Source organism: Undibacterium sp. FT79W, from assembly GCF_014284215.1.
GTDB classification, from domain to species: Bacteria; Pseudomonadota; Gammaproteobacteria; order Burkholderiales; family Burkholderiaceae_D; genus Undibacterium; species Undibacterium aquatile.
Window position 1 is genome coordinate 346,030 of the sequence record NZ_JACOGB010000004.1, and the last position, 57,333, is coordinate 403,362.

Here is a 57,333-nt window from a genome sequence, read left to right on the forward strand (position 1 = left end):
TCTACGGTCTCGCCGCTGCATGTATTGTGTTGATGCTGTGGCCGGGGCCGGCAGCCATTTATGATTTTCTCGCCCGGCCCATGCTGGCGTCGTTGCCCGCCGGATCGAAAATGATCGCGACGGGCGTGATATCGCCATTTCTGGTGCCGATGAAGGTGACCTTGTTGCTGGCATTTATGCTGGCATTACCGTGGATACTGTATCAGGTCTGGGCCTTTGTCGCGCCAGGCTTGTACACCCATGAAAAGCGACTGGTTGCTCCACTGGTCATTTCCTCATCTCTGCTGTTTCTGGGCGGCGTCGCGTTTTGTTATTTCCTGGTGTTTGGCCGGGTATTTAAATTCATCAACGAATTTTCGCCAGCGTCGATCAGCATCGCGCCGGATATCGAAAATTATTTAGATTTTATTATGTCGATGTGCCTTGCGTTTGGCGTGACCTTCGAAGTGCCCGTCGTCGTCGTTGTTTTGGTGCGCATGGGCCTGGTGACAGTTGAGAAACTCAAAGCGATACGACCTTATGTCGTGGTTGGGGCGTTTGTGATTGCGGCTATTGTGACGCCACCGGACATTGTCAGTCAGTTTTCACTGGCGTTGCCAATGTGGTTTTTGTATGAGCTTGGTTTGCTCATTGCGCCACTGTTTGTTCGCGTAACGCAGTCACCCGACACGGCCGAGTAGATGCTGCGGGACAGAACGTGTCCCGTAGACTTATGCGGCGCGCAGCCATTGAACCAATGGCAATGCACTTTGGAAGCCTTGTAACAAGGTACGCTTAACCTCGTCACTGTCCATGCCTTTGAGCGGACATTCTGTCCACACCATGAAATTTTTGAGTTTGATGTACTCGATGTGTTTCAGTTCCGCATCAAACCCTTTCGGTGGACGACTCAGTTTTCCTTCTTCTTGCAGTGCCCCGAAAGCCTGTTTGAGTTTTTTATCTTTCAGCACTTTTTCAAATCCTGCTGCGTCATCAATGATGTGCTGACGGATTGCCCGCAGCCGATCAGATGGCGGCATATATTCGCCCACGGCAAAGAATAATCTGCCCGTAGCGTCCATTTGAAAATAATAAGCTGGCCCGCCGCCTTCGCTGGGCTTCTTGCGCCCACTCGGCAGAATAGACGAGGAAAACGTCGTTTTATAAGGTGATTTATCTTTGGCAAAACGGACGTCGCGATTAATCCGGAACAGGGCCTTCTTTGGTTCGCAACCGGCGATTGCGGGGTCGAATTTTTGTATGCCTTGTATGAGTTCTGTCACCATCTGTAAAAACTCAGCGCGCAAAATATCGTAACGCGGCTTGTTCATGACGAACCACGCGCGATTATTGTTTTCAGATAACTCAGATAAAAAAGCTTGCAGATCAATCAGGTGCATATATCAGCCTATTCTTCGCGTCGGCTTGGTGGACGTTTGCCAACGGTGACTTCTAAAGTGGGTTCCTGTTTATTTCTCACCACGGTAATTTTTGCGGTATTCCCTGGTTTGAGTTGTGCAACCAGATTCAGCATTTCGGTCGTATCTCTGACCGGCTTTCCTGCAATGGAGACCAGAATATCACCCGGCTTCATTCCCGCTTTGTCTGCTGGCCCACCGCGGATCACACCGGCAATAATTGCCCCCGATTTCTGTTTCAGCCCAAAGCTTTCAGCCAGCTCTGGCGTAATGTCCTGCGGCTCAACACCAATCCAGCCGCGTACCACTTGTCCCTGGCTGATAATTTGTTCCATGACCGCTTTGACTGTCGAGACCGGGGTGGCAAAGCCAATGCCGACCGAGCCGCCACTCTGAGAATAGATCGCTGTATTGATTCCAAGCAGGTTGCCATTGATATCAACCAGTGCGCCGCCAGAATTGCCCGGATTAATCGCTGCGTCGGTTTGTATGAAATTCTGGAATGCGTTGTCGGTCAGATTATTGCGTCCCAGTGCAGAAATAATACCCATCGTTACCGTTTGTCCGACACCGAAAGGATTACCGATCGCCAGTACAACGTCGCCGACCTTGGTGTCGTCGGGCTGTCCGAGTGTGATGGCAGGAATATTCGGCAGATTAATTTTAATGACCGCCAGATCTGTTTCCGGATCGGTACCGACGACTTTTGCCGCAGCAGTACGTCCGTCGGCAAGGGCGACATCAATTTCATCCGCCGATTCGACTACGTGGTTATTAGTCAGGATATAACCTTCAGCACTGACAATAACGCCCGAGCCCAGGCTGGACTGTCGCTCCGTTCTCTGATTTGATTGCTCGCCAAAAAAACGACGCAGAAACGGATCGTTTAATAATGGATTGCGCGCACGTTGGATTTCTTTCGAGGTGTAGATGTTGACCACCGACGGCATGGCTTTCTGTGCCGCGCCGCGATAAGAGCTTTGCGCACCGACACTGTTTGCCGGTGCTTCTTTCAGGCTGAGTGCCGACACCATCGGGCCGCCCTGCGCTGCGCTGAACGGCTGATTTACCCAGCCTGGTTTTAAGGTGGTTACAATAAACCAAATCGCCAGACCAACTGTTACAGTCTGGGCAAACAATAACCAAAGACGTCGCATAAGGTAAATGATGAAAGTAAATTCAATAAGTAGGGATGAACTTGCCCAATTTCTAGAGACAGAATTGCAGCTTGCCCGTGTTCGTGATTATTGCCCAAATGGCGTACAGGTGGAAGGACGAAATGAAATTAAGCGCATTGTTACCGGTGTTACGGCAAGTCTGGCGCTGCTGAATAAAGCTGTCAGCCTGCAGGCTGACGCTATACTGGTGCATCATGGCTATTTCTGGCGCGGCGAGGATATGCGCGTCATCGGGCAGAAACATAAACGCTTAAAACTTTTGCTGCAACATGACATCTCTTTATTTGCCTATCACTTACCGCTGGACATGCATCCGCTGATAGGAAATAACGCACGTCTGGCGCATGAACTCGGTTTGCAGGCAGATGGAAGATTTGGTGACGATGATCTTGGTTGGATCGGTCATTCAGTGATGCCGGAGATCGTGACTGTAGGGCAATTTGCCTTGCATATTGAAGCTTGCCTCGGACGGCCGCCATTGTTGATCGGTGAGCCGGAGGCGCCTCTGGGCAAAATTGCATGGTGTACCGGCGCCGCGCAAGGAATGTTAGACGCGGCGATCACAGCAGGAGCAAGCGTTTATCTGAGTGGTGAGATTTCGGAACCCACGGTACATTTGGCGAGGGAGTCAGGTGTTGCCTACCTGGCATGTGGTCATCACGCGACCGAACGTTATGGTATTCAGGCGTTGGGCGGGTTGCTTGCAGAAAAGTTCGGAATCGAACACTTATTTGTAGATATTGATAATCCGGTTTGATATCCGTTGGGATTGCCGGCGTCGTCAGGCAATCCCTTTGAAGTCGCGTTGTTGTTATTTTTTCAGTGAGTCGCGAATTTCTCTGAGCAACAACACATCTTCCGGCGTTACAACTGGTGCTGGGGCGGGGGCAGGTTCTGCCTTTTTCATTTTATTAAACAGACGCACCATCTGAAAAATGATAAAGGCCAGAATCAGGAAGTTGACCGCAACTGTAATGAAACTGCCGTAAGCAAGCACGCCGCCGGCTTTTTTCGCCTCGATCAGCGTCAATGTGGTTCCTTGTCCATTCAGCGGCAGATAATAGTTGGAAAAATCCAGACCGCCGAAGATACGCCCGATGATAGGCATGACAACATCTCCCACCAGAGAGTCAACGATTTTGCCGAAAGCACCACCGATAATGACACCTACCGCCAGATCAACCACGTTGCCCTTGCTTGCGAAAGCTTTAAATTCCTGCATCATGCTCATTATTTTTCTCCGTAAATATATTGATTAATATATTGGCAAACGCTGCCAAGATAGTTAGATTGTATTTTAAGGCCGAAAGTGGCCTGAATAATCAGGATGCTTTGTCAATTATCTTTTCGTAAATTTTTTGCTTTAATCACAAAGTACAGGAAAAGATCTGAAGTAAATCAAAAAGTGTGTAAGTTGTTGAAAAAAAGCCTTGAAACGGGCGTTTCGGGTATCTTTTGCTTTAAAAGCATATCCAGCTACTTTATAATTTAATGTTGCTAGAAGTTGGATTGAGCTTCATCGGGTTTTGATTTTTGACAGATTGGGGTTGGTATGAGTAACGAAAAGCAGGTCGATTCTGGCCGTCGCGGTTTGCTCGTCGCCACTTGCGCGGCGGGTGGTGTGGCAGGTTTGGCAACAGCAGGAGCACTGGTGAGCACTTTCCAGCCATCTGAGCGAGCCAAAGCAGCTGGTGCTCCGGTGGAAGTTGATATTTCAGCTTTGAAACCGGGTGAGATGACAACAGTCGAGTGGCGCGGTAAGCCAGTCTGGATTCTGAAACGTACTCCGGAAATGCTGGCGAGTCTGGCAAAAACCGAAGATAAGGTGGCGGATCCTACCTCCAAAAAGCCTTACACGATGGATATGCCTGAGTACTGCGACAAACAAAGTCGCTCACGCAAAGAACATCCTGAGCTGTTAATCACCGTTGGTATTTGCTCACATCTGGGGTGTTCTCCAAGCTCCAAATTCCAGGCAGGTGCGCAACCATCGTTGCCGGATGACTGGCAAGGTGGTTTTCTTTGCCCATGCCACGGATCTACTTTCGATCTGGCTGGTCGTGTTTATAAAAATAAACCAGCTCCTCAAAATCTGGATGTGCCGCGTCACATGTTTTTGTCAGATACCAAAATTGTCATCGGTAAAGATGAGAAAGGCGAGGCTTAATCATGGCATTTGTTGAGAAAAAACTCCCGGCGGACGCTCCTGTCGTGGATAAAGCCTTGAACTGGGTCGATTCGCGCTTTCCGTTAACGAAATTGTGGAACGACCAGTGGGGCAAATACTACGCGCCTAAGAATTTCAATTTCTGGTACATCTTCGGTTCGCTGGCGATGCTCGTGTTGGTGATCCAGATCGTGACCGGTATTTTCTTGGTGATGCATTACAAACCAGATGCGAATCTGGCGTTTGCTTCCGTTGAATACATCATGCGTGATGTGCCGTGGGGTTGGCTGGTGCGCTACATGCACTCGACTGGCGCTTCTGCATTCTTCATCATTGTTTATCTGCACATGACCCGTGCTTTCCTGTATGGCTCATATCGTAAGCCACGTGAGCTGATCTGGTTGTTTGGTTTTGCGATTTTCCTGTGTCTGATGGCGGAAGCTTTCTTCGGTTACCTGCTGCCATGGGGACAAATGTCTTACTGGGGTGCTCAGGTTATTGTGAATCTGTTTGGTGCGATTCCTTTCATCGGCCCTGATCTTTCCCTGTGGATCCGTGGTGACTATGTGGTGTCAGATGCGACATTGAATCGTTTCTTCTCTTTCCACGTGATCGCGATTCCTCTGGTGTTGTTGGGCTTGGTCGCTGCGCATCTGATTGCTTTGCATGAAGTGGGCTCTAACAATCCTGATGGCATTGAGATCAAAGAAAATCTTGGCCCTGATGGTCACCCTGTTGATGGTGTTCCGTCACATCCTTATTACACTTTCCACGATATTTTCGGCGTGACAGTGTTCCTGACGATCTTTAGCGCAGTGGTGTTCTTTGCTCCTGAAATGGGTGGTTATTTCCTCGAATATAACAACTTCATTCCAGCCGATTCTCTGAAAACGCCGTTGCATATTGCGCCGACCTGGTACTTCACGCCTTTCTATTCGATCTTGCGTGCCACGACATCTGAGTTCTTGTATGTGGTTCAGGCTGGTGTTGCTGCTTATGTCGCCTTGATCTGGCTGACAACCAAGTTACCGCAAATTGTCAAAATGGCGATTGCTGGCGTCGCATTGCTGGCAATTATCGGCATGCTGCCATTTGGTCTGGATGCGAAATTCTGGGGTGTTGTATTGTTTGGCGGCTCCGTTGTGATTCTGGGCTTCCTGCCTTGGCTGGATCTGTCTCCTGTGAAGTCTATACGCTATCGCCCTCACTGGCATAAGTATGTCTATATCGTGTTTGGTATTGCGTTTGTTGTTCTCGGCTATCTCGGGGTACAACCACCATCCCCAACCGGCGAACGTGTGTCTCAGGTTTGCGCTGTGATTTATTTCGGCTTCTTCCTGCTGATGCCTTGGTGGAGTGCAATGGGTACATTTAAGCCAGTGCCGAAGCGCGTTACATTTTCGGCACACTGAGCGAACTAAGCGAGGAAGAATAAGCATGAAATTACTTAAAAAGATAATCGCTGTCCTGGCGTTTGTTCCTGCATTAGCGATGGCTGCTGGTGCGACATTCCCTCTGGATCGCGCTCCTGACCGTTCTACAGATATGGCGGCATTGCAGAATGGCGCGAAGCTGTTCGTCAATTACTGCCTGAACTGTCACTCGGCTTCAGCAATGCGTTATAACCGACTGAAAGATATTGGTTTGACGGATGAGCAGATCAAACAAAACTTGCTGTTTACTGGCGAGAAAGTTGGCGATCTGATGAAGAATACGATGTTAGCCAAGGACGCTAAAACCTGGTTTGGTGCGGTGCCGCCGGATTTGTCCGTGATTGCCCGTGCCCGTGCTTCTGAAGCCGGCTCTGGCGCGGACTGGTTATACACCTATCTGCGTACCTACTACAAAGATGATTCCCGTCCTACAGGCTGGAATAACATGGTTTTCCCGAACGTGGGTATGCCTCATGCATTGTGGGAGCTGCAAGGCGTTCGCGATGCCAAATTTGTGGAAGAAAAAGACCCGCATGATGCTTCTAAAACCGTACACAAATTTGTCGGATTTGAAAAAGTAACAGATGGCTCACTTGATCAGGCTGCTTACGATAATCAGGTTGGCGATCTGGTGGCCTACTTGCAATGGATGGGTGAACCAGCGCAAAATACGCGCAAACGTCTTGGTGTTGTTGTGCTGATTTTCATGGCATTGTTGGCAACACTTGCATGGCGTTTGAATGCTTCTTACTGGAAAGAAGTAAAATAAGGTATTGTTTCCTGTTTTGCGTCTGCGATTCATTAAATCGTAAGGCAGGAATTTCTAAGATCGTCCGTTTCTATCCGTCGTAAACGGACGAGTAATCCTTGGGGTGAGGCGCGCAAAATTGGCTCCTCGCCCTGATTGTTTCTAAGGAACTATAAAAATGATGGTTCTCTATTCGGGTACAACCTGCCCATTTTCTCAACGTTGCCGTTTAGTGCTGTTTGAAAAAGGCATGGATTTTGAAATCCGTGATGTTGATCTGTTTAATAAACCGGAAGATATTTCGACCATGAATCCTTATGGTCAGGTACCGATTCTGGTTGAACGTGAATTGATTCTGTATGAATCCAATATCATCAACGAATATATCGATGAACGCTTCCCGCATCCACAACTGATGCCGGCGGATCCGCTGCAGCGTGCACGTGCACGTCTGATGCTGTTTAACTTTGAAAAAGAATTGTTCGTTCACGTTCATACGTTGGAAAATGACAAGAGCAGCAGTTCCGCTAAAATTCAGGACAAAGCACGCGCTGAAATTCGTGATCGCCTGACGCAACTGGCACCTTTATTTATCAAAAATAAATACATGCTGGGCGATGAGTTTTCCATGCTCGACGTAGCGATTGCACCATTGTTATGGCGTCTGGATCACTACGGTATCGAATTGTCGAAAACCGCTGCACCTATCATGAAATATGCTGAGCGCATTTTCTCCCGCCCAGCCTACATTGAAGCGTTGACACCTTCCGAGAAAGTGATGCGTCGCTAAGCTCTGAATGATACGTCTTCTGTATCAACGGTATTTCAACAAGGCTGACTTATTCCATCAAGTCAGCCTTGTTGTTTTTATCGGTCCCATCTATTCTTAAACTTTGATCTGTTGAGTAAGCATCATGCAAGAAACATCGACGAAACCTTATTTCATGCGTGCCATTTACGAATGGTGTACTGATAATGGCTATACACCTTATATGGCGGTGAAAGTGCAGGGCGGTGCACGGGTGCCTATGGAATTTGTCCGGAATGGCGAAATTGTACTGAACATCAGTTTTGGCGCGACCAGTGGCCTGAAAATGGATAACGAAGCCGTGACATTCAAAGCCAGATTCGGCGGCGTTTCCCGCGAGATTTACGTTCCTGTCGCGAATGTGATGGCAATTTATGCAAGCGAGAATGGTCAGGGAATGGCGTTTGAGCTGGATTTTTCCGAGCTGGAAGAAACGCAGGAAACAGTGCGATCCGCAGAGGAAAAAGAAATACCTGAAAACGAGGCGCCGCCGAGAAAATTAGGTTTGGCCGCGGTCAGTTCCAAACCGGATAGCGAAGAAAAAGCGGATTTATCCACTGAACAAAAAAAATCAGAAAAAAAATCAGAAAAGCCCTCGCTAAAAATAATAAAGTAGCCTATAATCTTGGTCTTCGGGAATGCAACGGAAACGAAGCAAACACGATAAGATTTTCGCCGGCTTAGCTCACTTGGTAGAGCAGTTGACTTGTAATCATCAGGTAGCCAGTTCGATTCCGGCAGCCGGCACCAATTAAAAACCCATCGTTAGCAATAACGGTGGGTTTTTTCTTTGCCATCGCATTTTCTTATTCGCGGTGCTGCCCTGATAATTCCTGCTCTTTCAAACATAACTGTGCACAGCTCTGCATGGTCATACTGCGCAAGCGTGTGCTGATGAGCCAGTGTTGGCGGCACAGAAAAAATACACAGAGGAGTTTCATGAAAAAAATAATCAACAGTGGCTTGTGTTTATTTCTCGCCGCCAGCGCAGCGATGGCGGTTGCCGATGACGGCAAGCTGAGTCTGGAGATGCTGTATCACCCGCTGAAGAAAGAGAAATTCGATACCCGCCCGCTGACACGTTTGTCGTGGGATCAGCAAAACAGTCTGATCGAGTCCGAAGTGAAAGACGGTGTCGTCAAGCTTTCGGTTGTGAATACCGATACCTGGGAAAAACAGGCGCTGACGGTTGATGGGAATATTCTGCGCTATCTTAAAACTGCTGGGATAGACGATAAAGCGGCCCTGACTCTGGCGGAAAAGCTGGGGCAACAGGTGCAAGCTGAAGTGAAGTCGTATTTGTTCACCTATAAAAATGATTTGTGGCTGCTCGATCTGCAAAATGCACGCGCACGCGAATTGACGCATACGCCGGATCAGGCCGAAGATGAAGCGATACTCTCGCCGGACGCGAAATCGGTCGCGTACCTGAAAGGGAATGACCTGTATCTGACCGACATCGCCAGCGCGACAGAGAAACGTCTGACGACCGGTGGCAGCGAGACGAATCTGAATGGTCGTCTCGACTGGGTCTATATGGAAGAAATATACGGACGCGGCAAATTGCGGGCATTCTGGTGGGCGCCGGATTCACAGAAACTCGCGTTTCTGAATTTCGATGAAAGCAAAGTGCCGGTCTACACCCTCAGCGGTGATCATGCGCAGCCCCTGAAAACTAATCTGACCCGCTATCCGAAAGCGGGCGATCCGAATCCCATAGTCAAATTAGGTATCGTTGATAAAGACGGCAAACTGAGTTGGACAGTCAATCCTTATCCCGAAAAAGAAACCCTGATCGTGCAAGTCGGCTGGACGCCGGACGGCAAGTTGCTGGCCGGTTGGCAGGATAGAGTGCAGACCTGGCTCGATCTGCGTTTGTATGATGCGAATATGCAGCAGAGTAAAGTGATCGTGCGCGAGACCAGCCCGGCATGGACGGAGCGTCTGCCATTTCCGGTGTTTCTGAAAGACGGCGGCTTTATCTGGGAATCGGATCGCAGCGGGCATCGTCATTTATATCGTTATGATCAGCATTATCAGCTGCAAAAAGTGATCACCAGCGGCGACTGGGATGTGCGCAGCGTGTTTGGTGTGGATGAAGCGCATCAGCGTATCCTGTTTTCTGCGAATCAGCGCAACCCTATCGGTAACGATGTCTACAGCGTCAATCTGAATGGCGAAGGCTTGCAGCGCCTGACCGAAGAATCAGGCACGCACAATGTGCGCTGGAATAAAACCTTTACCCATTTCCTCGATAGCTGGAGCAGCCTGAAACAAACGCCGAAGCAGGCCTTGTTTAACGATGCTGGAAAACAGCTCAGGCTGATCGACGACGTTGGCATGCCGGAGAAAATGCGCGGCCTGCGTCTGGCAAAAGTCAGCCAGCAACAAATCCACGCACGCGATGGATTTTTACTGGAAAGTCTGTTGTACCTGCCGCCGGATTTTGATCCTGCAAAAAAATATCCGGTGTATCAGCATTTGTATGCCGGGCCGATGGCACCGCAGGTGAATGACCGTTGGTCGAACGATTTGTACCATCACTTCCTCGCGCAACAAGGCTATATTGTGTGGGTGCTGGATAACCGCAGCGCCAGCAATAAAGGCGTGGCAAGTGCGTGGCCTATCCACAAAAAACTGGGGCAACTCGAATTACAGGATCAGCTCGATGGCCTCGCGTGGTTGCGTCAGCAAGGCTGGGCGGACATGGACAGGATTGCGCTGAACGGCTGGAGTTTCGGCGGCTATTTCACCTCGTATGCGATGACGCACAGTAAAGCCTGGAAGATAGGTTTTGTCGGTGCGCCGGTAACCGACTGGCGTCTGTATGACAGCGTATATACCGAGCGTTACATGGGCTTGCCGCAAGAAAATGCGAGCGGTTACGATCAGGGCAGCGTCTTGAAAGCGGCGAAAGATTTGCACGGCGAGATCCTGATCATGCACGGCACGATGGACGACAATGTACATCCGCAAAATACCGTGATGCTGATCGACGAGCTGATCAAAGGCGGCAAGGATTACAGCCTGCAACTCTATCCGGGCGCAGGTCACGGCCCGCGCGGTGACTGGACGATCTGGTCTTTGCAAAAAGCGAAATGGGAATTTCTGCAAAAGAAACTGTGAGCCGGAATTGCTATGAAAAAAGGACGCCGTGGCGTCCTTTTTTTTCTGTAAAAAATTAAAAAAACAGGGGAGTATATGAAGAAAACAGCTTATTCTCCTCATGAAATAAGGGGTTTAAAAAATACTGGGGGGAGTATATTTAAGCCGTTTTCGACTCGTTTTGACCCCGTTTCGGCCTTGTTTTATCTTTGCTTGCAGGCTGTTTGCGCTTTACGGACATCCAGATGCAACGGTCCGCTGCAGATCTCCTGCTGATCTTAGCCGCTGCCGTTACCAGACTTCAACGAAATAAAAAAGCCGCCACACGCAGGTGGCGGCTCGTCTCAGATCAGGTTCCGCGTGACGCCGTTGTAATGATGCCGAAGTCACGTCGCGGTGACATCACAGCGACGTGACTGCATTACTGCGCTGGCATTGCGAAGTCGGCCAGTTTCTTGTTGAATTTAAACAGCCACAAACGATTCGGACGTTCGCTGTCCGCACCGCGAGCCACGCGTACCGAGTTACCGGCAACGCAGCCAGTGGCGCCGGCCGTAGTGGTCAGTGCGCCATTCGCATCCACCGTGCATTTGGTGATATCGGCGCCTTCCACTGTTTTACCGTTCGCATCAGTAATCAGGGTTTTCAGACCGAAGTCATCATCATTCACCAATGCCAGCGTGTACTCATCGACCAGTGCCAGACCTTCGGCTTTTTCTGCCAGCCAGCCTGCGCCGTTCAGATCAAACAACACGGTCTTTTTGAGCGTCACCACATTCGCATAATTCACACCGTTAACCGCTGCCCCTGTCATGCTGCTCTTTTCGAGATCGGTGCCCATCGCTGCAATATCGGTCGCATCGCTTGGAATCTGTACCAGCATCAGACGATTGAAGACCTTGCCGTCAACGCTGGCACCCTGTTCAATCACAATGAATTTACCGCCACCGAGTGCGACCAGATCGCCGAGTTTAGCGCCGCCGGTTTTGCCGGATGCATACATCGTGCTGTCGAGCGGATACGCATACAACTTCGTTTTTTCTGTCGTCGGATCGAACTCAACCCAGCGGTTAAATTTGGCGTAATCCTTGATGCTTTCATTCGTCGCAACGGTCGCGCCCGGCACTTTATAAGACGCTTTGCCATCATCCAGCGGGCTTTGAATAAAGCCCTGCAATTTACCTGTGGCTGCATCGAGCGACAGACCTTCCATGCCACGATTCGCACGGCGTTTCAGCAGCACTGCGGGCAGGTCGGCAGCACCGGTACCTGGCTGATATTTTTTCAGAATGATGCCGGTATTCATATCGATCTTCAGGATGAACGGACCATATTCATCCGATACCCAGAACACACCGCGCGCCGTGTCGAGCACGACGGATTCGGTATCGAGACCGTAATCGCTGAAGGTGGTTTTGCTGGCGGCATCGTATTTCATCGCGTCGTTCAGCGGCACCTCGCCGGAGGAGCCGACTTTGCCAGCGGCGATCGATAAGCCTGACGCATTGATGGTGCTGCTGAATTTAATCGGCATCGATGATTTCAATGTCGCGCCGTTTTTACCGACCGAGATCAGACCGATTGATGGCGTGAAACTCGGTGAAGGGAAAAATTTGGCGTCGCTGGTACCAGTGGCACCGGCGGTCACGACTGAATTAGGTACTTTCGGGCCGTCGCCGTTCGGGCCGCGATCGGTAATACCGTAGAACTCCAGAGAACCATCGGCCGCTTTGCCTTTAAACGTCAGGCCAGAACCATACGATGGCAAAAAGCCTTTCGGGAAATCGGCTTTTACGGCTGCATTTGTGCCTTCATACGGAACATAAAATGCATCTGCCGCTTTGATCTGATAGCGCGTCACATTCGCCACCACCGTGCCGAGTGCATTGGTTTGCGTGACCGCATCAACGACAGGCTTGTCCATTTTGGACGCGAGCGTATCTTCAAAATGTTCTCGTACTAATGCGCGACGATCCGCATCCGCGCTGCGGCTCTGATAGGCAGCCGGCAGTTTGCTCAGCAGATTCGTCATCGCCGTGTTGAAAGTCGCCGCATTCGCGTTGAAATCCAGAGCCTGACCTGCCAGCGCAGTTTTAACTGTAGAAGATAAGCGTATGCCATTCGAAGGATCATTATCTTCATCCAGCAATTGCAAGGCCATCAGGCGATTGACGACTTTATCGTCGTTGCTGTTGCTCAGATTTGCCAGGCTCAGTGGCGTGATCACTGCCGCACATGGCGCAGAACCGAGGCTGATGCCACCGACTGAAAAACTCATGCTGTCGCCGCTGTTGCAGCTAAAGCCGCCATCGACTTGCGTTGTACCTTTTGCTGTGCCGCTGGTGTAATCCAGACCTTCCACCGCTGCATCCAGAAACACGCCTGACTGTGCGACCGGTGCCGGGGTGGCTGTGGATGTCGTGTCGGAGCCTCCGCAGGCGGCCACCAAAGCGCTTGCCGTCAGCGCGGCCAGCAGCGATACATTTTTGTTGTGATTCATGTGTTGATCCTGTGCTTGTCGAGGTTGACTGCTTTGCAGCAATCGCTGTTGTTTGACGAGGTGCTTGCAAGCACGCCGTTACCGGGTGCAGGGCGATGAATGTGATCGCAAGTAACAAAATGTAGCGACCGGATATGACCCTGTGATTACAGCGATGACAGATAACAACAGCACAGAGAGTTGGAACAACTTATGTGGAAGATGAGAAAGAAGACGCAGCCATATGCGCGATTCTGCGTGATGGCGGAGATCCGCGTTAGTTGCGTGAATTTATTGGCTGTCTTTTAAACCTTGCCAGCGCGGTGTCAGATCGTGCGGCAGGGAAAACATATCGAGTACGCGACCGACCGTGTGATCGACCATTTCCTGTATCGATTGCGGACGGTGGTAAAAACCGGGGAGAGGGGGGAAGATGATGCCGCCCATTTCGGTGACGGCGGTCATATTGCGCAGATGCGCGAGATTAAATGGGGTTTCCCGTACCATCAATATCAGGCGGCGGCGTTCTTTCAGCACGACATCGGCAGCGCGCGTGATCAGATTATCTGACATGCCATGCGCCACCGAGGCCAGCGTTTTCATCGAGCACGGTGCGATCACCATACCGTCTGATTGAAACGAACCGCTGGCGATGCTGGCGCCGACATCACGCACATGATGCACGACATCAGCGAAGGCCTCGACGTCCTTACGCTTCATATCGAGTTCCTGATGCAGATTCAAGACCCCGGCTTCAGAAATCAGCAGATGCGTTTCGACATCCGGGTTTGCCTGTAATACTTGCAGCAAGCGCACGCCATACACTGAGCCGGTCGCGCCGGTGATGGCGATGATCAGGCGTTGTTTCGGTTGTGCGCTGGTGCTCGTCATTGATGGCTCAGTCTTTCAACAAGGTTTGCAGTTCGCCGTTTTCAAACATCTCGTTCATGATGTCAGAGCCGCCGATGAATTCGCCTTTGATGTACAACTGCGGTACGGTTGGCCAGTTAGAAAAATCTTTGATGCCCTGACGCACTTCCGGGTCTTCCAGCACATTGACTGTCACCAGATTCTGTACGCCGCAGGCTTTCAATACCTGCACCGCACGACCGGAAAATCCGCATTGCGGGAATTGGGCAGTCCCTTTCATGAACAACACGACAGGGTTTTGGGTAACGGTTTCTTTGATCCAGCTTTGTACGTCGCTCATGGCTTTTCCTTGGTTAATAATGTGCCGCCATTATAAAGGAAACTCCGGTAGCGCTCCTGCGCGCCAACAGCGTGACTACAGGCGCTGTTTTGCACTAGAGGAATAAATATACTCCCCTGGAGTATATGTTTAACACCCAATGAATATAAGGAGATCAGCATAGTTTTGAAAAAATATGGGGGGAGTATATGTTTTTAACCAGGATTGACCTAACTCAAGGATTTCCAATCCGGTCCGCGCAATACCGACGGAGCGGGGCGCGTTTAACAGATGCTGCGAATCAGCGCTACGACCCCGCGCCGACAGAACCAAGGCCTGAACTGTGCAGTAATAAAACTTTTCCGTTGCGACGGATCAGCGTATCCGTGCTGCGCGAGCGGATATGCATCAGCGTTCCGGCAACGTCCAGCGAACTGCTGACATCCACCGTCGCAGTTTTGCCGTCCGGCGACAGCGAGATGCTGTGTATCGCGTATTGAGAATCCAGTTGCAACATGCCGCCCATTTTCTCGCCGAGCTTTTCCCAGGTCGCATACAAGTCACGATAGGAGTCGCAGGCTTGCTGCTTGTTTTGGTTCACCGTTTGCCTGTTTCCGGCTGTGCTGACGCTGCCAGTGGAGTGAAAATCCGGCGCCAGCAGCGCGCATATCGCGTCAGGCTGACGCTGCAACGTCGCGATTTCAAGATCGCGGTAAAAGCCATTGACATGTTCAATCGACAGCTTGCGCCCACCGATGAAATACCACCAGCCGCAAGCGGCAATTAGCACAAGGAACAATATTTTTCGCATTATGTGTTCAATCTAAATATCGGGTTTGCAATGCCCGCAGCAGATGCTAGTGAGCGTCGCGGGTGATGAGCAAGAGCGTGTGCAGCCATCGCCAAACGCCATTTATCAGAACATCATAAACGTTAAGACAGAGTTCAGAACTGGCTCACACGCTTGCGAATATAATCTTTAATGTTAAGCCGCTTCAAGGATGCGGCGTATTTCTGGTCTTGGTTTTTGGCTGGCTTGCCACAGATCGTAATCGGCTTGCAGCCCCATCCACATTTCAGGGCTGGTGCCCAACGCGATTTCCAGACGCAGCGCCATTTCTGGTGACATATCGCTACTGCCATGAAGCAAGCGTGAGAGTGTGGTGCGGTCAATTGACAGGCGACGGGCGGCCTCGGCAACCGACATATCACCTAGCCATTCTTGCAAAATCAGGCCGGGGTGTGGTGGGTTAAATAAACGTGTCATCGTGTGCTCCTAGTGGTAATCCTGATCGTTGACCAGGATGGCATCGCCATCTTCAAACCGGAAAGTCAGTCGCCAGTTGCCATTCACCGTGACTGACCAGTGGCTAGCCAGATCACCTTCTAAGATATGTAACTTCCAGCTCGGTACTCCCATATCTTCAGGCTTGTGTGCATGACTTTGCAATAGATGGACACGTTAAATATATGAAGGGAGTACTTGCAAAACATGATGCCTGGAACGCGCCCTACGCTTGCTTGCTATTTGTAGTTGACCTCAACCCACCATTTCGTTTTATTTTGAAGTCTTTTAAAATCTTTACGCTTATCTGTTTTTACTGTACGCATTGGATCAATAACATACTCATCTTTTGAATTTCTGTGATAAACAACCCAATGCCATGAACCTGTTTTAGGTCGATAATTTATGGCGAGTATTGCTGTATCAGGGAGCGCGTCAAAGCTTTTGAACTTTCTACGTCTTTGACCTAAAGACAAATCAAATTTTTTGGCTAAGTTGTGCAAATCTTTTGCGCTGGTGTATAAGGTGCGACCTTTTAGTAAGTCAATTTCAAGTGCCGCTTTTCGAACCTTTTTGTATGTTGTGTTTGATAACATCGCTACACATGCCAAACCACAACCAGTTCGATCTTCTTGAACAATTCTATGCATGATGCTTCTTTTGCGCATAACGTTTATTTAATTTGACAAAAGTGAAGCTTAACTCTGAATGTCAAAAAAGACAATTTTCTTCATGAACCTTGAAATCCGTAGGAAGTCTTGTTGCCTTTGCTTATGCTGAATATCGAGCCAGGTTAACCAAACGGACAATAACCCTACTTCATCGACATCGCCAAAACCGTGTTGATTGAATCAGGTGCAGAAAGGTTTGCGTTATAAGTACGAGTCGCCACCATTCAGCGAGCCGAAATCGTACGACATGCAGGATGCCGCAAAAAAACACCCCGGTAAAAACCGGGGTGTTTTTTTGTGTTACTGCAGTGTTATCTTTCGCAGAATTTTTAATCTCAACCACGTAATTTCGCAAACGCCGCTGCCATCGCATTGCCTGCCGGGGCGGCTTCTTGCTTGCGTTGTTGCTGGTGTTGGCCGAGGCGTTTGGCGTCGTTGCGGTCGCCGCGTTGTTCCGGTTTGCTGCCGGGTTGCGGTGCGCTGTCGGTGAGGCGCATGGTGAGCGCGATACGTTGGCGTTTGACATCGACTTCCATGACTTTGACTTTCACCACCTGACCGGCTTTGACGACGGTGTGCGGGTCTTTGACAAAGGTGTTCGACAGCGCTGAAATATGCACCAGACCATCCTGATGCACACCGATATCGACAAACGCGCCAAACGCGGCCACGTTGGTGACGACGCCTTCTAAAATCATATCGGGCTGCAAATCTTTGATGTCTTCCACGCCGTCTTTAAAGGTGGCGGTGGTGAATTCAGGGCGCGGATCGCGGCCCGGTTTTTCCAGCTCTTTAATGATGTCGGTGATGGTCGGCACACCAAATTTTTCATCGGCGTATTTGGCTGCGTTCAGCGATTTCAATAAGCCGCTGTCGCCGATCACGCCTTTCACATCTTTCTTGATATCGGCCAGAATTTTTTCGACCAGCGGATACGATTCCGGATGCACTGCGGATGCATCGAGCGGATTGCTGCCGTTCATCACGCGCAAAAAGCCGGCGGCTTGTTCAAATGTTTTGTCACCGAGGCGCGGTACTGCGCGCAGATCGGCGCGTGAACTGAACATACCTTTGGCATCGCGGAAATTGACGATGCTTTGCGCGACACTGGCAGACAAGCCGGACACCCGCGCCAGCAGAGGCGCAGAGGCGGTATTCACATCAACACCGACCGCATTCACGCAGTCTTCGACCACCGCATCGAGCGAACGGGCGAGCTGGGTCTGGCTGACATCATGCTGATACTGACCAACACCGATGGATTTCGGATCGATCTTCACCAACTCCGCCAGCGGGTCTTGCAGACGACGTGCAATCGAGACCGCGCCACGGATGGAGACATCCAGATCAGGCAATTCTTTAGACGCAAATTCTGAGGCGGAATACACCGATGCACCGGCTTCAGAGACAACGATTTTCGTCAGCTTTAATTCTGGTTTGAGTTTGATTAAATCCTGCGCCAGTTTGTCGGTTTCGCGTGAGGCGGTGCCGTTACCAATCGAGATTAATGACACCTGATGTTTTTCAGCGAGCTTCGCCAGCGTATGCAGCGAGCCGTCCCAGTCATTGCGCGGCTGATGCGGGTAAATCGTGGCGTGTTCCATGACTTTGCCGGTCGCATCCACAATCGCAACCTTCACACCGGTACGCAAGCCAGGATCGAGACCCATCGTGGCGCGCGGCCCTGCTGGTGCTGCCAGCAATAAATCTTTGAGGTTGCGCGCAAACACGTTGATGGCTTCGATTTCTGCGCTCTCGCGCAGCTTGCCCATGAGCTCGGTTTCCAGATGCATGAAGACTTTGACGCGCCAGGCCCAGCGCACGGTATCGGCCAGCCATTTGTCGGCCGGGCGATCTTTCTGACTGACGCCGAAACGTGCGGCGATGCGGCTTTCACATGGGTTCAGCGGCGCATCCCATTTTGGTTTTTCTTCTTCGGTATCGAGTCGTAAAGTGACGGTCAGCATTTCTTCACGGCGGCCACGGAACAAGGCCAGCGCGCGGTGCGATGGAATCGTGCCGAGGGTTTCTGAGTAATCGAAATAATCGGCAAATTTTTCACCGGCATCTTCTTTGCCTGCGACGACTTTCGATTCGACGATGCCGTGGTCGTTCAGATATTCGCGCAGCGCTTGCAACAGGCTCGCATCTTCAGCAAAACGTTCCATCAGAATCTGACGTGCGCCATCAAGTGCAGCTTTGGTATCGGGCACGCCGGGGTTGTCGCCGTTGTCGGTGCTGAACGCGGGCTTCAGATAATTGGCAGCCTCTGTTTCCGGCGTCAGCATGGGGTCGGCCAGCAAGGCATCCGCCAGCGGCAGCAAACCTGCTTCAACGGCGATCTGCGCTTTGGTGCGGCGTTTCGGTTTGTACGGCAGATATAAATCTTCGAGACGGGTTTTGTCTTCGGCGTGCGTAATCGCATCGAGCAAGACTGGCGTCATCTTGCCTTGTTCATCGATCGAGGCGATGATGGCGGCGCGGCGGTCTTCGAGTTCGCGCAGATAACGCAGACGTTCTTCGAGCAGACGCAATTGCGTATCATCGAGGCCGCCGGTGACTTCTTTACGGTAACGGGCGATAAACGGTACGGTCGCGCCTTCATCCAGCAAGGCAACAGCAGCGGCCACCTGTACCGGCTTGGCGGCGAGTTCTACGGCGAGTCTTTGTTCAATCGAAGGCAGCATAAATCCAGAATCCAGACAATAAAAAAGCAATGAAGGCGCAGATGATACGCAATTTGCAGCGTTGCGCCAGTCTTGACAGTCGTTCTGACTGCGGTTAATAGTCGGCATTCTGGCGTGGCTTGGTTCCCGCAGCATCCCGGAAGGATGACCCGCAGCGCCGCAGAAATCCCGCTCAGGAAGCAAAAAAAGGGGAGAAGAGGGGGAGTATGTGGCGATTTACGCTTATTCTCTTAATGAAATCAAGGGTGTTTACATATACTGGGGGGAGTATTTTAAGGGTGATTTTCATGTTTTTTGGCCTTCCCAAACAGATCAGACATGCCGCTGTATGGCTGGCGGCGGGCTTGCTGATTTGGCTGATGTTGCTATCGCTGGTGATACGCCCGGCGCTGGCGGCCCCTGCGCCTGCGGACAACAGCCGTGTTGTTACTACTGCTGCCATCGCCGCAATCACATCGGCAGTTTCAGCTTCGGCGGCAACGGCGGCAACTGCAAGCTTGAAATTGCAGCCATCAACATTCACCTTTGCCGATGGCGGCGTTGCCCTGTTTTATCAATGGGATAAACAGCCGTGGCAGGCGGAAACTGCGGTGTCTGCGCCGACGATTTCCGCGGCTGCACCGGTGAATCTGATCTTCGTTGTCGCCGGTGCAGGTTGCGGCAGCATGGGGCGATATTTGCCGCAGTATTTCACCGGATTCGAAGGCGAATCAGGGGCGACCCGCATCAGCGTTTTGCAGAAGCGCCATATCAGCGATCAGGCCAGCGGCGATGAATGCAGCGAGGCATTTATCCGCGCCGATCATCTGAGCCAATGGCAGGCCGATCAGCGGGCATTCATACAAGCGCAGTTGCGCCAATTCAAACAACAAGGCGTGCAGCCACGGCGCGTGATTTTGTTGGGTATTTCTGAAGGTGCAGAGCTGGTGCCGTTGTTGGTGCCGCTGTTGGCGCGCGATCTGCCGCACATCACGCATCTGGCCTTGCTGGCGAATGAGGGAAACAGCGCGATTCCCACGTACCGCGCGCTCGCTGGCATCTATCCGCATATGCAGCAGGGCTGGAATGTTTTATCCCGCGCACTGGCAAGTTCCCCTGCTGACCCTGAGCAGTCACGTATTCACGGACGCAGCTGGCGCTACTGGTCGGAAATCGCTGGCGTTGATCAGACGCGCAATCTGATCGCCGCTCGCTTGCCGGTGTTCGTTGGTATCGGTGAGGCGGACACCTTAATTCCGCCGGGCGCGGCAAACGCCTTGAGAAAAGCCTTCAGCGATGCCGGGCGCAGCGATCTGCAATTGCGTGTTTATCCCGGTGCTGATCACGGCTTGCGTGGTGAGCATAAAAATTATCTGCCAGATTTCATGTGGCAACTGGATCAGTGGTTGCTCGATGAAGAGAATCCGAAGCCCAGCTTCCGGTGATGGAGTTTGATTAAAAGCAAAGTTTATTTGCTGCAAAAATAATAATTTTGAAAAAGTGTTGTTTTGTATGTTTTGCTAACAATTTTAAGCATTACAAAAACAAACGCGCTCTTTATAATTTCCCGTTTTAATGCTGGTCATGCCTTGGTAATACCTTATTTTGCAGGGCAGTATTTATCACTTTGTACGATGTGTACCTGATCGTTACAAAAATGATGTTGCTAGTCCGGCCGCCTTTTTCAACACTCAAATATATAAGCTAAATGCGCCTCTCTTCCTTCTCGCTCACACCTCTGGTTGCTGCTCTGGTTCTCACTGGTTGCGTTACGACGCAAACCCACGACAGCAAAGTCTCTAACTCACTGGCAGTTGTTAAAACCGGGCAGATCGAGGATGCGATCCGTCAGGTGGAAGAGCAGACTAAAGGTGCTAATCAGAATGATTTATTGCTGAATCTGGAAAAAGGCGAACTGATGCGTATCGGCAAGCGTTATCAGGACAGCTTGAATGCGCTGACAATTGCCGACACCAAGGTGAAAGAGTGGGAAGAAAACGCTAAAAGTAATCCGCAGAAATTGATGGGCCAGATCGGCGCCACGATCATGGGCGATGCCAGCCGCGATTACGAAGGGCAGGATTACGAAAAAGTGATGCTGACTGTACGGATGGCGATGGATCGTATCAATCTGGGTGATCTTGATACTGCCCGCGTCGATATCAAACGCACGCATGAGCGTGAAGCGGTGATTGCTGAATTCCGTTCCAAAGAAACAGAGTCCGCCGAAAAGGAAGCGAAAGAAAAAGGTGTAACAACCAGTAACAAGGAAATTAACGGTTATCCGGTTGAAACCCTGAATGACCCTGAAGTGCTGAAACTGAAGAACGGTTATCAGAATGCACTGAGTCATTACCTCGCAGGTTTTGTATACGAAGCCCTGAATGAACCAGGTCTGGCGGCACCAGGCTATCGCAAGGCGATAGAATTGCGCCCGGATTTACCGGTACTGGAAGATGGCTTGAAAGGCCTCGATCAACGCACCAGTTTCCGTCGCAAAAAAGGCGTGACGGATGTCCTGTTCGTGGTCGAAACCGGTAATGCGCCAGCCCGCCAGTCGCAGAAATTTGCACTGCCATTGCCGACTTCACGCGGTCTGGTTACGGTATCGCTGACATTCCCTGTGATCCAGCCGGATAAAGAAGCGGCGGTGATCCGCTCGGTGAATATTGCGAATCAATCTTTGCCAACGGCATTGATCACTGATTTCAACGTGATGGCGCGTCGTGCATTGAAAGATGAAATGCCAGGTATTTACACCCGTGCTGCGATCCGCGCAATTACCAAAGGTGTGGTGCAGGATCAGGTCAATAAAAACTTCGGCGCACTCGCTGGTCTGGCTGCTAATATTGCCGTGGTAGCGACTGAAGGCCCGGCAGATGATCGTATGTGGCGTAGTTTGCCAGAGCGCGTCTTTATTGCTCGTGCGTTTTTACCACCGGGCGAATATGATGTGAATTTTTCGGGTCGTCCTGGCGAAAGCACCAAGCTGAGTATTGATGGCCGTTACATGGTGGTGCCAGTGCGTTTGTATCCGAACAAAACTTATGTCGGTGATCTGGCAAAATTCGGTAGCGTGACACCAGCGGCGCAAATCGCAGCGGAAACGCCAGCGGTAAAAGCTGCACCGACGAAGCCAGCGAACAGAAAAGCAGCGCAAAAGCAGGTGAAACCAGCTGCTGCTACTGCAGGTGCTAACTAAGTAAAACTGGCAAGACGACAGAAACCAGTCGATTTAATTGATGTACAAAGTTACTAAGGAAAAATCATCCATGATGTCTAAAAAAATTGCCGTTTGTGCGGCTGTCATCGCAGCCTGCTTTGCTGCACCGGTCATGGCCGAAGATGTGCCAAATGCAGTTTCTCCTGGCATTGCTGCGAAATTAATGGTGCGTGGCACGCTTGAAGGTGTGCAGGTGACTGATCTGCGCGGTCAGCGTCGCAATGATGTGCTGGTTGTGCAGGCCGAAATGTATAACACCACGGCGAAAGATGTGCGCGTGTATTACCGTTTCCGCTGGACAGATGCGGCCGGTATGCAGGTTGGCGACGGCGAAGTCTGGAAACCATTGATGATACTGGGTAAGCAAAGCCAGCTCGTCAAAGGCACCGCCTATGGCCCGCAAGCGACAGATTTCAAAATCGAAATGAGCGCTGAGCCACGTTAATCACAGATTTGTTTTAAAAAAATTGTACAGAACTACGGAGTTATTATGAAACGCATTTCCTCTTTATCCACTACTTTGTGCCTGATGATTCTGGCCATGACTTCTCTGTCTGCCTGCCAGACAAAATTATCGCAGCCGACAGTCAGCCTCGCGCGTCAGGTCAATTATGGCGACAACAAAGCAGTAGAAACAGTGACGAATGAATTCGGTTCGACTGACCTGCAAATGATTGCAGAAAAAATGGTCGGTTCCTTGCTCGAAGATCCGGCACTGGCAAATCGCCCGACACTGACACTGGCTGGCGTGCGCAATAAAACCAGCGAATACATCGACACTAAATCGATCATGAACAGTATTCAGACTGCGTTGGTGAAAAGTAAAAAAGTAAAATTCACACGTAGCGCTGATGAAATGCAGCAAGGCGTGGATGAGTTACAACGTCAGAATCAAAGTGGCTTGTACAAATCCCAGGGTAAAGCCAAAGTGGGCAACATGACGGCAGCGAAATATTCACTCGAAGGTGAAATCGTTTCTATCGTCAAACAAAATTCCACGACTAAAGATGTGTTCTACAAGATGACATTGAAACTGTATGACATCGAAGATGGTTCCATCGAATGGCAAGATGAAAAAGAAATCCGTAAAACATCGAAAAAATAATCAGCCCTGATCAATCTTTAACCGGTTTTTAACCGGCTCCTGAAGGACGCAAGATGTTGAATATGAAAAAAATTCTGGCAGGCGTTTTCTGCTCCGCAGCGGCATGCAGCGCGCTGGCAGCAGAACCGAAAATTGCCGTGACCGATCTGACTTACGAAGAAAAAGTCAGCGAGTATTTCCGTGTCGTTTCTGCCAGCAGCAAAAGCAGCGTCAAAGGTAGCTACAGCGAACGCGAAACCGATCGCAGCTATTCACAACGCGGCAAAATTGATGCCAAGAGCGAAAGCAATTACTACGAAGCGGAAGGTTTTTACACCTATATCGATCGTGGCGAATTAAAAACCTACACGGCCGATTTGAAAGGCGCGATGATCAAAGGCGGTGGTGTGCATCTGATTCAGGCGCGTCCGTATGTTGGTAAACCGATGGAAAAAATTTACGACATCATCGGTCGCATCAAACAAGGCATGTATCCCGGTGCGGATTATGTGTTGTTCGGCACAGTCAGCAATATCCAGTTCCGTCAGGAAAGCAATCAACTGCAATACGGCAATTCGATGACAGCCAGCCTGTCACTCGATCTGGTGGCCGATTTCAGCCTGATTAATACCAAAACCTATGAAGTCAAAGCGGCATTCAGCGCGAGTGGTTCCGGTGTTGATACCAAAATCATCAGCCGTGCCGGTGATCGTGTTGTCTTCAATCGCGGTAAGGTCATGCAGGAAACGTCACGCAGTCTGGCAGATGCTGCCTATAACGAGCTGATGGTGCAGTTCGGTTTGCCACGCGGCGCGAACCGTCCGGCGAATGCCAATGGTCAGCCAGTGGTACCTGCAGTGCCAGTACAAAATACGGAACCAGTAACGGTGTATCGTTAATCGGTGATCGCTGTTTTAGTAACTGAAAAGCCAGCAGCAATGCTGGCTTTTTTATGGAAGTTTCATCCGCGAAACTGCGTAATATCTTGTGTGAAATTGTTGCGTGAAATGGCATTTTTAGGGGAGTATAAGCAAAAAATGCCATCATCTCCTTATGAAATAAGGGCTTTAAAATATACTCCGGGGAGTATATTTGATGCCAAATGACAGACTGGTGCCGTTACTGAACACCTGGCCGGTCGTATAGCTGATCTGCGCGAGATGTTTATTTTATGCGCCGTGTTGCCGGAAATGTCTGCCTGAATTCTTTTTGAATAGGTGATTGAATGATGAAACATAAACCGTTTGCGCAGTTGTTCTTCGCCGCTATTTTTGCGCTTGCCGCAAATGTCGGGAACGCCGCGAATGCCGCTGGGGCAGATCGATATGTCCCTGTATGCGTTGATATAAAAGGCATACAGGCAGAAGCTGAGTGCCTCTCTCATGAGCTTGATTTGAAAGAGGCTCAATTTAAAAAGTACTATCTGGCAGCGCAGAAGCTGGATATAAAAATATACGGCGGCAACGCCGAGGAATTGGCTGAATCACAGCAGCTGTGGGAAAAGTATCTGCGAAAGCATTGCGACTATCTGTACAGCCGTGAGCAAGGTACTGCCCGGATACGCGATTCTGCCGAGTGCCAGTTGCGACTGTATGACGAGCGCATTGACGAAATATGGGTTTCGTATTTAAGGTATTTTGGTTCTGCTGAGCCGGTTCTTCCCGATCCACGGAAATAATGTTTCTTCATGGCGCAGATGCTTTGCAGCGGTTGTAGTCGCGCCATGCATGAAATAGGCAACGTGCGTGGTCATGATGGCCTATACTGAATCTTCACTTGCATACGCGGGTGTTTATCCGGAGTCAGATCATGAGCAAAGTTACCAAGAGCAATAAAGAAACCAAGAAGCAGGCCTCATCCACTCCTAAAGAAAAAAAGGCAGCAAAGGAAGCGAAGAAAGTAGCGAATGCTGTTATTCCCTGGACACCGCGCGCATAACCGCGTTGACTTGAGCGAAAAAAAACGATGCGTTGAACTGCATCGTTTTTTTTCGCCGGTCAATGTTAGCGATCAATATCAGCGATAAATATCGGGCCGATGAATTTCCATAAAATTTTCTGGCGTTGCCGGTGAGCGGAAACCAAATTTTTCATACAGGCCACGGGCAGAACTGCTGACCAGTATAAAGCGGCGTATGTTTTGCAGATCAGGATGATCCTGTATCACTTCCAGCAGACGGCGGCTATGACCTTGGCCACGGAAATCCGGCAAGACAAACACATCCATCAGATAGGCAAATGTCGCATGGTCTGTGACTACCCTGGCAAACGCGATTTGTTTGCCGTCAATAAATCCACCAAAGCACAGGGAATGCTCAATAGAGCGTTGTACCGTTTCCAGTGGAATCCCTTGCGCCCAGGGTGACGTCGTGGATAAAAAATCGTGTATCAGCGCAATGTCGAGCGCGGTTTTATCTGTCGTAATGTGCATAAAAATTCTTTTCCGATCAGCTGCGTTGTCCGCCTGTGACGCGTTCTATGCCAGCGAGGTCGTGCCAGCTTTGTACTTGCGTGTAGCCCGCGGCGTTTAACAAAGCGCGCACATCCTCGGCCTGATGATAACCATGTTCCATCAGCAGCCAGCCTTGTGGCGCAAGATGTGTATGCGCGCCGCTGATGATGTGCCGGTAAGCGCTGAGGCCGTCTGCATGATCGGTGAGTGCATTAATGGGTTCAAAGCGCAGATCGCCCTGGCTCAGATGTGGGTCATCTTTGACGATGTAGGGCGGGTTGCTGACGATGGTCTGAAATACCTTGCCGGTAAGCGCGCTGTACCAGTCGCTGTGCAGCAGTTGCAGGCGATCAGGCGGCAGTAAACGCGCGGCATTTTTGTTTGCTATCGCAAGTGCCTCAGTGCTGATATCGACGGCGCAGACATCCAGATCCTGGCGTTCGTGGGCAATCGCAATCGCAATGGCACCGGAACCGGTGCCGAGATCGAGTAGGGTGGAGTTTTGCGGTGCGAATTGTAAACCGAGTTCCACCAGCAATTCTGTGTCCGGCCGGGGAATCAATACCGCTGGTGAGGTATAAAAGGGCAGACCGAAAAATTCACGTTCACCGGTCAGATACGCGATGGGCTCGCCAGCGAAACGACGTCGCTGCAATTCGTCAAACTGAGACATTTGCTGAGCGCTGAGCTGATAGTCCGAGCGGGTAATCAGTTGTATGCGGCTAAAGCCAGTCACATGCATGAGCAACATGCGTGTTTCCAGCTTGTCCAGCGGCGACAAGCGCTCGTGATCGGCAATGCTGAGCGGCTGTCCTGCTGTCATCAGTGACGCTTTCCGAACATGCCGGTTTTTTGTTTTTGAAAAAACAGTACGATCAGCGTGAGGCTGAAAATAACAAACCAGATCATGGCCCAGGTCGGAATCGCCAGACCGAAGATCGGTGGATACGGTGTTTCACACAAACCGTCTGCGCGGAACAGGATAGGAAACCATTCCGACAAGAAGATTTTATTGAGCCCGGTTTCCAGCGGATCGATACCGCAGGAAAGCGTAGGATTCGACAAGACATACAGATGTTTGCCTGCGATGCCGATGCCGCCGAATGCTGATAAACCTGCGAGGCCGATGCCGTAACGGCGCGCATCGGCAGGAAGAAAAGCAGCGATCAGGCTGAACAGCGCGATGGCAAGGAATGCGTAACGCTGGAAGACGCATAAGGGACAAGGCAGCATCAGCTCAACGATTTGCAGATAGAGAGCAACCGCTATCAGTAGCAGGCAGGTGGCAGAGATGCCGAGTAAGACGAATTTAGAGGAACGCATGTAGGTCATTCGTAAAATGAAAGCGGATGCCAGCTTACACGCTATTTAAAGCCTCATGTTTATAAGAAACTAAATAGTATGGAATGCTGGTGTTGCTGGCGCTGTTGGTACCTTGACTTGGATAGTTTAATCGTCTCCAAGTTCCGCAAGGAGTTCAGCCTGGTGTTCTGCGATCAGGGCATTGCTCAGTTCGGTCAGATCGCCATCCATAATGAAATCGAGTTTATACAAGGTCAGATTGATGCGGTGATCAGTCATGCGGCCTTGCGGATAATTGTAAGTGCGTATGCGCTCACTGCGGTCGCCGGAACCGATCAGGCTCTTACGGGTTGCTGCCTCTTTCGCCTGCTTTTCTCTTAACTGACCATCCATGATTCTGGTGGCCAGCACCCGCATTGCCTGCGCCTTATTCTGATGCTGGCTGCGGCCATCCTGACATTCGACCACGATACCGGTAGGAATATGCGTCAGGCGCACCGCAGAATCGGTTTTATTGATGTGCTGCCCGCCGGCACCGCTGGCGCGGAAAGTGTCGATACGCAAATCGGCATTGTTGATGATCACGTCGGCGAGCTCATCCGCTTCAGGCATCACGGCGACCGTGCAGGCGGAAGTATGGATGCGGCCTTGCGTTTCTGTCGCCGGAACGCGTTGCACTCGATGTCCGCCGGATTCAAATTTCAGCTTGGAATACGCACCCAGACCGGCGATACGCACGATCACTTCTTTGTAGCCGCCAAGCTCAGAAGGCGACTCCGACATCATCTCTACTTGCCAGCGGTTACGTTCAGCGAAACGGGTGTACATGCGCAATAAATCACCGGCAAACAAGGCAGCTTCATCACCGCCGGTACCAGCTCGGATCTCCAGCAGAATATTACGTTCATCGTTGGGGTCTTTCGGCAGCAGCATTTTTTGCAGATCCGCTTCCAACGTTTGCATTTTTTCTTTTGCGGCTTCTATCTCATCTTGCGCAAATGCTTTCATGTCGGGATCGTTGAGCATTTCCTGTGCTTCGTCCAGATCGGCTTGTGCCTGCTGATAATTTTTGTAGAGAGTGACGAGCGGATCTAATTCTGCATGCTCACGGTTGAGTTTGCGGTAATTGTCCATGTCATTGGTGGCGCCTTCCTGCATCAGCAGGTGACCAACTTCGTCGAGACGTTCAGCCAGCTGATCCAGCTTGGAGAGCATTGATGGTTTCATACGGGAAGAATAGTAGGTGAATCCGGAGGGAACTGCTTCAGGCTTGAAAACAGTCACCGAGAAGATGACGCAGAGAGTCTGCATCAGAAAGAAAAGCAGAATCCGCTAACGCTTGGTGCGGAATAATTGCGGCAACAAGCTCGCCAGACGAGCCCGTTCATCGCCACTGGCCTGATGCAATGCCTGTTGCGGGCCATGCAGGAATTTGGCTGTGATACCTTTGGAAAGCGCTTCCAGCACAGCGTCGATGTCATCACCGCGCGCCAGCATTTTGCGTGCACGTTCGAGTTCCATCAGGCGGAGTTGTTCGCTGCTTTCATGTAAGTCCTGAATCACGGGCACCACCGCACGGCCATCGATCCAGTGCATAAAAGACTGCACCCGCGTTTCGATAATCGCTTCTGCCTGTGCGACGGCTGCCTGACGGCTTTCTATGCCGGTCTGCACCACACTGCCGAGATCATCCACCGTGTATAAAAACACGTCATCGAGTTTGCCGACTTCCGGTTCAATATCGCGTGGCACGGCCAGATCAACCATGAATACAGGACGATGTTTACGCGCTTTGACAACACGCTCGACCAGCCCTAATCCTATGATCGGTAATGAGGATGCAGTGCAGGAGACGATGATGTCGAACTGCGCCAGTTGTTGCGGTAAGTCAGCAAGGCGGATCGCTTTACCATTAAAGCGATGGGCAAGAGCCTCACCACGTTCCAGGGTGCGGTTGGCGATGGTCAGCGATTTCGGATTTTGCGCTGCGAAATGCGTGGCGCAGAGTTCTATCATTTCACCTGCGCCGATAAACAACACATGCTGATCGGCAATTTTGTCAAAAATACGCTGCGATAAACGGACCGCCGCCGCCGCCATAGACACGCTGTGCGCGCCGATTTCCGTGGTGCTGCGAACTTCTTTAGCGACCGCGAAAGTGCGTTGAAACATCTGATGCAGATAGGTGCCAAGACCACCTGCAGCTTCTGCCTGACGTACTGCATCTTTCATTTGCCCCAGAATTTGCGGCTCGCCCAGCACCATGGAATCCAGGCCGGAAGCAACGCGGAACGCATGACGGACGGCATTGTCTTGTGGCAGCGTGTAGAGATGCGGGCGTAAATCCGCGTAAGGCAACTGATGAAAATCTGCCAGAAAATGTGCAGTAGCGTCGACCGGATTTGCTGCGGCACAAGCTGCATACAACTCAGTGCGGTTGCAGGTCGATAAAATCGCCGCTTCATTGCCATACGAATGCGTGGAGTTTGCTGCGTTGTTGCCAAACCAAGCACGTGCAGCCACCACCGCCTGACCTATCTGTTCAGGCGAGAAGGCGACTTTTTCGCGCAGCGAGAGCGGCGCAGTCGTGTGGTTGAGTCCAACAGCAGTCAGTTGCATGCGATGTGGGGCGTAAGATCAGACCATCATTATAACGCGTTGGCGGCATTAATTTCCGTCCGGATGGGCTTGATGTAGCTCAAATGGTGCTTGATGGCAATCTGATATTGAAAGTGGTGCCTTCATTCGGTGCGCTGCTGAAATCGATCTGTGCATGATGGCGATCGAGAACCGCTTTCACAAACACCATGCCCAGTCCTATTCCATCATTTTTGGGTTGATCGGTGCTGTTGAAGCGTTGAAAGCGTTGAAATAATTTGCTTTGTTCTGCGCGCGGTATGCCGTAACCCTGATCGCTGATGCTGCACACGATATTTGCCCCAGCCAGATGTTGTTCATAGGCCAGTGTGCAGCTAATGATGGTGTCGCGCGGGCTGTATTTGACGGCATTCGACAGCAGATTCGTCAGAACCCGCGTGAACAGTGAGCGGTCGGCGCGAATCGGATATTCTCCATCGGGTATCGTGCACTTGATGCGTATGTTTTTACTCTTGGCCAGCGACCACATTTCTTCCGTCGCGTCCAGCAACACCGTCTGTAAATCAAGCTCTTCAAAACGGTAATCCTGCGATTCGGCACGAGCCAGCTGGACGAAATTATCGGCCAGCCCCAGCGTGATGCGTGAGGCTTTTTCAATCCGGGAAATAAATTCCGCCTGCGGCAACGCGGTTGCTGCATCCTGCTGCATTTCCAGCAAAGCAAGTATCGATGCTTGCGGCGCGCGCATGTCGTGCGAGATGAAATGCAGGGTTTCATCGCGGCTGCGCTCGGCGGCGCGGATGGCGGTGATATTGATGATACTGACTATCCAGCCGACCAGTTGCTGGCTGGCGCTGTAACAAGGGGCGCTTTTGATCAGTAAATCCTGACCCTGCGGATCCCTGACTTCGACGCCTTGCTTCATGCGTGCAGTATGTTTGAGATCCAACAGATTCCACCAACTGAAACTACCCGTCTGATTTTCGTCAGACTCCATTGGCGCAGACATTCGGGCGAATAAATATGGCAGCAGGGAATCGTTCACTTTGGGTAATCCCTGACTGGCAAAATAACTGAGTGCCGGCGGATTAGAGAGTAAAACATTGCCATCGGTGGTAGTCACCAGTGTCGCATCTGGCAAGCTGGCCAGACTGTCGCTGACGAATTGGCGTAAGTCACGAACTCTGTCGGCAGCGACGCGCACGGCATTGATACTTTGTTCCAGCGTATCTGTTAGAACTGGCGCGCTTTTTTCTTCTTCGTCATCAATAAATTCTGGCAGCAGATGCGGCTCTTTTTCCAGAAGCGTAAATTCTTCGCCCAGATACTTAATCGCTGCTTCCAGCCTGCGCCAGCTCCACACCGGGTAGGCAATGATTAAGGTCAGCAATGAAGTTGACGGTGATATCCATTTTCCTGCATAGCGCATGGCAAGGAAACTGCCTGCTGCAGCACCGAAGATAAACAGAATAGTCAGTAGCAAGGCTTTTCGTGGTGATAGCAACTGATAAGAGATCAGTGCCGCCAGCAGCAACAACAGGTTGTATAAAGCCACCTGCCAGGCTGGAGCAAAATCAATGGCACGTTCATCCAGCAGGCTGGCCAGAATATTGGCATTGATTTCAATTCCAGAGATGGTGCCATCGTTGCCGGATACCGGTGTCGGAAATGAATCGGCCATGCCCAATGCCGTTGGACCAATCAGAACATACTTATTTTTTAAGAACTCTGCGGGAACTTCGCCGCGTAGCACTGATACATACGGCACGGATTTAAAATGTCCGCTACTGCCGTAAAACGGAATATGCATCTGGTAATCACGCTGCCACAGGTCGGCCTGATTATTTTCTTTGCGCAATCGCACGGGCAGTCTTTCTCCCGGCAGATATTTTTCGGTACCGTAAGCAGTGTTTTGCGCAACATCTTTTAACGCAAGTGCAAAGTGAGGCCACCATTCGCCTCGTGATCCTTCACGCAGAAAGACACTGCGTGCCACACCGTCTTTGTCGAGTTCGATATGGATGTGGCTGATCTGCCGTGCCGCATTTGCCAGCAGGGGAATGGGGCGCGCAGCTACCAAACCTTTTCCGCCATTTTGTGAGACCAAGGGTAAAACGACCTTGTTGCTCTGAGCGATAGCATCCGCCAGCAGTTGGTCACCGTTGATCTGATTGCCGGCCTGTGGATATTCTGCTTCCGTCAACAGAATATCCATACCAATAGCGGCCGGTGTTGCCGCATTGATGTGCTTTAACAGTTCCGCATGCCGTTGCCGTGGCCAGGGCCATTTCCCCAGCTCACTCAGGCTGTAATCATCAATCGCCACAATCAGAATGTCGTCACGCGCTTCGCGGCTGTTGATCTGCATGTAGCGATCGTAGGCAACCATATCCAGCCGTTCCAGGCTTTTAAAGTTAACCAGAGCAACAGTCAGAATACAAAGCAGCAGACTTAGTATCAGCCACTCGCGAAACGCGATGCGCTCCACCTGTATATATCTGGTTGCCATACCTTAGCCGTTAAAATCCACTGCGAATGGCGCCGCTGCCACTATTGATTGCCTCGCCATCACTTGTCGTCCAGCGCGACTGGATGGTGATCTTCTGTGTGGCGGAGAAGGCACCAACGTAGCCATCGGCATCCGTCGCACGGACACGGATATAGTATTCACCGGCCGTCGGGCGTGGAATTTTCAGCTCAGCCTGATCTGATTCCTGTGATAAATACAGTCGTTTAAATTCTGCATCAAGTGCGATTTGAATCAGGAATTTTTGCCCCGGTTCTGCTGTCCAGTTGAAAGAAATTTGCTTGCTCTGAGAATCGCTGAAAGAGGCTGCTGCTTGTGGCGGCAATTTTTGGAAGCTCTGAATATCGCCGTACGGCCCCTGATCAAATTGGCCATTTTTTTGTATGACAGACGCAATGCGCCAGAAATATTCTCCTTGTGGCAATGTGCCGGAGAATTGCACATCCTTGATGTCTGCCTGATCCAGAATAATGTTTTTGAACTCTGCGTCTTTCGCGACTTGCAAATGGTAAGCATAGGCGTGCGCCGCTTCTGTCCATGTGAAGTCAACACTGGCCGCCCGCACTTTATTTTTGGGTTGTATCGAGAATGGTGGCTCTGGTCTCGCTTTCAGCGTGAAAGCTGTCGTGAGTGGCAAGCCCTCCAGCCCCAGTGCATCAATTGCCGTCAGGCGGACAAAATACTGGCCGTCTTCCAGTCCATCAAATTTGAAGCGATTTTCTTTGAAACGGTTCTCTGCGAGGACATCCAATGCCTGTGCATCTCTGGCAATCTGCACCCGATACGCGGCGGTCACCGCGGATTTCTGTGCGATGAACTGCACGGTGGGGCGCGTTTGAATTGCATAACCAGCTTCTAATACTGGCGGCGGCAGCAAATCAACGGCTTTTCCGACACCATTTGCGCCGACGATGTTTCCTTTGCCCGCTGACAGTATCAGTTCGTTCGTCTTTTTGTTACCCGTTCCGACCGCAACGCCACCTTCCAGAACTTCATTCGCGGTACCGTCAGGGTTGATGCCAACGCGGAAATGCGTACCGCGCACCCCCGCGACGGCAAGTGGCGAGCGTACTTCAAAACGTCCTTTGTTACTTGAAAGACTGGTGACGCGGGATTCGACTTTTCCTTCAGATAAAGAAATCTCAGTTCTGGGACTGGCGACGTACTTTGTTTTGCGTAATTTACTCAAGCTGACCTGGCTATTCGACGGAATGGACACGCGCGATTCGTCTGGAAATGCCAGCGTTAAAAATCCGTTTTTTCCGGTGGTGATGCTGGTTCCTTCTTTCACCACAGCCCCGATGGACAAGGCTGTTTCTGCACCATCGACTGTTTTAAACGTCGGGTTGCCTGCCAATGCAACAACACGGGCTTCACTTGCTTCTTCCGGTAACAGATCCGCCGGGATCAGGATCGCTGTGCCGATGGGGATGGCCCTGTCATTGGCAATATGATTGCGTTTGCTGAGCACTTCCCAGTTTTGGGATTTATTAGTAAATCGTTTTGCGATGCCAGTTAAGGTGTCGCCTTGTAAAGCGTAATAGGTCATGTCCGGCGGTGTGGCCGCGATACTACCAGGTTCGCCGGTGACTTTTGCCGCCAGCAACAGCGGGGAGTAGGTAAGAAAAACCGTAAGCAGAGTGCAGACTGATAATTGCCGACGGAGTGTAGGTGAGCCTGAACTCATGCGCATATCCTATGTATCAAAATTCTGTGCATTAAATGCAAACCGGGTCAGACTATGCTGACCCGGAAATTTATTCTGCTGTAACCTGTTCTAGTCTGTAGCCATAACTATAAACAGGTGCCAGCCTGTAGCCGTTTTCAGGCCTCAATTCCAGTTTGCTGCGCACCCTGGAGATATGAGTGTCCATGGTTCTGGACGGAATATCGACATCGCGCGACCAGACCGCTTCCAGTATGTATGCGCGGGATAAGGGGCGACCGAGGTTGCGGAATAACAGCAGCGCGAGATCGAACTCTTTTTGCGTCATTTCTACCGGCTGATCGTTAACGCTGACACGACCCGCGCGGGTCTCAAACTTGTAGATGCCGAATTGCAGATGTTCTGACGCCGTCTGCGTCGGATACGCCCGGCGCAACAGCGCCTGCACCCTGGCCACCAGTTCACTGCGGCGGATAGGTTTGATCATGTAGTCGTCTGCACCAGCAGCGAGGCCAGCGACGATGTCGTCTTCACCTGAGCGACTGGTCATAAACAAAACCGGCAGCGTTGGTGAGAGCTTTTCCCGCACCCAGTGCAGAATTTCAGTGCCATTCAGATCGGGAACCTGCCAGTCCAGTATCAGCATATCGTAGCTTTCGCGACGCAGCTGATGCAGCATTTCTTTGCCGCTTAAAAAAGGATGACATGTATGACCAGCCGCATTCAAAATAGTGCAGACCAGCTCCAGCAGATTATTGTCGTCGTCAAGTACAGCGATTCTCATGGATAGTTATCGTTAATGTCTGGCAATTGAACAGGGTCTTATCATTATATCGAAAGCAAGTAAGAAAAATGAAATTTGTTAAAAAATGTAACCCGTAAAAATAACATTTGCAACGAAATTTATTTATTTATTACCGCATCGATCATTCTTCTTTAAGCATTACCTCGTTAAGTGATGTGAAACACCGATCTGATTCATTCAAGGCGAACGCATTGCAGACTTGTCCGCCTCTGTAGCTCATCCAGTTGCTGACTCAACTGTTTAATTACGTAGTTCTAATTCAGGCAAAACAACATTCACGTCCAGCACTTCAAGATTCCCTTGCTTATCAAGAGAGACGGTAATGTCCTCCGGACTGACTTTGGTGTATTTTGAAATGACAGCGATCAGCTCCTCGCGCAACGCGGGTAAAAAATCGTAACCTTCACGACCTGTGCGTTCACGGGCGATGATGATCTGTAAGCGTTCTTTTGCCACATTGGCAGTTTTTGGTTTGCTATTAAATAAAAAAGAAAGCAAGGCCATGTTTATTTACCTCCGAAAATACGCTGCAGTAAGCCTGGCTTTTCGTAAGTGATGAAGCGCAACGGAACTTCCTGACCGAGGAAGCGGGTGACCACATCTTCATAAGCATCAGAGACATCGCTGCCTTTCATGTGTATAGCAGGGTTACCCTGATTCGATGCATGTAATACAGCCTCTGATTCCGGGATCACACCAATCAGAGGGATACGCAAAATTTCCTGGACATCGGTGTACGACAGCATTTCACCGGCTTCAACACGTTTTGGTGAATAGCGTGTGATCAGTAAATGTTCTTTGACTGGCTCGCCGCCAGCTTGTGCGCGTTTAGACTTCGCCTGAATGATGCCGAGGATACGGTCAGAATCACGTACTGAGGACACTTCAGGGTTGGTAACAACGATTGCTTCGTCAGCAAATGTCAGCGCCATGACGGCACCGCGTTCGATACCCGCCGGTGAGTCGCAGACGATGAATTCAAAGTCCATTTTTGCCAGATCATTCAGCACGCGCTCAACACCTTCTTCTGTCAGTGCATCTTTATCTCTGGTCTGTGAGGCGGGCAGTATGAACAGGTTATCGCAATGCTTATCCTTGATTAATGCCTGATTCAGGGTTGCTTCACCGCTGATGACATTCACCAGATCATAGACCACGCGGCGTTCGCAACCCATGATCAGATCCAGATTGCGCAGACCGACGTCAAAATCCAGTACGGCTGTTTTATGCCCGCGCATTGCCAGACCTGAGGCAAAACTTGCGCTGGAGGTGGTTTTTCCTACGCCGCCCTTGCCGGATGTTACAACAATGATTCTTGCCACAAAAAACTCCTTTTTCTATTCGAAATAACTGAAATATAGGGCGTTATCCGACCGTTTTTACCGATGATACTTCAATACTGTCACCAATCAGCCTTACTTGTGCGGGATGTTGTGCCTGCAAATCCGGGAAGCCATTTTCAAATGTCCGGTAGATGCCGGCAATCGACACCAGTTCAGGTTCCATTTGCAGTGCAAAAATTCGTGCTTCCGTATTGCCGGTAGCGCCAGCTAATGCGCGTCCGCGCAGCGTAGAGTAAATATGGATGCTGCCGTCGGCGATAACTTCCGCGCCGTTATTGACTGAGGCTGTAATAATCAGGTCTGCGCCGCGGGCATAAATACGCTGACCAGCGCGGACCGGTGTATCGATCACCATTGCCGGATTATTGCGGATAATCACTTGTGGTTCGGCTTTTGCTGCCGGCGCCGGTACTTCGGCTTGCGCTGCGATCACTTCTGGTTCGTGGCGTGGTTTGCTTACCACATCAATACTTAAACCATGTGAACGGATGATTGCATAATCCTCTTCGCGCGCATTGCGAACCGCGACCGGATGCAAGCCATGCGCTTTGAATAGTGGGATCAGCGCATCCCAGTCAACGGTTTCTGCAGCGATGCTTTCAACGTCAATGACTGCGAATTCATCGTCAAAAAAATCCGGTGAACCAGCGGTCATTTCCTTTAAGGCAGCTTCCAGCGCAGGAGTGGACGCTTCATGCAGCAATACAGCGACAGCGACAACGGTGGAAATTTTTATTTCTATGGGCTTACGCGTCAGACTGTTTTGCATGGCATTCATCAGAAAAGGAAAGGCAGTCGCCAGCGTATCATTATTTTGTGGTCAGGAAATCATCCGCAGTATATTGACACGCGTTTCGGCAGGTAAGTTTGATACCTGCTAAAAGGACTCATCCTACCAATTGACAGAAAAGATTGCAAAAATAAGCAAGGTTTTCTTGCGCCAAGCGGCAATTCCACGACGCTTCTCAGTAAAACTTTCCATATGGAAAATTTATGTAACAGACGTAAGCGGATATAAGCAGAAATCATCTCTATTGATGAAACGAGATCTAGAACGCATGTGCAGCATGCAAATTGTCCAGGATCTCTGCTTTTAACGGTGAGAGCGTCGCTTGTGCACGATTCCTTGGTCGTTGAAGCCCGGGACGGAAGATGGATCTGACATTGCCTGCATCGCGATCCAGCAGAATAATACGGTCGCTCAGATACAGCGCCTCATCAATATCGTGTGTGACCATGATTATCGTCAGTCCATGCTCTTGCGCCACGCTGAGCAGCAAATCCTGTAATTTCATGCGGGTGAACGCATCTACTGCAGAAAATGGTTCATCCAACAGCAGTAACTTCGGGTGGGAGTACAACCCTCGGGCGATTGCTACGCGTTGTGCCTGTCCGCCGGATAACTGCTTGGGCAGCGCATTTTCATATCCGGACAGGCCGACTTCTGACAGCAGATATGACACCGATGAGTGTTCTGTGGCTGTTTGCGCGGGGTCGAAGGCAATATTGGCGGCGACGCTCAGCCAAGGAAATAGGCGGGGTTCCTGAAATATAAAGCCGATGTCGTGGCTGACACCATATAGCCGCTTACCTTCGAGTTGTATTTGTCCACGGTAATCACGATCAAGCCCGGCAATGATGGAGAGCAGTGTGCTTTTACCACAACCGCTGGCGCCGATCAGGCTGACGATCTCGCTGCGTGCTATATCGATGTGCAGCGAGCGCAATACCTGGCGGCTGCCGTAGTGTTTGTCGTCGATACTGATATGCAGGAAATCGCTCATGCGGATGTTCCTTCTGCCTGATAAGTATCACGCCACGCAAGCAGGTGCTGCTCCAGTTGCTGCATACCCCAGTCACTGATCTTGCCCAGCAAGGCGAGTAAGGCGATGGCGGCCAGAACAATGTCGGCACGGCTGGTTTCGCGCCCATCGGTCAAAAGATAGCCCAGCCCCTGACTTGCGGCAATCAATTCAGCAGCGACCATAAACATCCACGCCAGACTCAGTCCGTTACGCAAACCAGTCAGAATCGCTGGCAAGGCGGCCGGTAGTAAGATGCGGCGCGTCATCGCATAAGGTGTCAGACGATATAGTTTGCCCACTTCCGTGAGTCGCCGGTCAACGCCGCGGATGCCGGAAACAACGCCCATATACACCGGAAAAAAAGCGCCGATCGCGATCAATACTAATTTCGGTGCTTCATCAATACCCAGCCACAACAGCAATAAAGGAACCCATGCCAACGAGGGAATCGCACGCAATGCCTGAAAGCTGGGATCGAGCAATGTGTCCAGACGTCCGCTGAGCGCAACCATAGAACCGGTGGAGATTGCCAGCACCGCACCGATGACAAATCCCGCTGCAACGCGAGCGCTGCTGACGCCGATGTGGCTGAGCAGATCATGCTGCCAGAGATACAAAAGCGTACCAAAAATCTCAGACGGCGCTGGTAGCAGATTAGACGGAATCAGCGCAAAGCGGACACTGATTTCCGCCAGCAGTAAAACAGTCAGCGGCAATAGCAGGCCCCACAAAGCGCGTGGTAACACCGGGTTCTTTTTTTGCACTGCCGGATTTGTGCTGGCAGCAGTCATCGCAATGGCAGATGTGCTCATGACATTCAGCTGCGGCTAATCAGTGGTTGGGAAAAACGCGTATCGATCAGTGCATGAATCACGGCTTTCAGATCTGTGCCTGGTTTGACCAGCCCTTCCTCCAACAGGATAGGGGCGGCAGTTTGCAAAGCCTGGATATGTTCATTTGTCGGCAAAGGCTGGCTGAAGTCGCTGCGTAATTTGATTTGCAATAAAGCGACTGGCAACGTGACTTTGGCTTCTTCCGACAATATCTTTGCGGCCTCCGATGGATTACTGATAATCCACAGACGTGCCTTTTCATAGGCGCGGATGACACGCGCGACCTCGCTCGGGCGACTGCTCAGAAATTCTTCGCGCACATTCAAAAAACCATAGGTGTTGAAAGCCACGTTACGGTAGATCAGTCTGGAATTCGATTCCAGTTCGCTGGCGGCCATGTGCGGATCCAGCCCTGCCCACGCATCGACTTTACCTTGCTCCAGCGCAGCACGACCATCGGCGTGTTGCAGGCTGACATGTTCTATGTCGCTACGTTTTAATCCCGCCGTTTTCAGCGCACGTAACAAAAACAGATAAGGATCGGTGCCCTTGGTAGCCGCTATTTTTTTCCCTTTCAGGTCGGCGAGATTGCGGATGGCAGAGTCTTTCCGCACCAGCAGCGCCGTCCATTCGGGGCGTGAAAAAATATACGGCGTCCTGATCGGGTTGCCGTTGGCTTTGGCGAGCAAGGCCGCCAGCCCGGCACTTGAACCGATATCAATACTGTTCGCGTTCAGATATTCGAGCGCACGATTGCTGCCTGCACTCAGCACCCACTTGATACTGGTACCGTCGGCTTTGAATTCATCTTCCAGCCAGCCGAAACGGCGTAATACCAGACTGGTGGGGGAGTAATACGCATAGTCCAGCCGCAATTCTTTCAGTGGTGTCGCAGCGTGAGCGAATGTGGGTAATAAAGCTGCGGTTGCAGAAGCGGAGGCAAGTTCAAGGAAATGGCGACGTTTCATGAGGCGCTTTCAAAAAAAAGAAATAATCAGGCTGCAGCTGTAGCTGCGACCGGGGGCGTGATGCTGACCCGGCGTCCGGCATGATTTTGGGGTAAATAAGGGCCTTTGCCGAACAGCTGATGTCGCAAGCTGCCGCTGGCATACCTGGTCTTGTAGCGTTTGCGGCGCTGTAATTCGGGAACGATCAGATTCACGACATCGCGCATCGTTTCGTGGGCGATGGCAAACGCAAGGTTAAAACCGTCGATACCGGTTTCATCGACCCAGGCTTCTAACTGGGTGGCGATTTGTTGCGGGTCACCGATGAAGACCGACCCGCGACCACCGAGCGCAATGAATTCCGCCGCTTCCCTGACCGTCCATTTTTTTGAGGGATCTGCTGCACTGAACGAGGCCAGCGCCGATCTGCCTGCCTCTGACTCGATGTAGTCTATCGTGGCATCAAGTGGAAATTGTGAAAAGTCGACACCGGTCCAGCCAGACAACAAGGTCAGCGATGCTTCAATATCGAGGTATTGCCGATAATCCAGATATTTGGCTTGCGCTTCTTTTTCGGTTTCTGCGGTGATGATCAGTGCCTGCGCATAAATCAGAATGTCGGAAGGCTGGCGGCCAGCGGCAACAACTGCTTGACGAATATCGTCAACATAGCGTTTGACGACCTGTTTGCTGGGGCCGCTGACAAACGTGCATTCAGCATGTTTGGCGGCAAATGCAGTACCGCGCTTGGAAGTGCCAGCCTGAAACAAGAGTGGCGTTCTTTGTGGTGACGGTTCAGATAAGTGAATACCCGGTACTTTGAAATACCGGCCTTCGTGCGCAATCGCATGCACATGTGCCGGGTCGGCATAAATACCGCGCAATTTGTCGCGCTGAAGCGCTTGCTCATCCCAGCTTTTTTCCCACAATTTATAGACGACCTCCAGATATTCATCTGCCAGGTCATAGCGTTCGTCGTGACCGAGTTGCTGCAGCAGACCCAGATTGCGGGCGGCGCTGTCGAGATAGCCAGTGACGATATTCCAACCTATGCGTCCTTCGGTCAGATGATCGAGTGTCGATAAGCGACGCGCAAACGGATAGGGATGATCACTGGTCAATGCACATGTCACGCCAAAGCCCAGATGTTTGGTTACGCTCGCCATGATGGGTACCAAGGCCAGCGGGTCGTTTAAGGGGATTTGTATTGCATGTTTCAGCGCCGCATCCACCTTGCCCTGAAAGACGTCATACACCCCCAGCACATCGGCCAGGAATACGGCGTCAAACAAACCGTATTCCAGTAAGCGTGCGAGCTCGGTCCAATGCCGGGCGCTGGTGTATTGATGGCTTTGATCGCAGGGATGTCGCCACAGCCCCGGCGACTGATGGCCGACGGTATTCATCTGAAACGCATTGAAGCGGATGACTTTGCTCATGGCCTGATTTATTTCCCGCTGTTTTCCAGCGCTTGCTGATAATCCGGTTTGGAGAACCCGGCGAAATGTTTATTCGTGATATCTAAAAATTCGCGTGAACGATAAGCGGCTTCCAGATCTTTCACCCAGGCTTTGCCTTTATCGGCAGTGCGGATCGCGACCAGGTTTTGATAATTGGCAGAGATTTTTTCACGCGCCAGCGCTTCGCTCAGTTTCAAGCCTGACGCCAGCGCAAAATTGCCATTCACAAACGAGTAATCTGTGTCTTGCAAAGAGCGTGGTAACTGCGCTGCTTCCAGTGGAATCAGTTTGATTTTTTTGATGTTGTCGGCAATATCTTTTTCCGAGGCACGGATAGGATCGAAATTTGCCCGCAGTTTGATCCATCCTAACTGGTCGAGCAGCACTAATGCTCTGGCCTGATTGGTCGGATCATTTGGTAAGGCGACGGTCGTGCCTTCTTTAACTTGGTTCAGTGACGTATGTTTTTTGCTGTAGATCGCAATCGGTGCCGTGGGGACTTTAATCAGCTCGCTTAATGGCAATTTGTTTTCATTCGAAAACTTGGTCAGATAGATGATGTGCTGAAACGCATTCGCATCGAGGGAGCCTTCGGCGAGGGCAAAATTCGGCTGTATGTAATCGTTAAATTCGACGACTTTGACTTTGTATCCCTGCTTTTCCAGTACAGGCTTAATGCCTAATTTCACCTGATCGGCATACGGGCCTGCGCTCGTACCGATGACTAATTCTTTCGGGTCTTTCGCCAATACCGGAACGGAAACGGCGAGCGCTAAACTCGTCAGCAGGGTAGTCAGAAGTGTACGACGCAGCATAGAAATTCCTTCAGAAAGTTGAGTATGAAAGTGAATGCAGTAAAGGTAACGGTAGTGGTGACGGTAACGAATCAACGATGATCAATTTTTCTGGCGATACGGCTGCCGGTGAACTGAATCAACTGCACCAGAACTACCAAAATGGCGACAGTAAAAAACATGACATCGGTCTGAAAGCGGTAGTAACCGTAGCGGATCGCAAGATCGCCGATGCCACCGCCGCCGACCACGCCCGCAATGGCGGAGTAAGACAGAAAACTGATGGCCAATACTGTCAGGGCGAGCACCAGACCGGAACGGGCTTCGACCAGCAAGACCCGCCAGACGATCTGAAATTCGGTGGCGCCCATCGCATGGGCGGCTTCGATGACGCCGCGTGGCACTTCTTTGCAGCTTTGTTCAACCAGCCGCGCAAAATAAGGAATCGCAGCAAACGACAGTGGCACTGCTGCTGCCAGCGGGCCGATGGAGGTGCCGACTAGCCAGCGTGTGAATGGCACCAGCGCAACCAGCAAAATGATGAAAGGAAATGAGCGTACGGTATTGACCAGCCAGCCTAGCGCCAGTGCGAGGGGGCGATGCTGTAGCGATTGCCCGTTGCCGACCAGAAACAACAGAATACCGAGTGGCCCGCCGATGATGACGGCGGCTGACAAGCCTATACCCAGCATGGTCAGCGTTTGCAGCAGAGCCGTTCCGAGTTCAGGTAACAGTGAGATCAGATTTTCAAACATGGGCAAGATCTTTCCACTGTCCGGCGCTGCTTTCTTCGCGGCTGTAATACGCCAGTTCACGTCCTAACGCGGTTTGGCGTGGGATGTCGGTATCGGCCAGCGCAAAGCTTTCAGCGACTGCGCCATCGACGATCACCGCGACATGATTACAAATACTGCTGAGGACGGATAATTCATGGCTGACGATCACAATCGTGACTCCTAAACGTTGATTAATGTCGCGCAAAGTGTCCAGCACTTCGCGTGTTGTTTCTGCATCGAGAGATGAGGTTGGTTCATCGCACAACAGCACTTGCGGTCTGCTTGCCAGCGCACGTGCGATTGCAACGCGTTGCTTCTGCCCGCCGGATAACTGCGCCGGGTAGCTGTTGGCTTTATTCGTCAGGCCGACGATATTCAGACATTCCTCTACACGTTCACGGATCTCGTGTTTGCTCAGATGGGTGTGTATCTTCAGCGGGAACGCGACGTTGTCGAACACGCTGGCATTTTGTAAAAGATTGAACTGCTGAAAAATCATGCCTATGTTCTGGCGTGCTTCACGCAATTGTTTTTTGTTGAGTCGCGTCAGTTCGTTACCGGCGACCGTGATGCTGCCAGTGTCTGGACGCTCCAGTAAATTGAACAGACGCAGCAGCGTCGATTTTCCTGCGCCGCTTTTTCCTATCAGACCAAAAATATCGCCTTTTGCAATGTCCAGACTGACGTTGTTGACCGCTTGAAAAATGTCGCCGTGCGGCAGCACAAAGGATTTGCTCGCAGACTGTATTCGTATGATATTGTCGCTCATGATGGGCTCCGTATTACGAATAGGCGGTCGGTTCAGGCACGCTGCCGTTCAGTGCATAGCGCCCCAGATCACGTAGTTTGTAATCAATCGGGTCGTGCAGCGTATGTACCCGGACATTGCGCCAGAAACGGTCGTAGCCATAGCGGCTGGAAGTCGAACTGGCACCGGTCAATTCAAACATTTGCGAGCTCACCTCAATACCTGCGCGGTGCGCAAGGCATTTTGCTTCTGCGACCGAGATCGCAAGCGCACCTCGCTCTGCGGCAGTGACTAGCGCCCCTTTTCTGAAAGTGCTTTCCAGTTCTTGTGCCGCCAGATCGGCAAGTGCCGTCGCTGGGCGCAGCAATAACCAGAGTTCACCATAACGATGCTGAATGTAAGGGTCTTCTGTGGCGGCGCTGACTCCTGAGGAAAACCAGGCTCTGGCCTTATCCCGCGTGTAGTTGCGGGCGGCATCAAACGCACCGGACGCGATGCCCAGATACAGGTTTGCCATCATCAGTTGGGCAATTTGCGAGCGCAGTGTGGCTTGCGCCGTCGGTACTTGTCCCGGCGCCTGCAACACCAGATCGTCATGCAGGAAGACGTGATCGAAATGCACGTTGCCGCTATCTGTCTGGCGCTGGCCGAAGGCATCCCAGTCTGCCTGTATGCGTATGCCGGGTTGGGTGCTAGGTATTGCCGCAATCAGCGCGCTTTGCGTTGCTTCATCCCAGGCTGAAATGGTCAGCCAGTCCGAACCCACGGAGCCAGACGAAAAACTTTTAATACCGTTGAGCAGATAGCCATTTTGAGTACGGGTTGCAATCGTGCGTTTATCCAGAGGATTCAGCGCATTACCCCAGAATAATTTTTGTGCGACGGTGGCGCTGTACAGACGCCGGCGTTGCTGCGCGTTGCCATACAACTCTATGCCTGCAATTTGTAAGTGGTGAAACGCGAACACATGCGCGAGGGCGCTATCGGCTTTGGCGAGCAATCGTACGATCTGCAAGATCGTTGCCCAGCTCGCGCCCTGACCGCCAAATTCCTCAGGAATGGATAAGGTCAACAAGCCGGATTCACGTATCCATGCACGTTCTGTTGCTGCATGACCGCCAGTCTGATCACGTTCGACTGCGCTCAGCGCCAGACGATCAGCCAGGTTGGCGGCGATGGCAATCATCTCGTTTTCAGGAGATGGAAAATCGATGGCGTCACTTAATGTTTGTAGTCGTCGGGACATGCGAAAACCTGATGGATGAGCAATATGTCAGGCCAGTATTGCATCTGGTCTTATCGCGGTACACGAAGATATTTCGCCTTGCTTATGCGGAATTTTCCTATGTTGAAAATCAGATGCTGATAGTTGAAATCTGTTGTTTTTTAATTTTCAACTATAGAAATATGAAATGCTTCCTTGTCAGGTGTTCTGGCGCTTTTTATGATCATCACAGCTTTTTTCAAACCATTTCAAACCATCTCAAACGACAGGAAAGCATCAATGAAACTGGAAACTATTGCTGTTCACGGCGGTTATTCGCCAGACCCGACGACACGTGCAGTTGCGGTACCGATTTATCAGACCGTTGCCTATGCTTTCGATAACACCCAGCATGGCGCAGATTTATTTGATCTGAAGGTGCAGGGGAATATTTATTCACGGATTATGAATCCGACCAATGATGTGCTGGAAAAGCGCGTTGCTGCACTTGAAGGCGGCATTGCTGGACTGGCATTGGCATCCGGGCAAGCCGCTATCACGTATGCGATACAGACGATTGCTGAGGCTGGCGACAACATCGTTTCGGCATCGACGTTATATGGCGGTACCTATAATCTGTTTGCGCATACCTTGCCACAATTCGGCATAGAAACTCGCTTCGCGGATTATCGTGACCCTGAGTCGTTTGCCAAGCTGATTGATGATAAAACCAAAGCAGTATTTGTTGAATCGATTGGTAATCCGCTGGGCAATATCACCGATATCGAAGCGATTGCTGCCGTTGCGCACAGACATGGCGTGCCGCTGATTGTCGATAACACAGTGCCATCGCCTTATCTGTTGCGGCCGATTGAGTTTGGTGCCGATATCGTGGTGCATTCGCTGACTAAATACCTGGGTGGACATGGCACGACGATAGGCGGCATCATCGTTGATTCCGGCAAGTTTCCGTGGGCAGAACACAAGCAACGGTTTAAACGTCTGAATGAGCCTGATGTCTCATATCACGGTGTCGTTTATACCGAAGCTTTAGGCCCTGCCGCCTACATAGGCCGTGCGCGCGTGGTGCCATTGCGTAATACGGGCGCTGCCTTGTCGCCGTTCAATGCATTCCTGATTTTGCAGGGCATAGAAACGCTGGCGTTAAGACTGGATCGCATTACCCACAATACACGCAAGATTGCCGAATATCTGCAACAGCACGCGAAAGTGAAGTGGGTGAATTATGCTGGTCTGCCAGATCATAAAGATCATGCGCTGGCGCAGAAATATCTGGGCGGTAAGCCATCAGGAATACTGACTTTTGGTCTGCAAGGTGGACGTGAAGCTGGCGGGCGCTTTCAGGATGCCTTGCAACTCTTCACTCGTTTAGTAAATATCGGCGACGCTAAATCTCTCGCATGCCATCCTGCGACGACGACGCACCGGCAATTAAATCCGGAAGAACTCGCCAAAGCAGGCGTGACCGAAGACACCGTGCGCTTGTCGATAGGTATTGAACATATCGACGATCTGATCGCTGATCTCGAACAGGCATTAGCCGCTTCATAACATGATATGCCGCCCTGATCGCAGGCTTTGAGTCAGGGCGCATCTCGCCGATTTTCATCCGCAGTAAGGAATAGCAATTTTTTGCTCATTCTGTCAATGACCCAAGTCAATGCCCCGGCCTGATGGCGTCCTATAATTCGTTTGCCCTGAATTCCGCACGGATGTGCTATTTTCAGCCGACTGTTCTGCGCCGATATGCTGTCATAGTAGTAATATAAACATATGTTGTCTGAGTGAATCAGGTATTGCATGCGTCGCATATGCCGCATGTTTCACAAGTGGCGCATTTGTTCATACGCAGCCTCGTACTTGCCAGAAGCAAATTATTTTCCTGAACATGTTGTCTGAGCTGCATTCTCATCCGGCGACCAGCCTACCGTCACAGAGCGGTGCTTAACGAAAACTTAAAAATCATGTCAAACCAACAGAGACCATTGCAAGAGCGCGCATTGACAGACCTCCAGACCCTCGCTGAACTTTTCACATGGCGCGTAGCGAAAACGCCATCCGCAGAAGCTTATCGGCAGTTTAATGAACAAAATGGTCAATGGATCAGTTACACATGGGAAGAAACCCATCAGCGCGTGATGGGCTGCGTGCGGGCGCTGTCGTTGTTGAATCTGGAGCGTGGTGCGCGTATCGCCATTTTGTTGCCGAATGGTTTGCAGGCGGTGTGCATCGATCAGGCGGCGTTGCAGATGGCGTGCGTGCCAGTTCCGATGCATGCGCTTGATAATCCTGAAAGTATTGCTTACATCATCGGTGACAGCGATGCTTCCGTACTGATCGCAACAACTGATCAACAATGGAAAGACATAGGCAATGCCGGGATTGCGCTGCCTGCTTTACGTCAGGTCGTGGTGCTGGAAAAAAATCTGACGGCGGCTGATTATCCCGCCGGTGTTCCTGTCGTTTCAAGCGAAGAATGGCTGTCTGCTGCGGCGAGTGTGAATGCTGCTGAGGGGCTGGCCGAGGCTGCGGCGGATGATCTTGCCGCCTTGGTTTACACCTCAGGTACCACAGGTAAGCCCAAGGGCGTGATGCTGACACACAATAATGTCATGTCGAATGTGAAAGCCGTGGTTGCACGTGTTGCGCCGGTAATTAGCGATGTCTTCCTGTCGTTCCTGCCTTTGTCGCATACCTTTGAGCGTACAGCCGGTTATTACCTGCCAGTGGCGGCCGGTGCCTGTGTTGCATTCTCGCATTCGGTCAAACAGTTGCCTGAAGAGTTGGTCACGATTAAGCCGACAATTTTGATTTCTGTGCCGAGGATTTACGAGCGTGTGTACAGCGTGATTCAGACCAGGCTGGCGCAGTCAAAAGTACAGTCGTTTTTGTTTAATGCTGCGATCGCAGTGGGCTGGCGACGCTTTACACGCGTGCAGCATTTATCATCAGATGGTGCGTTACAACGTCTTGGCGATGCTATCGTCTGGCGTGTGCTGGAGCCTGTAGTCGCCAGCAAATTGAAAAATCAGTTTGGTGGTCGCCTGCGCGTTGCAGTGAGTGGCGGAGCTGCACTTTCCACGTCGATCTCGCGTTGCTTCCTCGGCCTCGGAATTCCTATTGTGCAGGGATACGGCATGACAGAAACCGCGCCGGTTGTGGCATTCAACGCACCGGACGACAATAATCCTTCCACCGTCGGGCGAATTCTTGAAGGTGTTGAGGTAAGGGTAGGTGAAAACGCCGAGCTGCAGGTGCGCGGTCCTAACGTCATGCGCGGTTACTGGAAGCGTGAAGAAGATACTGCCAAAGCATTTATTGATGGCTGGCTGCGTACCGGTGATCAGGCAGAAGTCGTTGATGGTCGAGTGCGCATACTCGGCCGCGTCAAAGAGATTATCGTGACATCTACTGGTGAAAAAATTGCGCCAGTCGATCTGGAAATCGCAATTTCCACCGATCCGGCATTTGAGCAGGTGTACGCTTTTGGTGAGAATGCGCCTTTCATCGGTTGCGTCGTTGTACTGAGTCAGTCTTACTGGGCGCAGTTAGCGCAAACGCTGGGGTTGGATGCCACGGATCTGAACAATTTAAAATCCCCCGCTGCAACTGACGTGGTATTGAAGCGTGTGCGTGAACTGACCAGCAGCTTTCCGTTTTACGCCCAGCCTAAAGGCGTGATTTTATCGACCGAGCCGTGGACGATAGAAAGTACCTTGATCACACCAACGCTGAAGTTGAAACGTCTGAATTTGCAAAAGCACTTTGCAGAAGACATGGCACGTATTTACGCTCCACGAAAAAAATAAACTTACCATCGTCGGACACCGGTTTCTGCAATGTCTATTCAGAGAATGCAGAAACTGGTGTTCGTTATTCCTGCTTGTTCCGGCGCATGCTTTTGCATTCCGCGATTTTGTTTTTCCCGTCTTTGTATTGTTCCCGATCAACGGTGCAGGGGAGAGGCTTTTCTATTTCGGTGTGATGGCGACCTTATCGTAAGGTAGCGCATCCAGCGATCTGAATATTTCGTGCAGAAAAATTCTGATGACGTACTGATTCATCTGCATACGGCAGCGTGACGCGTTACCGTCTTAGGGTTACACTGGCAAGCTTGTTTCAAATCGCCTCACGTCATGCCAGGTATTTTCACTTTCTCACAATGTCAGCGCACTTACGATGAATGATCTCAAGGTCAAATCTTATCTGCCATGGGTCGTCGCGATTGCTCTATTCATGGAACAGCTCGACGCGACTATTCTGAATACCGCGATTCCTTCTATGGCGGCGAGTTTGCAGGTGACGCCTTTAAGTTTGAAGGCTGCAGTAACCAGTTATATTCTCAGTCTGGCCGTTGGTATTCCTGTCAGCGGCTGGATTGCAGATCGCTTTGGGACACGCCGGGTTTTTGGTTTTGCCGTCGCAATTTTTACCGTCGCTTCGGTTCTGAGTGGTCTGGCAGTCAGTGTTCCTATGCTCGTCGCAACCCGCATTTTGCAGGGCATCGGAGCCGCCATGATGATGCCCGTCGGCCGGTTAGCGATTATCCGTACTTTCCCGAAAACAGAATTACTGACTGCGATGAATTTTGTGATCATCCCCGCACTGATAGGCCCGTTATTGGGGCCGACCGTTGGTGGACTGATTGTGCACTGGTTGTCGTGGCGTGTGATTTTCTTTATCAATGTGCCGGTTGGCATCATTGCGCTGTGGCTGGCGTATCGCCACATGCCGGATTATTACGGGAATGAGGAGCGCCCGCTGGACGTGGTTGGATTGGTCTTATTCGGCACCGGAACCGCCTTGTTGTCATGGCTGCTGGAAATCTTTGGTGAGCACCGCCTTGATATTACGTCGGAGTCAGTTCTGTTTGTGATCTCGCTGATATTACTGGCAGCTTATGGATGGCATTCGCAACATACGCCATATCCGTTGTTACGCTTAAATCTGTTTCAGATACGCACGTTCCGGGTGTCTATTGTCGGTGGTTTTGTCACGCGCTTAGGCATAGGTGGGCTGCCGTTTTTACTACCTTTGTTGTATCAGCTGGGGCTGGGCTTACCTGCATGGCAATCCGGATTACTGATGATGCCTGCGGCTGCAGCCGCGATGGGTATGAAACTGATCGCCCGGCATTTGCTGCGTCAATTTGGTTATCGCAAAATCTTGATTACAAATACGTTCATGATAGGCGTGACGATCTGCTTGTTTGCCCGTGTTTCCTCTTCCACACCGTTGATATTGATTGTGGCGCTGAGTCTGGCGCAGGGATTTTTTAACTCACTCCAGTTTTCCAGTATCAACTCGATGACGTATGCCGATATTGAGCCCGTCGATTCCAGCATGGCCAGCACAATAGGCAGTTCTTTGCAGCAGATGGCCTTGAGTTTTGGGCTGGCTTGCGGCTCACTGGTCGCAGCATGGTATCTCGGCGCACTTCCGCAGAGCGATCAACTGGCGGTAACCAGTGCGTTACACCACGCCTTCCTCACATTAGGTATGGTCACGATGTTGTCGTCGATATTTTTCTGGACCTTAAAAAATGAGGACGGTGAAAACGTCACGAAGGGCGTTGTTGCAGATAAGGAGTCGTAGCAGCTTTGCCGCATCAGAGATGGCGCTGTCGGCGCACTCCCAGTAATGCTGCGCGGGTGACTGGCGCTTGCAGTTGATCCAGCCACCATTGCAGCGCACGTCCTTGCATGGCTTTACTGCTTTGACGCCACGCGTAACTTGACTGTATCTGCTGCTGCGCCCGTTCCACTTTTCTGACGACCAGTTTTCCGCTGTCTATGCATGGGTTAGCAAGGCAGGTCGGTAAAAATCCTGCTCCCAGTCCTCGCACCTGCGCCTCCAGTTTGGCGGACATATCGGCAACGGTGAACACATCTTGCCCTGTCAGCAAACCTATCGACATGCTGGTTCCTTGTTTGACAGAGTCGGCAATAGCAACCGCACGATACTGGCGTATCACCTTGTCAGACAAGGGTTCTGTCGCGGTTGCCAACGGGTGATGTGGCGCGACGGCGAAGGCAAAATCGACAGTACCCAGGTGTTCGCGTTGTAAGCCGGTTTTCGTATTGCTGTCCATCACGACACCGATAGCCAGATCGGCTTGTCCTGATGTCAGCGCCTCCAAGGTGCCGGATAAGGTTTCCGCCCTTAGTTTAAGCCGGGTTGGTGGATTCATCTGAAAGAACTGTTCACACAATTCCATGATGGTTGTGCGATCAATGATGCTATCAACGGCGATGGTGAATTGTGGCTCCCAGCCAGTAGCAACGCGTTTCACACGATTGGCGATGGCGTCGATTTCTTCCAGCAGACTGTTTCCCTCGCGTAGTAATTCCATCCCTGCAGCCGTTAATTGCGCCTGACGGGAGCTGCGATCAAACAGCAATACATCGAGCGCTTCTTCGATCTGACGCACGCGATAGGTCAGGGCACTTGGCACCATATTGCTGGCGCGCGCCGCCGCGGCAAAGCTGCCGGTATCAGCGATGACTTGCAACATCGCCAGTGCCGCTGGCGTCAGGACATCACGGGGAGTATTCATGGTGTATTTATTCGTTCATTTATTCAGAATCATGACATCAAATTTCACCCGTGGAAACAGTGTGTTTGTCAGGCATGATGGGGAGGTGGGATCAGGCTGCTCATTGCTTGATGGGCGATATTGATGAGAGACGGTCGTCAGGCATTTTCAAAAAATGCCAACGCGAAAACATCGCCGCAGTGTGATCGCAGAGATTCGCTATTTGTTCGCGCCAGAACAAAACTGAAATGGTAGACTGCGGAGTCAGCTTTATCAGGAACATTCAAGTCGGTCACAATGGAAAATATCACCTCTCTTTTTTCTCAGCATGGGTTGCTGGCGCTGTTTTTTGGTGTTCTGGTCGAGCAACTCGGTGTTCCTATTCCCGCCCTGCCTTTTCTGTTGTTAGCCGGTGTCGCGGCGGCGGATAACGGTGTGTTTGCGGTTCAGGCGCTGGCAGTGGCGACGCTGGCATCAATGATTGCCGATTCTGTCTGGTTCTATGCCGGGCGCAGGTTTGGTCATCGCGTATTGGCATTACTGTGCCGGATTTCAATTTCTCCCGATACTTGCGTACGTCAGAGTGAGCTGAGTTTTGCCCGCCGTGGTATCGCAACTCTGGTCGTCGCCAAGTTTGTTCCGGGACTGTCGATTCTCACACCGCCGCTTGCAGGGGCAATGGGCATGCGGGTGTCATCATTTGTGATATTTAATATTGCCGGCACGCTGCTGTGGGCAGGCAGTGGTATTGCAGGAGGTTTACTGTTTCACAATCAGGTCGGGCAACTGTTGGCTTACCTGAGTCAGCTTGGCGATACCGCCATGTTGCTGGTTGCTTGTGGAGTTGCTTTATACATTGCAATACGTATCTGGCGGCGCTGGCGCGTGAAACGCTCGGTTGCCAGTTTGCCGCGTGTAGCGCCTGCTCAGCTGGCCGATCTGCTTGAGCGTGGTGAAGAGTTGGTGATTGTTGACGTCCGTGTTTCCTTGGCAGCGGATGCGCAGCGCACACATATTCAAGGTGCCAGACACATAGAATTAAGCGGCATAGAAACTGCCCCTGTCGATACATGGCCGGCAAGCGCAAAAATTATTACGTATTGCTCGTGTCCGAATGATGCGTCCGCACTCAAAGCCGCGTATTTACTGAGTCGGCGTGGAATTGCCGCCAGTGTTTTACATGGCGGTATCGACGCCTGGATCGATGCAGGGTATCCGGTAGAGACAATCGGCCACGCGTAATGTCTGATATCTCAGGCTATCGGCATACGTGATTCAGATGAGGCAGGATAATTTTTCTACCTGTCATTTAATTTAATAGGAGTTTGATGATGACGATTTCGGTTGATTGGCAAGCCGCTAGTGGCAGCACTGCATGCAATATTGAATTTGAAGGTTTGCAATGGATTTCTGATATCGATAAAAAATCTGGCGGATCAGGGCAACATCCTTCGCCGCATGAGCTGCTTGACTCCGCACTCGGGGCATGTACCGCGCTGACGCTGGAGTTGTATGCGAAGCGCAAGGGATATGCTCTTGCAGGCATACATGTGGAAATTGACCGGGAAGAATCGGGTGGTATTTATCGCCTGATCCGGCGCATACAATTGCTTGGCGAGCTGGATCAGACAACGCGTGAAGATTTACTGCGTATTGCGAATAAGTGCCCGATACATAAAGCGCTGAGTGGACAGTTTCAGATCGATAGTGAGCTGATCTGAAGCGATTCCTGATATCGCGCGTAGCAAAGAAAAAAGGCGTCTGGACGACGCCTTTTTTTATATTTGCCGAGATTAACGGTGCCGAGAATTTGTCGCCATACGAGCATCAATACTCCATGCACCTGCACCCCACGCGGCCAGTGTCAGCAAGCCACCAGCAACCGCAATATTTTTAAAGAACAGCAATTGCGTGACATATTGCTGATCAGCCGGAACCGCCCAGTAAGCGTGAAAAACAAATGATGCGACCAGCGTGAACAGCGCAAGTACCAAGGCAGCAATGCGTGTGCCAGCACCGGCAATCAATGCTGCGCCACCGCAGATTTCAACGATGAGCGCGGCTGCCGCAGCCAGTGCAGGCATAGGCAACCCTGCCGAACTGATATAAGCGATGGTGCCTGCAAAACCCGTGAGCTTACCGATCCCCGCAGGTAAAAACAGCGAGGCCAGCAATAAGCGACCAGCGAGTGCTAAAGGATTTTTTAATGCATCAAACATAGTGACTCCGATTCTTTAGTGAAACAGCTTGTTCAGGCAGTCAGATCAAACACTAATACTTCAGCGTCTTTGCCATTGGTGAGGGTAATTTTGCTTTCATTCTCAATTTTGAAAGCATCACCGCCACTGATGCGCTGACCATTGACTTCCAGTTCTCCGCGTATCAGATGCACATACGCTTTACGTGCAGGATTCAAGATCAGTTCCGCTTTTTCATCGCCATCAAACAAGCCGGAATACAGCGCAGCATCCGCATTCATCGCAACAGAATCCTGCGCGCCGTCAGGGGACGCAACTAAACACAAAGTGCCACGTTTTTTTGCTGCCGGAATCGTTTTTTGCTCGTAGCCCGGCGCGATTCCTTTTTGTTTTGGCGTAATCCATATCTGCAGAAAATGGGTGGTTTCACCTTCTGCGTGATTGAATTCACTATGTCTGACGCCGGTACCTGCACTCATTCTTTGCACATCGCCTGGCGGAATGCCTTTGATGTTACCCATACTGTCCTGATGCGCGAGTTGCCCGGATAACACATAGCTGATGATTTCCATGTCGCGATGGCCATGAGTGCCAAATCCAGTGCCGGGAGCAATAACGTCTTCATTGATCACCAGCAGATTGCCCCAGCCTGAATGATCAGGATCGTAATAATCTGCGAAAGAAAATGAGTGATTACTTTTAAGCCATCCATGATCCGCACGACCACGACTTTGAGATTTTCTGAGTGTAAGCATGATAGGTTTCTCCTTGTTGATGGCAGTGATTATTTCATTTTCCTGCGACCTGATGCCGCGTATCGTTTGACGACATCATTTAAAAAATTTGAATGCCCAGTCACTTTGAATTGCATATTGATGACACTCATGGAGTCATAGCAACAATGTTATTTCCGCATATGGGAAATTTTGATCTTGCTCTGGATTGAACAAGATCATTGCTGCATCCGGCAGGGCATACCCGTGATGAATCCCGGAATATGAAAAAAGAAAACAGAATACGTATTAAATTTTATCGCTACGTTGTTCCGTCTGTGCCAATTGGCGAAAGATGCGTGTATTGGCTCACAGCAGCAGAGGCTGATCCGGTAACTCATTGCGGGTGTTATGTTCTGTTGCGTAGTGCCGTATCAGATGCTGTGTCACAGCCTGTATTCCGGCGATCACACCGGCCTCATATTCTGCTCGTTGAAAGTAGCTTTCCATATCACGGCAGATTTTTTCCCATTCGGCGTTACCAGTTTTCGTGTGGATTCCACGGTCTGCGATGATTTCGACACGTTTGTCGGCCAGCAGCAGATAGATCAGAACACCGTTGTTGTGTTCTGTGTCCCATATACGTAATTCGGAAAACAGATTAATCGCACGTTCTCGGGAGGATTGATCCCTGAATAGCGGCGCGCCATCGAGTGAGGCTTCGATGGCAAAACGAATTTCGCCCAGATGCCGGGTCTCGCTGAGTCTAATTGTCTGCTCAATCGCCTGCAGAGATTTTTCAGGGAAATAGCGCTGCAGTTGCCAGCGGCTTATCGATAAATGTTTGATTAAGCGTCTCAGATTCATGATTACCACCGTCCGGACGCGCCGCCACCGCCAAAGCTGCCTCCGCCTCCGCTGAAACCGCCACCTCCAAAGCCGCCGCCACCAAAACCACCATGATCTCCGCCACCACGGTAAGTGCCAACCCCACGTCCTCCGATACTTCCGCTGAACAGAGTGAATATCAGCGCAATGATACCGGCGATCAAAGCGACCGTGATCGCACCAGCGAGTATCCAGGTTAAGCCTGCAACAACAGCGCCGGTTATCATCGCGCCGGGAAGCCGGCCAAATATCGCACGCAATATTCCGCCGGCGGCCATCGCGAAAATAAACAGAACAGGAAGATATTGTCCAATACCATCGTCATTTGTCGCCTTTCTCTGTTTGACTGCAGGCAGAGGTTCACCATTCACGACCTGGATCATCTGGTTGACTCCGGCGGAGATACCGCCAAAGTAGTTATCCTGCTTGAATTGCGGAATGATCGTTTCGCTGATGATGCGTTTGCTGGTCGCGTCATTGAGCGCACCTTCGAGACCATATCCGACTTCTATGCGTAAAGTGCGATCATTCTTGGCAATCACCAGAATGGCGCCATCATCAATTTTCTTGCGACCTAATTTCCATTGTTCAGCAACACGCAGCGAATATTGCTCTATCGTTTCCGGTGCCGTGCTGGCGATAATCAATACTGCAATCTGGCTTCCTTTTTTTTCTTCGAAAGATTGCAAGGTCTGTTCCAGACTGCTTTGTTGTTCTGTGTTGAGCGTTCCTGTTTGATCGGTGACATGCTGACTCAGCGCAGGAACGGCAAGTTCTGCCGAAGCAAAAAATGAGCAGCATAAAGAACCGGCAAGAATCAGCATTCTTGCCGTTTTCAGAATAGTCATTTCTGATTTCCGTTATTCCCTTGCGGCGTACCGAAATCAACTTTCGGCGGCACTGCAAGTGCTTTTTCGTTTTCAACAGTGAAATTAGGTTTTACTTGATATCCAAAAACCATCGCGGTCAGATTGGAAGGGAAAGAACGAACGGTGACGTTATATTCCTGCACGGATTTAATGTAGCGATTTCTGGCGACAGCAATACGATTCTCAGTGCCTTCCAGTTGCGCCTGCAAATCGCGGAAACCGGCGTCAGATTTCAACTGCGGATAATTTTCAGTAACAACCAGTAACTTTGACAGTGCACCTGATAATTCGCCTTGTGCACTCTGAAATTTAGCAAAGGCTTCGGGATTATTGATCAGTTCAGACGTTGCTTGTAAGCTGCCAACTTTCGCGCGGGCATTGGTGACACCAAGCAGCACGTCTTTCTCTTGTTCCGCAAAACCTTTGACCGTGCTCACCAGATTTGGCACCAGATCTGCTCGTCGCTGATACTGGTTTAACACTTCTGACCAGTCTGACTTAATTTGCTCGTCTTCAGTCTGTATCGTATTGTAGCCACAGCCAGATAAACAAAGGATCAGGATGATGGATACGGCCTGCCATAATTTACGCATAGAAGTACTCCATAAATGTTGAATCATCATTCGTTAAGAATAACGTAAGCGCCTGTTACCTGCATCAAAAAAGATATCGTAACGGAAAGATAGTTTAGTAATTGAACTGCCGTGAGTGTATTACTCACCAAGCTACGGACCAACTACCGCGCCTCACTGCAACTAACTCACTTTAACGAAACTTAGTTAAGTTTAATTGGAATATCTTGCTGTGCAAGACTGATTTCAGCCTGTTTCTTACTTATCTGCGTACTAAATAAGCTGCCATTTTTCAGTGACATCGCTCGACGAAAGTATTTTCGATCGCCTCGTTTTCACTAAAAGCAAATACCGAATTGTGACAAGACCAGTGCCGTAGGCAGCTTTTAAAAACCTGTTTTTGTACTACCCTGAGTGATAGAAATGACCCTTGGGAATACCTTCAAAATTGGCATTTGCCAGCACATGTAAAGTTACATCCTGTTAACACTTTGAAACAGGAAATAATATTGAAAGTTAATACAATTGCTGACCTCAATTATTGAAAGAGGCATGACGTTGTCAAAAGAAAAAATTTCCAGTATCAAGAAGCGCCTTGCGTGCCGCATCCCGATTGTCAGTCAGGTTGTGGAGCGGTTATATAACCCGGATAGCTCGGTACTTCATTGCCTGGCAATGCCTAACACCGCGTTGGCCAATACGGTGTTAGGTAGCGAAAAAGTGGTGTTTCAGGATGCGCACACTGTTATCTCTACAAATAATTACTTCATCCGATACCTTTGCATCGCTTCAGACGATTTACATCCGACAGGAAAAAAAATTTCGCAATTTCAGGGGAATAAAGA

Annotated in this window: 57 protein-coding genes and 1 tRNA gene (2 of these 58 cut by a window edge); 22 read left to right on the forward strand and 36 right to left on the reverse strand. The window is 50.8% G+C overall.

Annotated features, from left to right (window positions below):
• Window positions 1-680, forward strand: the 3' portion of a protein-coding gene (gene tatC, locus H8K38_RS09215; protein ID WP_186884518.1) for a twin-arginine translocase subunit TatC. It extends 82 nt beyond the left edge of the window; only the last 680 of its 762 coding nucleotides appear in the window; the start codon falls outside the window, past its left edge; the stop codon is at window positions 678-680.
• Between the two features lie 30 nt (window positions 681-710).
• Here tatC and H8K38_RS09220 read toward each other — a convergent pair whose 3' ends face one another.
• Both H8K38_RS09220 and H8K38_RS09225 read right to left on the reverse strand, forming a co-directional pair.
• Entirely contained in the window at window positions 711-1,379 is a 669-nt protein-coding gene (locus tag H8K38_RS09220; RefSeq protein ID WP_186884519.1) for a DUF2461 domain-containing protein, read from the reverse strand.
• An 8-nt stretch (window positions 1,380-1,387) separates the two neighbouring features.
• Entirely contained in the window at window positions 1,388-2,554 is a 1,167-nt protein-coding gene (locus H8K38_RS09225) for a Do family serine endopeptidase (RefSeq protein WP_186884520.1), read from the reverse strand.
• Between the two features lie 25 nt (window positions 2,555-2,579).
• Here H8K38_RS09225 and H8K38_RS09230 point away from each other — a divergent pair, with 25 nt between their 5' ends.
• Complete coding sequence (locus H8K38_RS09230; RefSeq protein ID WP_370587082.1) at window positions 2,580-3,332, forward strand: Nif3-like dinuclear metal center hexameric protein; 753 nt, start codon at window positions 2,580-2,582, stop codon at window positions 3,330-3,332.
• 54 nt (window positions 3,333-3,386) lie between these two features.
• On the opposite strand, the gene mscL is transcribed toward H8K38_RS09230, so the two are convergent.
• Window positions 3,387-3,806 (reverse strand): large conductance mechanosensitive channel protein MscL, encoded by a 420-nt coding sequence (mscL, locus tag H8K38_RS09235; protein WP_304941547.1) that lies wholly within the window; start codon window positions 3,804-3,806, stop codon window positions 3,387-3,389.
• Window positions 3,807-4,127: 321 nt separating this feature from the next.
• On the opposite strand from mscL, the gene petA reads away from it, so the two are divergent.
• From petA to H8K38_RS09270, 7 genes are all read left to right on the forward strand, one after another.
• The gene (gene petA / locus H8K38_RS09240) at window positions 4,128-4,742 is read left to right on the forward strand and encodes a ubiquinol-cytochrome c reductase iron-sulfur subunit (RefSeq protein WP_186884521.1); all 615 of its coding nucleotides are present in this window, start codon (window positions 4,128-4,130) and stop codon (window positions 4,740-4,742) included.
• Complete coding sequence (locus H8K38_RS09245) at window positions 4,742-6,154, forward strand: cytochrome bc complex cytochrome b subunit (RefSeq protein ID WP_186884617.1); 1,413 nt, start codon at window positions 4,742-4,744, stop codon at window positions 6,152-6,154. Before petA ends, H8K38_RS09245 begins: the two co-directional genes overlap by 1 nt.
• Window positions 6,155-6,179: 25 nt before the next feature.
• Window positions 6,180-6,944 (forward strand): cytochrome c1, encoded by a 765-nt coding sequence (locus H8K38_RS09250; protein ID WP_186884522.1) that lies wholly within the window; start codon window positions 6,180-6,182, stop codon window positions 6,942-6,944.
• A 157-nt stretch (window positions 6,945-7,101) separates the two neighbouring features.
• The gene (locus H8K38_RS09255; RefSeq protein ID WP_186884523.1) at window positions 7,102-7,713 is read left to right on the forward strand and encodes a glutathione S-transferase N-terminal domain-containing protein; all 612 of its coding nucleotides are present in this window, start codon (window positions 7,102-7,104) and stop codon (window positions 7,711-7,713) included.
• A 124-nt stretch (window positions 7,714-7,837) separates the two neighbouring features.
• Entirely contained in the window at window positions 7,838-8,347 is a 510-nt protein-coding gene (locus H8K38_RS09260; protein WP_186884524.1) for a ClpXP protease specificity-enhancing factor, read from the forward strand.
• Between the two features lie 58 nt (window positions 8,348-8,405).
• Window positions 8,406-8,481, forward strand: a tRNA-Thr gene (locus H8K38_RS09265).
• Between the two features lie 189 nt (window positions 8,482-8,670).
• On the forward strand, window positions 8,671-10,857 hold the full coding sequence (locus H8K38_RS09270) for a S9 family peptidase (protein WP_186884525.1): 2,187 nt from the start codon (window positions 8,671-8,673) through the stop codon (window positions 10,855-10,857).
• Between the two features lie 400 nt (window positions 10,858-11,257).
• On the opposite strand, the gene H8K38_RS09275 is transcribed toward H8K38_RS09270, so the two are convergent.
• The 8 genes from H8K38_RS09275 to H8K38_RS09310 all read right to left on the reverse strand — a co-directional run bounded on the left by H8K38_RS09275 (window position 11,258) and on the right by H8K38_RS09310 (window position 19,147).
• Window positions 11,258-13,336 (reverse strand): esterase-like activity of phytase family protein, encoded by a 2,079-nt coding sequence (locus tag H8K38_RS09275; protein ID WP_186884526.1) that lies wholly within the window; start codon window positions 13,334-13,336, stop codon window positions 11,258-11,260.
• Window positions 13,337-13,606: 270 nt separating this feature from the next.
• Complete coding sequence (locus H8K38_RS09280; protein ID WP_186884527.1) at window positions 13,607-14,206, reverse strand: UbiX family flavin prenyltransferase; 600 nt, start codon at window positions 14,204-14,206, stop codon at window positions 13,607-13,609.
• Window positions 14,207-14,213: 7 nt separating this feature from the next.
• Window positions 14,214-14,525 carry a Grx4 family monothiol glutaredoxin gene (gene grxD, locus H8K38_RS09285; protein ID WP_186884528.1) on the reverse strand — a complete coding sequence of 104 codons (312 nt, stop codon included), beginning with the start codon at window positions 14,523-14,525 and terminating at the stop codon, window positions 14,214-14,216.
• A 286-nt stretch (window positions 14,526-14,811) separates the two neighbouring features.
• A complete protein-coding gene (locus tag H8K38_RS09290; RefSeq protein WP_186884529.1) occupies window positions 14,812-15,315 on the reverse strand; it encodes a nuclear transport factor 2 family protein in 504 nt (167 codons plus the stop codon).
• Between the two features lie 174 nt (window positions 15,316-15,489).
• Window positions 15,490-15,771 carry a HigA family addiction module antitoxin gene (locus tag H8K38_RS09295; RefSeq protein ID WP_186884530.1) on the reverse strand — a complete coding sequence of 94 codons (282 nt, stop codon included), beginning with the start codon at window positions 15,769-15,771 and terminating at the stop codon, window positions 15,490-15,492.
• 9 nt (window positions 15,772-15,780) lie between these two features.
• A complete protein-coding gene (locus H8K38_RS09300) occupies window positions 15,781-15,954 on the reverse strand; it encodes a type II toxin-antitoxin system RelE/ParE family toxin (RefSeq protein WP_370587080.1) in 174 nt (57 codons plus the stop codon).
• 74 nt (window positions 15,955-16,028) lie between these two features.
• Complete coding sequence (locus H8K38_RS09305) at window positions 16,029-16,439, reverse strand: cysteine peptidase family C39 domain-containing protein (RefSeq protein WP_186884532.1); 411 nt, start codon at window positions 16,437-16,439, stop codon at window positions 16,029-16,031.
• Between the two features lie 356 nt (window positions 16,440-16,795).
• On the reverse strand, window positions 16,796-19,147 hold the full coding sequence (locus tag H8K38_RS09310) for a Tex family protein (protein ID WP_186884533.1): 2,352 nt from the start codon (window positions 19,145-19,147) through the stop codon (window positions 16,796-16,798).
• 287 nt (window positions 19,148-19,434) lie between these two features.
• On the opposite strand from H8K38_RS09310, the gene H8K38_RS09315 reads away from it, so the two are divergent.
• The 7 genes from H8K38_RS09315 to H8K38_RS18430 all read left to right on the forward strand — a co-directional run bounded on the left by H8K38_RS09315 (window position 19,435) and on the right by H8K38_RS18430 (window position 25,371).
• Window positions 19,435-20,571 (forward strand): serine aminopeptidase domain-containing protein, encoded by a 1,137-nt coding sequence (locus H8K38_RS09315; RefSeq protein ID WP_186884534.1) that lies wholly within the window; start codon window positions 19,435-19,437, stop codon window positions 20,569-20,571.
• 263 nt (window positions 20,572-20,834) lie between these two features.
• Window positions 20,835-22,328, forward strand: a complete 1,494-nt coding sequence (locus H8K38_RS09320; RefSeq protein WP_186884535.1) for a hypothetical protein — start codon at window positions 20,835-20,837, stop codon at window positions 22,326-22,328.
• A 70-nt stretch (window positions 22,329-22,398) separates the two neighbouring features.
• Window positions 22,399-22,794 carry a YcfL family protein gene (locus H8K38_RS09325; RefSeq protein ID WP_186884536.1) on the forward strand — a complete coding sequence of 132 codons (396 nt, stop codon included), beginning with the start codon at window positions 22,399-22,401 and terminating at the stop codon, window positions 22,792-22,794.
• Window positions 22,795-22,839: 45 nt separating this feature from the next.
• Complete coding sequence (lpoB, locus tag H8K38_RS09330) at window positions 22,840-23,454, forward strand: penicillin-binding protein activator LpoB (RefSeq protein WP_186884537.1); 615 nt, start codon at window positions 22,840-22,842, stop codon at window positions 23,452-23,454.
• A gap of 53 nt (window positions 23,455-23,507) precedes the next feature.
• Entirely contained in the window at window positions 23,508-24,332 is an 825-nt protein-coding gene (locus H8K38_RS09335) for a penicillin-binding protein activator LpoB (protein ID WP_186884538.1), read from the forward strand.
• 326 nt (window positions 24,333-24,658) lie between these two features.
• The gene (locus H8K38_RS09340) at window positions 24,659-25,111 is read left to right on the forward strand and encodes a lysozyme inhibitor LprI family protein (RefSeq protein ID WP_186884539.1); all 453 of its coding nucleotides are present in this window, start codon (window positions 24,659-24,661) and stop codon (window positions 25,109-25,111) included.
• A gap of 131 nt (window positions 25,112-25,242) precedes the next feature.
• The gene (locus H8K38_RS18430) at window positions 25,243-25,371 is read left to right on the forward strand and encodes a hypothetical protein (RefSeq protein ID WP_255422883.1); all 129 of its coding nucleotides are present in this window, start codon (window positions 25,243-25,245) and stop codon (window positions 25,369-25,371) included.
• A 78-nt stretch (window positions 25,372-25,449) separates the two neighbouring features.
• On the opposite strand, the gene H8K38_RS09345 is transcribed toward H8K38_RS18430, so the two are convergent.
• The 19 genes from H8K38_RS09345 to H8K38_RS09435 all read right to left on the reverse strand — a co-directional run bounded on the left by H8K38_RS09345 (window position 25,450) and on the right by H8K38_RS09435 (window position 44,734).
• Window positions 25,450-25,863, reverse strand: a complete 414-nt coding sequence (locus tag H8K38_RS09345) for a GNAT family N-acetyltransferase (protein WP_186884540.1) — start codon at window positions 25,861-25,863, stop codon at window positions 25,450-25,452.
• A 16-nt stretch (window positions 25,864-25,879) separates the two neighbouring features.
• Complete coding sequence (prmC, locus tag H8K38_RS09350; protein WP_186884541.1) at window positions 25,880-26,707, reverse strand: peptide chain release factor N(5)-glutamine methyltransferase; 828 nt, start codon at window positions 26,705-26,707, stop codon at window positions 25,880-25,882.
• Entirely contained in the window at window positions 26,707-27,207 is a 501-nt protein-coding gene (locus H8K38_RS09355; protein WP_186884542.1) for a disulfide bond formation protein B, read from the reverse strand. Before H8K38_RS09355 ends, prmC begins: the two co-directional genes overlap by 1 nt.
• A gap of 126 nt (window positions 27,208-27,333) precedes the next feature.
• A complete protein-coding gene (prfA, locus tag H8K38_RS09360) occupies window positions 27,334-28,413 on the reverse strand; it encodes a peptide chain release factor 1 (protein WP_186884543.1) in 1,080 nt (359 codons plus the stop codon).
• Between the two features lie 105 nt (window positions 28,414-28,518).
• On the reverse strand, window positions 28,519-29,805 hold the full coding sequence (hemA, locus tag H8K38_RS09365; RefSeq protein ID WP_186884544.1) for a glutamyl-tRNA reductase: 1,287 nt from the start codon (window positions 29,803-29,805) through the stop codon (window positions 28,519-28,521).
• Between the two features lie 79 nt (window positions 29,806-29,884).
• A complete protein-coding gene (locus tag H8K38_RS09370; protein ID WP_186884545.1) occupies window positions 29,885-32,293 on the reverse strand; it encodes a CHASE2 domain-containing protein in 2,409 nt (802 codons plus the stop codon).
• Between the two features lie 10 nt (window positions 32,294-32,303).
• On the reverse strand, window positions 32,304-33,998 hold the full coding sequence (locus H8K38_RS09375; RefSeq protein WP_186884546.1) for a FecR domain-containing protein: 1,695 nt from the start codon (window positions 33,996-33,998) through the stop codon (window positions 32,304-32,306).
• Between the two features lie 70 nt (window positions 33,999-34,068).
• Window positions 34,069-34,761, reverse strand: coding sequence for a response regulator transcription factor (locus tag H8K38_RS09380; RefSeq protein WP_186884547.1), 693 nt, complete (start codon window positions 34,759-34,761; stop codon window positions 34,069-34,071).
• A gap of 261 nt (window positions 34,762-35,022) precedes the next feature.
• A complete protein-coding gene (gene minE, locus H8K38_RS09385; protein ID WP_186884548.1) occupies window positions 35,023-35,286 on the reverse strand; it encodes a cell division topological specificity factor MinE in 264 nt (87 codons plus the stop codon).
• 2 nt (window positions 35,287-35,288) lie between these two features.
• Complete coding sequence (gene minD, locus H8K38_RS09390; RefSeq protein ID WP_186884549.1) at window positions 35,289-36,104, reverse strand: septum site-determining protein MinD; 816 nt, start codon at window positions 36,102-36,104, stop codon at window positions 35,289-35,291.
• 43 nt (window positions 36,105-36,147) lie between these two features.
• Window positions 36,148-36,894, reverse strand: a complete 747-nt coding sequence (gene minC, locus H8K38_RS09395; RefSeq protein ID WP_186884550.1) for a septum site-determining protein MinC — start codon at window positions 36,892-36,894, stop codon at window positions 36,148-36,150.
• Window positions 36,895-37,174: 280 nt separating this feature from the next.
• Entirely contained in the window at window positions 37,175-37,909 is a 735-nt protein-coding gene (locus H8K38_RS09400) for an ABC transporter ATP-binding protein (RefSeq protein ID WP_186884551.1), read from the reverse strand.
• A complete protein-coding gene (locus H8K38_RS09405) occupies window positions 37,906-38,742 on the reverse strand; it encodes an ABC transporter permease (protein ID WP_186884552.1) in 837 nt (278 codons plus the stop codon). Before H8K38_RS09405 ends, H8K38_RS09400 begins: the two co-directional genes overlap by 4 nt.
• Window positions 38,743-38,747: 5 nt before the next feature.
• A complete protein-coding gene (locus H8K38_RS09410; protein WP_186884553.1) occupies window positions 38,748-39,731 on the reverse strand; it encodes an aliphatic sulfonate ABC transporter substrate-binding protein in 984 nt (327 codons plus the stop codon).
• Window positions 39,732-39,757: 26 nt separating this feature from the next.
• A complete protein-coding gene (locus H8K38_RS09415; protein WP_186884554.1) occupies window positions 39,758-41,149 on the reverse strand; it encodes an LLM class flavin-dependent oxidoreductase in 1,392 nt (463 codons plus the stop codon).
• 8 nt (window positions 41,150-41,157) lie between these two features.
• A complete protein-coding gene (locus H8K38_RS09420; protein WP_222610810.1) occupies window positions 41,158-41,985 on the reverse strand; it encodes a MetQ/NlpA family ABC transporter substrate-binding protein in 828 nt (275 codons plus the stop codon).
• A 71-nt stretch (window positions 41,986-42,056) separates the two neighbouring features.
• The gene (locus H8K38_RS09425) at window positions 42,057-42,719 is read right to left on the reverse strand and encodes a methionine ABC transporter permease (protein WP_186884555.1); all 663 of its coding nucleotides are present in this window, start codon (window positions 42,717-42,719) and stop codon (window positions 42,057-42,059) included.
• Window positions 42,712-43,509 (reverse strand): methionine ABC transporter ATP-binding protein, encoded by a 798-nt coding sequence (locus tag H8K38_RS09430; protein WP_186884556.1) that lies wholly within the window; start codon window positions 43,507-43,509, stop codon window positions 42,712-42,714. The genes H8K38_RS09425 and H8K38_RS09430 overlap by 8 nt, the downstream gene beginning before the upstream one ends.
• A 13-nt stretch (window positions 43,510-43,522) precedes the next feature.
• A complete protein-coding gene (locus tag H8K38_RS09435) occupies window positions 43,523-44,734 on the reverse strand; it encodes an acyl-CoA dehydrogenase family protein (protein ID WP_186884557.1) in 1,212 nt (403 codons plus the stop codon).
• A 258-nt stretch (window positions 44,735-44,992) separates the two neighbouring features.
• Here H8K38_RS09435 and H8K38_RS09440 point away from each other — a divergent pair, with 258 nt between their 5' ends.
• The 3 genes from H8K38_RS09440 (at window position 44,993) to H8K38_RS09450 (ending at window position 50,308) form a co-directional block, all read left to right on the forward strand.
• Entirely contained in the window at window positions 44,993-46,264 is a 1,272-nt protein-coding gene (locus tag H8K38_RS09440; protein ID WP_186884558.1) for an O-acetylhomoserine aminocarboxypropyltransferase/cysteine synthase family protein, read from the forward strand.
• Between the two features lie 413 nt (window positions 46,265-46,677).
• Window positions 46,678-48,522 (forward strand): long-chain fatty acid--CoA ligase, encoded by a 1,845-nt coding sequence (locus H8K38_RS09445; RefSeq protein WP_186884559.1) that lies wholly within the window; start codon window positions 46,678-46,680, stop codon window positions 48,520-48,522.
• Window positions 48,523-48,892: 370 nt separating this feature from the next.
• Entirely contained in the window at window positions 48,893-50,308 is a 1,416-nt protein-coding gene (locus H8K38_RS09450) for an MFS transporter (RefSeq protein ID WP_186884560.1), read from the forward strand.
• A 13-nt stretch (window positions 50,309-50,321) separates the two neighbouring features.
• Here the strand turns inward: H8K38_RS09450 and H8K38_RS09455 are convergent, their stop codons facing one another.
• Window positions 50,322-51,269, reverse strand: coding sequence for a LysR family transcriptional regulator (locus tag H8K38_RS09455; RefSeq protein ID WP_186884561.1), 948 nt, complete (start codon window positions 51,267-51,269; stop codon window positions 50,322-50,324).
• A 276-nt stretch (window positions 51,270-51,545) separates the two neighbouring features.
• Here H8K38_RS09455 and H8K38_RS09460 point away from each other — a divergent pair, with 276 nt between their 5' ends.
• Both H8K38_RS09460 and H8K38_RS09465 read left to right on the forward strand, forming a co-directional pair.
• Window positions 51,546-52,490 (forward strand): VTT domain-containing protein, encoded by a 945-nt coding sequence (locus H8K38_RS09460; protein WP_222610811.1) that lies wholly within the window; start codon window positions 51,546-51,548, stop codon window positions 52,488-52,490.
• An 86-nt stretch (window positions 52,491-52,576) separates the two neighbouring features.
• The gene (locus tag H8K38_RS09465; RefSeq protein ID WP_234030494.1) at window positions 52,577-52,969 is read left to right on the forward strand and encodes an OsmC family protein; all 393 of its coding nucleotides are present in this window, start codon (window positions 52,577-52,579) and stop codon (window positions 52,967-52,969) included.
• A 72-nt stretch (window positions 52,970-53,041) separates the two neighbouring features.
• Here the strand turns inward: H8K38_RS09465 and H8K38_RS09470 are convergent, their stop codons facing one another.
• The 5 genes from H8K38_RS09470 to H8K38_RS09490 form a co-directional block, all read right to left on the reverse strand.
• Window positions 53,042-53,467 (reverse strand): DoxX family protein, encoded by a 426-nt coding sequence (locus tag H8K38_RS09470; RefSeq protein WP_186884562.1) that lies wholly within the window; start codon window positions 53,465-53,467, stop codon window positions 53,042-53,044.
• Between the two features lie 32 nt (window positions 53,468-53,499).
• Complete coding sequence (locus H8K38_RS09475; protein ID WP_186884563.1) at window positions 53,500-54,201, reverse strand: pirin family protein; 702 nt, start codon at window positions 54,199-54,201, stop codon at window positions 53,500-53,502.
• Between the two features lie 327 nt (window positions 54,202-54,528).
• Complete coding sequence (locus tag H8K38_RS09480; RefSeq protein WP_186884564.1) at window positions 54,529-55,026, reverse strand: TPM domain-containing protein; 498 nt, start codon at window positions 55,024-55,026, stop codon at window positions 54,529-54,531.
• Window positions 55,027-55,028: 2 nt separating this feature from the next.
• The gene (locus H8K38_RS09485) at window positions 55,029-55,895 is read right to left on the reverse strand and encodes a YgcG family protein (protein WP_186884565.1); all 867 of its coding nucleotides are present in this window, start codon (window positions 55,893-55,895) and stop codon (window positions 55,029-55,031) included.
• On the reverse strand, window positions 55,892-56,509 hold the full coding sequence (locus H8K38_RS09490) for a LemA family protein (RefSeq protein WP_186884566.1): 618 nt from the start codon (window positions 56,507-56,509) through the stop codon (window positions 55,892-55,894). Before H8K38_RS09490 ends, H8K38_RS09485 begins: the two co-directional genes overlap by 4 nt.
• Before the next feature lie 531 nt (window positions 56,510-57,040).
• Between H8K38_RS09490 and H8K38_RS09495 the strand changes: the two genes are divergently transcribed.
• Window positions 57,041-57,333: the 5' portion of a GNAT family N-acetyltransferase gene (locus H8K38_RS09495; RefSeq protein WP_186884567.1), read on the forward strand. 208 nt of this gene lie beyond the right edge of the window; only the first 293 of its 501 coding nucleotides appear in the window; its start codon is at window positions 57,041-57,043; the stop codon falls past the right edge of the window.

Excerpts from the sequence above, each read along its gene's own strand:
- H8K38_RS09220 (WP_186884519.1), bottom strand. The coding sequence starts at position 1,379 with ATGCACCTGATTGATCTGCAAGCTTTTTTATCTGAGTTATCTGAAAAC.
- H8K38_RS09225 (WP_186884520.1), bottom strand. The coding sequence starts at position 2,554 with ATGCGACGTCTTTGGTTATTGTTTGCCCAGACTGTAACAGTTGGTCTG.
- mscL (WP_304941547.1), bottom strand. The coding sequence starts at position 3,806 with ATGAGCATGATGCAGGAATTTAAAGCTTTCGCAAGCAAGGGCAACGTG.
- petA (WP_186884521.1), top strand. The coding sequence starts at position 4,128 with ATGAGTAACGAAAAGCAGGTCGATTCTGGCCGTCGCGGTTTGCTCGTC.
- H8K38_RS09250 (WP_186884522.1), top strand. The coding sequence starts at position 6,180 with ATGAAATTACTTAAAAAGATAATCGCTGTCCTGGCGTTTGTTCCTGCA.
- H8K38_RS09255 (WP_186884523.1), top strand. The coding sequence starts at position 7,102 with ATGATGGTTCTCTATTCGGGTACAACCTGCCCATTTTCTCAACGTTGC.
- H8K38_RS09260 (WP_186884524.1), top strand. The coding sequence starts at position 7,838 with ATGCAAGAAACATCGACGAAACCTTATTTCATGCGTGCCATTTACGAA.
- H8K38_RS09270 (WP_186884525.1), top strand. The coding sequence starts at position 8,671 with ATGAAAAAAATAATCAACAGTGGCTTGTGTTTATTTCTCGCCGCCAGC.
- H8K38_RS09275 (WP_186884526.1), bottom strand. The coding sequence starts at position 13,336 with ATGAATCACAACAAAAATGTATCGCTGCTGGCCGCGCTGACGGCAAGC.
- H8K38_RS09280 (WP_186884527.1), bottom strand. The coding sequence starts at position 14,206 with ATGACGAGCACCAGCGCACAACCGAAACAACGCCTGATCATCGCCATC.
- grxD (WP_186884528.1), bottom strand. The coding sequence starts at position 14,525 with ATGAGCGACGTACAAAGCTGGATCAAAGAAACCGTTACCCAAAACCCT.
- H8K38_RS09290 (WP_186884529.1), bottom strand. The coding sequence starts at position 15,315 with ATGCGAAAAATATTGTTCCTTGTGCTAATTGCCGCTTGCGGCTGGTGG.
- H8K38_RS09295 (WP_186884530.1), bottom strand. The coding sequence starts at position 15,771 with ATGACACGTTTATTTAACCCACCACACCCCGGCCTGATTTTGCAAGAA.
- H8K38_RS09305 (WP_186884532.1), bottom strand. The coding sequence starts at position 16,439 with ATGCATAGAATTGTTCAAGAAGATCGAACTGGTTGTGGTTTGGCATGT.
- H8K38_RS09310 (WP_186884533.1), bottom strand. The coding sequence starts at position 19,147 with ATGCTGCCTTCGATTGAACAAAGACTCGCCGTAGAACTCGCCGCCAAG.
- H8K38_RS09315 (WP_186884534.1), top strand. The coding sequence starts at position 19,435 with ATGTTTTTTGGCCTTCCCAAACAGATCAGACATGCCGCTGTATGGCTG.
- H8K38_RS09320 (WP_186884535.1), top strand. The coding sequence starts at position 20,835 with ATGCGCCTCTCTTCCTTCTCGCTCACACCTCTGGTTGCTGCTCTGGTT.
- H8K38_RS09325 (WP_186884536.1), top strand. The coding sequence starts at position 22,399 with ATGATGTCTAAAAAAATTGCCGTTTGTGCGGCTGTCATCGCAGCCTGC.
- lpoB (WP_186884537.1), top strand. The coding sequence starts at position 22,840 with ATGAAACGCATTTCCTCTTTATCCACTACTTTGTGCCTGATGATTCTG.
- H8K38_RS09335 (WP_186884538.1), top strand. The coding sequence starts at position 23,508 with ATGTTGAATATGAAAAAAATTCTGGCAGGCGTTTTCTGCTCCGCAGCG.
- H8K38_RS09340 (WP_186884539.1), top strand. The coding sequence starts at position 24,659 with ATGATGAAACATAAACCGTTTGCGCAGTTGTTCTTCGCCGCTATTTTT.
- H8K38_RS18430 (WP_255422883.1), top strand. The coding sequence starts at position 25,243 with ATGAGCAAAGTTACCAAGAGCAATAAAGAAACCAAGAAGCAGGCCTCA.
- H8K38_RS09345 (WP_186884540.1), bottom strand. The coding sequence starts at position 25,863 with ATGCACATTACGACAGATAAAACCGCGCTCGACATTGCGCTGATACAC.
- prmC (WP_186884541.1), bottom strand. The coding sequence starts at position 26,707 with ATGACAGCAGGACAGCCGCTCAGCATTGCCGATCACGAGCGCTTGTCG.
- H8K38_RS09355 (WP_186884542.1), bottom strand. The coding sequence starts at position 27,207 with ATGCGTTCCTCTAAATTCGTCTTACTCGGCATCTCTGCCACCTGCCTG.
- prfA (WP_186884543.1), bottom strand. The coding sequence starts at position 28,413 with ATGAAACCATCAATGCTCTCCAAGCTGGATCAGCTGGCTGAACGTCTC.
- hemA (WP_186884544.1), bottom strand. The coding sequence starts at position 29,805 with ATGCAACTGACTGCTGTTGGACTCAACCACACGACTGCGCCGCTCTCG.
- H8K38_RS09370 (WP_186884545.1), bottom strand. The coding sequence starts at position 32,293 with ATGGCAACCAGATATATACAGGTGGAGCGCATCGCGTTTCGCGAGTGG.
- H8K38_RS09375 (WP_186884546.1), bottom strand. The coding sequence starts at position 33,998 with ATGAGTTCAGGCTCACCTACACTCCGTCGGCAATTATCAGTCTGCACT.
- H8K38_RS09380 (WP_186884547.1), bottom strand. The coding sequence starts at position 34,761 with ATGAGAATCGCTGTACTTGACGACGACAATAATCTGCTGGAGCTGGTC.
- minE (WP_186884548.1), bottom strand. The coding sequence starts at position 35,286 with ATGGCCTTGCTTTCTTTTTTATTTAATAGCAAACCAAAAACTGCCAAT.
- minC (WP_186884550.1), bottom strand. The coding sequence starts at position 36,894 with ATGCAAAACAGTCTGACGCGTAAGCCCATAGAAATAAAAATTTCCACC.
- H8K38_RS09400 (WP_186884551.1), bottom strand. The coding sequence starts at position 37,909 with ATGAGCGATTTCCTGCATATCAGTATCGACGACAAACACTACGGCAGC.
- H8K38_RS09405 (WP_186884552.1), bottom strand. The coding sequence starts at position 38,742 with ATGAGCACATCTGCCATTGCGATGACTGCTGCCAGCACAAATCCGGCA.
- H8K38_RS09410 (WP_186884553.1), bottom strand. The coding sequence starts at position 39,731 with ATGAAACGTCGCCATTTCCTTGAACTTGCCTCCGCTTCTGCAACCGCA.
- H8K38_RS09415 (WP_186884554.1), bottom strand. The coding sequence starts at position 41,149 with ATGAGCAAAGTCATCCGCTTCAATGCGTTTCAGATGAATACCGTCGGC.
- H8K38_RS09420 (WP_222610810.1), bottom strand. The coding sequence starts at position 41,985 with ATGCTGCGTCGTACACTTCTGACTACCCTGCTGACGAGTTTAGCGCTC.
- H8K38_RS09425 (WP_186884555.1), bottom strand. The coding sequence starts at position 42,719 with ATGTTTGAAAATCTGATCTCACTGTTACCTGAACTCGGAACGGCTCTG.
- H8K38_RS09430 (WP_186884556.1), bottom strand. The coding sequence starts at position 43,509 with ATGAGCGACAATATCATACGAATACAGTCTGCGAGCAAATCCTTTGTG.
- H8K38_RS09435 (WP_186884557.1), bottom strand. The coding sequence starts at position 44,734 with ATGTCCCGACGACTACAAACATTAAGTGACGCCATCGATTTTCCATCT.
- H8K38_RS09440 (WP_186884558.1), top strand. The coding sequence starts at position 44,993 with ATGAAACTGGAAACTATTGCTGTTCACGGCGGTTATTCGCCAGACCCG.
- H8K38_RS09445 (WP_186884559.1), top strand. The coding sequence starts at position 46,678 with ATGTCAAACCAACAGAGACCATTGCAAGAGCGCGCATTGACAGACCTC.
- H8K38_RS09450 (WP_186884560.1), top strand. The coding sequence starts at position 48,893 with ATGAATGATCTCAAGGTCAAATCTTATCTGCCATGGGTCGTCGCGATT.
- H8K38_RS09455 (WP_186884561.1), bottom strand. The coding sequence starts at position 51,269 with ATGAATACTCCCCGTGATGTCCTGACGCCAGCGGCACTGGCGATGTTG.
- H8K38_RS09460 (WP_222610811.1), top strand. The coding sequence starts at position 51,546 with ATGGAAAATATCACCTCTCTTTTTTCTCAGCATGGGTTGCTGGCGCTG.
- H8K38_RS09465 (WP_234030494.1), top strand. The coding sequence starts at position 52,577 with ATGATGACGATTTCGGTTGATTGGCAAGCCGCTAGTGGCAGCACTGCA.
- H8K38_RS09470 (WP_186884562.1), bottom strand. The coding sequence starts at position 53,467 with ATGTTTGATGCATTAAAAAATCCTTTAGCACTCGCTGGTCGCTTATTG.
- H8K38_RS09475 (WP_186884563.1), bottom strand. The coding sequence starts at position 54,201 with ATGCTTACACTCAGAAAATCTCAAAGTCGTGGTCGTGCGGATCATGGA.
- H8K38_RS09480 (WP_186884564.1), bottom strand. The coding sequence starts at position 55,026 with ATGAATCTGAGACGCTTAATCAAACATTTATCGATAAGCCGCTGGCAA.
- H8K38_RS09485 (WP_186884565.1), bottom strand. The coding sequence starts at position 55,895 with ATGACTATTCTGAAAACGGCAAGAATGCTGATTCTTGCCGGTTCTTTA.
- H8K38_RS09490 (WP_186884566.1), bottom strand. The coding sequence starts at position 56,509 with ATGCGTAAATTATGGCAGGCCGTATCCATCATCCTGATCCTTTGTTTA.